The organism is Caulobacter sp. FWC26, from assembly GCF_002742645.2.
Lineage (GTDB): Bacteria > Pseudomonadota > Alphaproteobacteria > Caulobacterales > Caulobacteraceae > Caulobacter.
Genome location: NZ_CP033875.1, coordinates 1136461 through 1191349 on the forward strand (window position 1 = coordinate 1136461; position 54889 = coordinate 1191349).

Sequence of the window (54889 nt, forward strand, 5' to 3'; positions counted from 1 at the left end):
AAGCTGCGTCAGCAACAGCGTCAGGGTCGATTTGCCGGCGCCCTGGGGGCCGCAAATCCCGACCACCAGGGGCGTACGCCCGCGCGTCCGGGCCCAGTCGCCGACACGGCGCGCCAGGGGCAGATGAAGGCTCCGGGCCAGATCGGCGAAGCGGGGCGGCAGCCCCTCGTCGCCCATGAACGCGGCGAGCAGGGCGGTTTCTTCGCCCGACGGCGCGCTCATCAGAGCGGGTTCGTCCATCGCACCGCGTCTGGCAGTGGCAAGGAGGCCTCGAAGATCAGGCCGTCGACCTGGAAATCGAAGCGGGCTTCGCCCTTCTGCTCGCGGCGGATCGAGCTTTCGATCAGCCGGGTGCCAAAGCCCGGCGTCGTGGGCGGTGTCACCGGCGGACCGCCCACGTCGCGCCAGACAAAGCTCAGCGTGTCGGTCAGCGGATCGCGGCGCCAGGTCAGTTCGACACGTCCGTTCGGGGCCGACAGCGCCCCGTACTTGGCGCTGTTGGTGGCCAGTTCGTGGAACACCATCGACAGGCCGACGGCCGTGTGCGGGGCCAGGGCCACGGCGGGGCCTGAGCGGTCCACCCGATCGACATGGGCGCCAAGGCTGGCCTCGATCAGGGCGGCCATGTCGGCCTCGCGCCAGCCGGTGCGGGTCAGAAGATCGTGAGCGCCGGACAGGGCGACCAGGCGCTCGGTGAAGACGTTCAGCGGCGCGCCCTCGGTCTTGGCGAAGGTCTGGCGGGCGAGGGCCTGAACCGTGGCCAGGGTGTTCTTCACCCGGTGGTTCAGTTCGTTGATCATGACACCCTGGCGCTCCTCGCGGGCCTGCAGCTCCTGAGAGGCGGTGCGCAGGGCGTCATGGACCGCGGCGATCTCCTCGAGGCTGTCGCCCGGCGCCGGCGGCAGGGGCTCTCCGCGCCCGATGGCCGAGGCGTCATGGACCAGGCGGCGCATGTCCTGATTGATGCGTCCTGAATAGACCAGGGCCAGCCAGATCCCCAGCCCCAGCAGCAGCAGGAACACGCCCGTCCCCACCGCCACCGCGCGGTTGACGGTGCTGGCCAGCTCGTCGCGCGGGATGGCCACCACCAGCGTCCAGCCCGTCTGCGGCGAGCGGGTATAGGCCACCATGGTGGGCACGCCCTCTAGGGAAACGCTCTTGTTCACCCCTTCGGTGGAGCGGCGGAGGTTCTCCTCCATGTCCTTGGACGCCAGGGCGCCGGTGAATTTGTCGTTCAGGCGCGAGCGGGCGATGACGCGCCGCTTGTTGTCGAGCAGCGTGGCCACCCAGCGGTCGGGCACGCGCTGCTGACGGAAGACCGAGGTGAAGGAGGCGGAGTCGACCACATAGGACAGAACGTAGAACTGACCCTGAACCGTGATCGGCGTGCCGACGGTGATGACGGGTTTGCCGGCTACGGGGCCTTCCAGAAGGTCAGAGACCTTGCTGCGCCCCGCTGCGTAGGCTCGGGCCTCGTCTGGCATGCGCTTGATGCGAGGCAGAGGGCTGCCGTAGGGCACGCGCGTGTTCAGCACCTGCTGACCGTTGGCGTCGGCGACCACGATCCAGCCCGATCGGTTGTGCATGGCCCGCAGCGCGCGGGCGTGGAATGCGGCCCAGTCGCCGTTGATTAGCGCCTGGTCGGTGGCCAGGGTCTCGGCCACCGAGATTCCCGTCGCGGCCTGACGATCGACGGCGCCGCTCAGGGCGCGGGCGGTGGTGACGAGCTGCTGATAGAGCTGTCCGCGCGACTCGCGGTCCGCCCGGGCCAGAAGGAAGCCCATCGACAGCAGGGCTGGAACCAGCAGACTGATGGTCAGCAGCACCAAGCGGCCGCGCACCGAGTTGGCGCGTCGTCGCTGGCCGTCTTTCGCCCTTTCGAGCCCTGGCATTCCTGGCGCCCGCCGCGACGAGAGCGCCGTGCCGCTCTCCGGGTCTGTATAGCCGAGCGTGCAGGGGCTCGCGTCCGAAAAATCAGGAGCTTGGGTTAATGCGCGGCGGGTTTGGCTGCGCGGCCAGGTATCCCTCTCCCCGTTTTGTGCGTTATGAGACGCGTATGAAAGCGTTGCCCAACATCCTGACCAGCTCGCGCCTTGTCATGGCGCTGTTCATGTTCGTGGCCCTGGCCGCCGCCGCCGGCGCCGTGCCGTATGTTAGCGAACAGCTGACGGCCGAGAGCCAGCTGCGCCTGGAGCGTTGGGCCTTCTACGCCTTCGCCGTCGCCGCGATCACCGACTTCTTCGACGGCTGGCTCGCGCGCAAGCTGGACGCTGTGAGCGTCTGGGGCGCGATTCTCGACCCGATCGGCGACAAGATCCTGGTCTGCGGCGCGCTGCTGGGGCTGATGGCCCTGGGTCCCAATCCGATGGTCGTACTGCCGGCCGGCCTGATCCTGTTCCGGGAGTTCACGGTCAGCGCCCTGCGCGAGGTCGGCGCCAGCAAGGGCGTCAAGCTGCCGGTCACCCTGCTGGCCAAGTGGAAGACCACCCTGCAACTGGTGGCGATCGGCGCCGAGATGATCCTAGCCTCGTGGGCGGCCTTCGGCCTGCCGCAGGAGCCCGGCCTAGTGGGCGGGTTCACGCTGTTCGCCCACGGCCTGCTGTGGCTGGCCACCGTGGTGACCCTGGTCACTGGCGCGCAATACTGGGAAGCGGCCCGCAAGGCGCTGGCTTAGCGCGCGAAGCGCGTCAGCCATGGGGTGAGTGCGGGGGGGACTCCACGTGGTTGCTCACCCGCCCACCGCTTCGCCTCGACCCTTCCCTCTTCCTTTGGAAGACGGGTTCAGAACACCACTGAACCCGTTTAGTTCTCGCCCGTTTCCCGATGGCGTAGCTTCGGGGAACCCCTTTCGTGACATTGCAGCAGAGCCTTGCCTTCGCGCTGATCGGCGCGACCGTGATCGCCTTTATCTGGGGGCGCTGGCGCTATGATCTGATCGCCCTCGGAGCCCTGGCTGTCGGCATGGCGCTGGGCTTGATCCCGGTAAAGGCGGCGTTCGAGGGCTTCGCCAACGACATCGTGATCATCATCGCCAGCGCTCTGGTGCTGTCGGCGGCGGTCGCGCGCAGCGGTTTCGTCGACATGGTCATGGCGCCGCTGCTGCCCAAGCTGAAGGACGAGCGCAGCCAAGTGCCCGTTCTGGCCGGCGCGACGGCCGTGCTGTCGATGGCCACTAAGAACGTCGGGGCGCTGGCCCTGATGATCCCCAGCGCCTTGCAGATCGCCAAGCGTACCGGCGTGCCGCCCGGACGCCTGCTGATGCCGATGGCGTTCGGCTCGCTGGTGGGCGGCCTGGCGGTTCTGGTCGGCACCTCGCCTAACATCATCGTGTCGGAGGTGCGTCAGGAGGCCCTGGGCCAGCCCTTCAAGATGTTCGACTTCCTGCCGGTCGGCGGGATCCTGACCCTGATCGCCATCGCCTATCTGGCTGTCGGCTATCGTCTGCTGCCGCGCTCGCGCCAGGCCGCGATCGATGTCGACGCGGCCCTGGCCGCCAAGGCCTATGTGACCGAAGTCGCCGTCCCTGACGACTGGACCTTCCAGGCTGATACGGTGGGCGCGCTGAAGAGGGCCGCCGACGGCGCGGTGTCGGTCGTGGCCATCCTGCGCGGCCGCAAGCGTCTGGAGTCGCCGCACGCCAACGCCAAGATCCATCCCGGCGACATCCTGCTGCTGGAAGGCGAGCAGCAAGAGCTCAACCAACTGATCGTCGCGGCCAAGCTGCGGCTCAGCGACGCCGACCGCCCTGTGGCGATGAGCGAACCGACCGACGAGGTGCGCGTGGTCGAGGCCGTGATCGGCGGCGAGAGCGATCTGATCGGCGAATCCGCCCGCAGCCTGACCCTCAGCCACGTCCATGGCGTCAATCTGCTGGGCGTGTCGCGCAGCGGTCATCGGCTGGCGGGGCGCCTGGCGACGATCCGCCTGCGGGCGGGCGACATCCTTGTCCTGCAGGGCGGCGAGCATTCTCTGCCCAACGCCCTGCAGGCGCTGGGTCTGCTGCCGCTGGCCGAACGCGAGGTGCGTCTGGGCGGTGTGCGTCACGCCCTGTTGCCAGTGATCATCCTGGCCGTGGCCATGACCCTGGTCGCCACAGGCGTCGTGCCGGTGGCGGCGGGCTTCTTCGGGGCGGCCGTCCTGGTCGTCGCCACGGGCGCGCTGCGGATGCGCGAGGCCTATGCCGCGCTGGAGCCGCCGGTGCTGGTGCTGGTCGCGGCGCTGATCCCGGTCAGCGATACGGTGCAGAAGACCGGCGGCGCCGATCTGATCGCGGCCTGGCTGTCGGGGGCGTTCCACGGCCTGCCGCCGCTCGTCACCCTGACGGCGATGATGGCGGTGGCCATGGCCGCCACGCCGTTCCTGAACAACGCCGCTACCGTGCTGATCGCCGCCCCGATCGGCATGGGCGTGGCCCAGCGCCTGGGCCTGTCGCCCGATCCGTTCCTGATGGCCGTGGCGGTGGGGGCAGGATGCGACTTCCTGACCCCCGTGGGCCACCAATGCAACACCCTGGTGCTCGGACCGGGCGGCTATCGCTTTGGTGACTATGCGCGCCTCGGCGCGCCGCTGACGATCCTGATCCTGTTGATCGCGCCGTGGCTGATCGCGTGGATCTGGCCGTTCACGGGGTAGGCGCGTTACTCGTCCGATGGGGCGTCGCGAGGCTCGACCACCGCCGGGTCGCTGGGGCCGAACAGCAGCCAGGCGTCGTCGCCGGGCTCGCCGTTTTCTTCCCGCTCGGCTCGCATCATCGAGGCCAGCCAACTCGCGCCGGTCATTCGCAGAACCATCGTCGTCTCCTTCGCGATGATGCACTTGAGAATGAATTGCAAATATGAGTCTGGCAAGGCCCTTAAGGTGTCGGAACGCGCCGGCCGTTCAGCGCGGCAGGGAAATATTCTCGATAGAATTCGCGATCTGGAGAAATGAGTAAAAAGACCTGCGACGGTATTTCCCTTGATATCTCCAGAAATTTCGTATTTATGGTCGCATCGAATTCGCTGCCGCTCGGCCTGCTATTCCTTGCTCCTGGATCAGGAGCGCCGGACGCGCCTACCGAACTTCCAACGAAATTTGATCGTCGACCGGGCGTTCCGGACGACGAACACCTATGCCTACAAGGAACATCCCCATGGCGACTGGAACCGTGAAGTGGTTCAACTCCACCAAGGGCTTCGGCTTCATCCAACCCGACAACGGCGGTTCGGACATCTTCGTCCACATCTCGGCCGTTGAACGTTCGGGTCTGGGTTCGCTGAACGAAGGCCAAAAGATCTCGTACGAGCCCGAAGTCGACCGCCGCAGCGGCAAGACCTCGGCCGGCCAGCTGCAAGCGGCCTAAAGCCCGCAGCGAGCCAACAGGTTCGAAAAGACGACAGGCCGGCGCTTGCGCCGGCCTGTTTTCGTTTGGGTCATTCCCTCGCACGACCGGGGGGGCTAATCATCGTCCAGCCTTTTCGGAGACGCTTTCCATGCGGGCCTTTCGCCTCCTGGCCGCCCTGATACTGGCGTTCGCTTTGTCGGCCTGCGGGACCGTGTCGCGCGAGGCTTTTACGGCCCAGGACCTGGGCGCCGTGGCGCCGCAAGGACTCTCCGATGTGCGGTTCAGCGCCGCCGACCCCGTCGCCAGCCTCAAGTTCGCGCAGGACGTCCATCGCCACACCGCCGGCCGCAAGGTCAATGTGCTGGCGATCTCGGGCGGCGGCTCGAACGGCGCCTATGGGGCCGGGATTCTGGTGGGCTGGACGGAGGCGGGGAACCGCCCCGACTTCGATATCGTCACCGGCGTCTCCACTGGCGCTCTGACCGCGCCTTTCGCCTTTCTGGGCAAGGATTGGGATCGCCGCCTGACCGAAGCCTACACCAGCGAAGCGGCGGACCGAATTCTGGAGAGGCGGGGCCTGGACCTGTTCTTCACGGCCAGCATCTTCCGCAACAACGCCCTGCGTGACCTCGTGGCCAAGTATGTCGACCCGCCGCTGCTCTATGCGGTGGCCATCGAGCACGCCAAGGGCAGGCGCTTGATGATCGCCACCACAAACCTCGACACCGAACAGGCGATGATCTGGGACATGGGCGCGATCGCCTCGCGCGGCGACGCGGCGGCCCTGCGGCTGTTCCGCGAGGTGCTGGTCGCGTCAGCCAGCATTCCGGGCGTCTTCCCGCCCAGCCTGATCGAGGTGGAAGGGCCCAATCGCACGCTCTCGGAGATGCATGTCGACGGCAGCGTCACCACGCCGTTCTTCGTCGCGCCCGAGACCCTGTTGCTGTCAATCCTGCCCGGCCAGGACCAGAGCGGGCCCGGCGAGGTGTCGGTGATCGTCAACGGCCAGATCGACGGCGGCTTCGGCTTCACCAAGGGCGACGCCCTGTCGATCGTGGGCCGCTCCTGGATCGCCATGAACAAGGCCCAGATGCGTACCCACCTCACCGCCAACGCCGCTTTCACGCGGCGCAACGGCGGGGTGTTTCGCTACACCGCCATCCCCGATGACGCCAAGGGCGACTTCTCGGGCCTGGATTTCGCGTCGGAAGGCCGGCGGGCGCTGTTCAAGCTGGGCTACGACCTCGGCAAGTCCGGCGCGGCCTGGGTCAAGCCGACCGACCCGACGAGCGAGGCCAAGTCCGCCGATCGCGCGTCTTGATCCGAGGCTGCGGGGGCCGCTAAGCCGCGTGAACACTGTTCGGTCGGGCGGGTGTTAACCGCGCGTCAAGATGCGGGGTTGCGCCAAACCGACTCCGTCTCTACACGGGCGCCTTAACCTGCAAGATGGTCGACAGCGGGCGCGCGGATGTGCGCGACCGTGTCTTTGCGCGAGTTAGCCATGCCCAAGAGAACAGACATCTCCTCGATCCTGATCATCGGCGCGGGGCCGATCGTCATCGGTCAGGCCTGCGAGTTCGACTATTCGGGCGTCCAGGCCTGTAAGGCGCTGCGCGCCGAGGGCTACCGGATCATCCTGGTCAACTCGAACCCCGCCACGATCATGACCGATCCGGACGTGGCCGACGCGACCTATATCGAGCCGATCACCCCGGAGATGGTCGCCAAGATCATCGAGAAGGAGCGCCCCGACGCGCTCTTGCCGACCATGGGCGGCCAGACGGCTTTGAACACCGCGCTGGCCCTGGAAGAGCAGGGCGTGCTGGCCAAGTTCGGCGTCGAGATGATCGGCGCCAAGGCCGAGGTCATCGACAAGGCCGAGGACCGCCAGAAGTTCCGCGACGCCATGGACAAGCTGGGCCTGGAATCGCCCCGCTCGCGCGCCTGCCACACGCTGGAAGAGGCCATGGAAGGCCTGGAGTTCGTCGGCCTGCCGGCGATCATCCGCCCGTCCTTCACCCTGGCCGGCACCGGCGGCGGCATCGCCTACAATGTCGAGGAATTCAAAGAGATCGTCGAGCGCGGCCTCGACCTCTCGCCGACCACCGAGGTGCTGGTCGAAGAGAGCGTCCTGGGCTGGAAGGAGTACGAGATGGAGGTCGTCCGCGATAAGGCGGACAACTGCATCATCGTCTGCTCGATCGAGAACATCGACCCGATGGGCGTCCACACCGGCGACTCGATCACCGTCGCCCCGGCCCTGACCCTGACGGACAAGGAATACCAGTGGATGCGCGCGGCCTCGATCGCCGTGCTGCGCGAGATCGGCGTGGAGACCGGCGGCTCGAACGTGCAGTTCGCCGTCAATCCGAAGGACGGCCGCATGGTCGTCATCGAGATGAACCCGCGCGTGTCGCGTTCGTCCGCCCTGGCCTCGAAGGCCACCGGCTTCCCGATCGCCAAGGTCGCCGCGCGCCTGGCCGTCGGCTACACCCTGGATGAGCTGAAGAACGACATCACCGGCGGCGCGACCCCGGCCTCGTTCGAGCCCAGCATCGACTATGTCGTCACCAAGATCCCGCGCTTCGCCTTCGAGAAGTATCCGGGTTCGGAGCCGCTGCTGACCACGGCCATGAAGTCGGTCGGCGAGGTCATGGCCATCGGCCGCACCTTCAAGGAAAGCGTCCAGAAAGCCCTGCGCGGCCTGGAGACCGGCCTGGTCGGCTTCGACGAGGTGCTGATCGACGGCGCCGATGATCCCGACAACGGCAAGGCCGCGGTGATCCGCGCGCTCGGCACGCCCACGCCCGACCGTCTGCGTGTCATCGCCCAGGCCTTCCGCCACGGCCTGACCGTGGAAGAGGTCAACGCCGCCTGCTCCTACGAGCCCTGGTTCCTGCGCCAGATCGCCGAGATCGTCCGCCAGGAAGGCTGGGTGAAGGCCGGCGGCCTGCCGAAGACCGCGCAAGGCTTCCGCGAGTTGAAGGCGCAAGGCTTCTCGGACGCGCGTCTGGCCAAGCTGACCGGTTCGACCGAGAAGGCCGTGCGCGCCGCGCGTCAGGCCCTGAACGTGCGCCCGGTGTTCAAGCGCATCGACAGCTGCGCCGGCGAGTTCCTGGCCTCCACGCCCTACATGTACTCGACCTACGAGTTCGGCGCCCTGGGCCAGGTCCCCGAGTGCGAGAGCGACCCGTCGGCGGCCAAGAAGGCCGTGATCCTGGGCGGTGGTCCCAACCGGATCGGCCAGGGCATCGAGTTCGACTACTGCTGCTGCCATGCGGCGTTTGCGCTGGACCAGATCGGCGTGGAGTCGATCATGGTCAACTGCAACCCCGAGACCGTCTCGACCGACTACGACACCTCCGACCGCCTGTACTTCGAGCCGCTGACGGCCGAGGACGTGCTGGAGCTGCTCCACGTTGAAATGAGCAAGGGCGAGCTGGCCGGCGTCATCGTGCAGTTCGGCGGCCAGACCCCGCTGAAGCTGGCCCACGCCCTGGAAGAGGCCGGCGTGCCGATCCTGGGCACCAGCCCCGACGCCATCGACCTGGCCGAGGATCGCGAACGCTTCCAGCAGCTGCTGAACGGCCTCAACATCGCCCAGCCGGAAAACGCCATCGCCCGCAGCTGGGACGAAGCCCGCGCGGAAGGCGAGAAGATCGGCTTCCCGTTCGTGATGCGTCCGTCCTACGTGCTGGGCGGCCGCGGCATGGAGATCATCCGTGATCACGAGGCCATGGAGCGCTACATCGCCGGCGCCGGCGAGATATCGCTCGAGCACCCGATCCTGCTGGACCACTATCTGAGCCGCGCCACGGAAGTCGACGTCGACGCCCTGTGCGACGGCAAGGACGTGTTCGTGGCCGGCGTGCTGGAGCACATCGAGGAAGCCGGCGTCCACTCGGGCGACTCGGCGTGCTCGATGCCGCCCTTCTCGCTGAAGGCCGAAACCGTCGAGGAGCTGAAGCGCCAGACGGTGCAGATGGCCCTGGCGCTGAATGTGCGCGGCCTGATGAACGTGCAGTTCGCCATCGAGGAGCCGCACAGCGACGCCCCGCGCATCTATGTGCTGGAAGTGAACCCGCGCGCCTCGCGCACCGTGCCGTTCGTCGCCAAGACGATTGGACAGCCCGTCGCCGCCATCGCCGCCAAGATCATGGCCGGCGAGACGCTCGCCAGCTTTGGTCTCAAGGACGTTCCCTACGACCACATCGCGGTCAAGGAAGCGGTCTTCCCGTTCGCCCGCTTCGCCGGCGTCGACACGGTGCTGGGCCCGGAAATGCGCTCGACCGGCGAAGTCATGGGCCTGGATTGGAAGCGCGACGGCGAGGCCGACATGGGCCCGGCCTTCGCCCGCGCCTTCGCCAAGAGCCAGCTGGGCGGCGGCGTGAAGCTGCCGACCAAGGGCACGGCTTTCGTCTCGGTCAAGGAAAGCGACAAGCCCTGGATCGTGGAGCCGGTGAAGCTGCTGCAGGCGGCCGGCTTCAAGGTGCTGTCGACCGAGGGCACGCAAGCCTATCTGGCGGCCCAAGGGGTCCAGGTCGAGCACGTGAAGAAGGTGCTCGAGGGCCGTCCGCACATCGTCGACGTGATGAAGAACGGCGGCGTGCAGCTGGTGTTCAACACCACCGAAGGCAAGCAGGCCCTGGAAGACAGCTTCGAGATCCGCCGCACGGCCCTGATGATGAAGGTGCCGTACTACACGACCTCGGCGGGCGCCCTGGCCGCCGCCCAGGCCATCGCCGGCGCCCCGGCCGAGGCCCTGGACGTGCGTCCGCTGCAGAGTTACGCGGCGGAGTAGGTCGGCAGCGCCCCCTCCGTCACGGCGCTTCGCACCGCGCCACCTCCCCCGCCATGCGGGTGAGGAGGAAACCCATCCTCCCCCGTATAACGGGGGAGGGGGACCGCGAAGCGGTGGAGGGGGCGCTTTCGCTCACTCCACCCGTACCCCGTTCTTCACCGCATAACACCGCCGCCGGCCCAGCTCCGTGCCGCAGAAGCCGGGCTCCATCGTGCCCTGGTGCAGCATCACGTACGGGTCACGCCGGCACTGGAACCATTCGTGCTGAAAGCTCAGATGGTCGATGTCGCGGTGGAACACCGGCTGCTGGTCCACCGTGTAGAACCGCGCCATGGCGGTGAGGCCGCCGAAGCTGCCCCGGCCATTGACGAGGCCGCAGATGCGGCCCGTGCGGGTGGACCATACCGCGCCGAGTTCCAGCGGGCTGGACTGCTGCAAGCGCGCTTCGAGATTGGCGTGGATGATCCGCCAGTTGGTTCGGGCCAGCGGCGCGTAGCGCGCGGCTTGCGCCGGGGAGGGCGGCGGCAGGTCGGCGTTCTCACGCTCGAACTTCGCGAGGTCGACGCCGGTGAGCACCATCGCGCCCATCGCGCCCAGCGCGCCGAACACGGCGATCGTCGACATGAGCAGCGCCGCCGCCGAAGCGCGCGTGCGTCGGGCGCCAAAATCTGAAATGGCCATGACCTGTACCTCTCCCTCGGAGGGGAGAGTGGCGGTGCTTTCAGATTTTACAAGTCTAAACTAATTACGGGCGTAATTATCTCGCGATCGCCTGGCCGAAGACCAGCAGCCCGCCGTCCGGCGCGCGGACCATGAACTCGCGCTGGCCATAGCCCTGGTCGACCGGCCCGTGAACGTCCTCAGGCGGCAGGGCGGCGAGGCGCGGTTTCAGTTCGGCGACGACGGCGTCCACGTCCCGCACGTCGATGTAGTAGGCGAAGCCACCTGCGCCCTTGGGGGCGAGGCTGTCCTCCTCGGCTTGCAGCAGCCGGAAACCCACCGTCTCGCGATGAACATAGGCATAGCCGGGTTGGCGGTAGGGGACATCGAACCCCAAGAGGTCGACGAAGAAGGTCAGGGCCGCCTCCAGGTCCCGGACATGCAGGAATGGCGTCACCTGGATGAAGTTGGTCATGGTCGCGCCTCCCGATCACATTGTGCGGTCGGGCGGTGCGTCGGGCTAGAGGCTGTTTCGGCCCTTGTGCCGCACGCTGCGCGAGTCGCCGGTTCGATGCTATGCAGGCGCGCATCACTTGGGGGGCGCATGAGAATCACGAAGGCCTTCGACCGAGACCGCGTCCTGTTCGCCGTCGCCGCGACGGTGATCCCTGTTCTGCTCTGCGGCTTCATGTTCGGCTTCGACATCCCGCTGAATCGGGCGCGATTCTGGGCGCTGCCGAAGGGCGACATGGCGGCGATGACGGCGGCGTGGGAGGCCTTTGTCCGCCAGCCGTGGCATTGGCCGGTGACCACGGTGACGGGTCTGCACGACAAGCCGATCTCGATCGTGTTCACCGACAGCCTGCCCTGGCTGTCGATCGCCCTGAAGGCGACGGGCCTATCGCGCTGGCTCAATCCGATGGGCCTGTTCCTGTTCCTGTCCTATCCGCTGCAGGTCTGGAGCATGATCGCGTTGCTCAGGGCGCTGGGCGTGCGTGATCGCTGGACCCTGCTACTGGGCGGCCTGCTGTCGCTGGTGGTTCCGGCCTGGATCGAGCGGCAGTTCGGCCACATCGCCCTGTCGGGTCACTGGATCCTGATCCTGAGCCTGACCCTGGCCATTCGGTCGATCCGCGAGGGACTGACCTGGCGTCGCGCTCTCGCCTTTGCAGGGCTGGCTTTTCTGGCCACGGGCGTCCACGCCTATCATCTGGTTCCAATCGCCGCCTGTCTGGGCGCGGCGGGGCTTTCGGAGATCACCCAGCGTCGGCCGGACGGCGTCTGGAACGCCGTGATCGCCGGCGGGCTGGCCGGCTGGGCGGTGTGGATCGCCACCAAGGTGCTGGGCTACGACCAGGGCCTGGGCATGACCGGCGGGGCGGCGGCCCTGGGCTTCTACTCGATGAACTTGGTCGGGCCGATCTGGCCGCAGGCCTCGCGGCTGTTTGGTCAGGCGTGGACGGGCGAATGGTTCCAGGGCGCGCTCGACGCCACGGGCGGTCAGGCGTTTGAGGGTTTCAACTATCTGGGCGCCGGAGCGCTGGCGCTGATCCTGGCCATGGCTCTGGCGGAAGCTGTGGGCGCGATCCGCCGGCGCGGCGTCAGCCAGGTGTTCCTGGCGCGATGGACGCCTCTGATCCTGGCGATGCTGGCGCTGTTTTTATGGGCGGTGGGCTGGAGCGCCTACCTCTTCAAGTCCCCGATCTACACGCTTCCCAAGCCGAGCGGCGACTTGGCCGAAACCATCGGCGGGTTCCGGGCCCACGGCCGCTTCTTCTGGCTGGTGGGCTATCTGCTGCTGGCCCTGGCCGTCACCTGGACGGCCAAGCTGCCGCGCAAGGCGGCCCTCGCCGGCCTTGTCGCCGCCCTCGCCTTGCAGGTGGTCGACACCAGCAACCTGCGACTGGCGGTGCGTGAGGTCTTCGCCAAGCCGGACTGGGCGGCCTATCCCCTGGCCCTGACCAGCAGCAAGACCATGGTGGGACGGCCGTGGACGTTCGCTCCGGCCTATTTCTGCAGTCCGTCGCAGCGGGACCTGAGGGTGATCCGCCAGATGAATCTGGCGATCGTACGCGGCGGTGGGACCACCAACACCTTCGCCACGGCGCGCAACAACGATCCACCCTGCGACCAGCCGCGTCCCGAGCTGTCGGTCGACGCCGCGCCCGGCGACCGCCGCGTCACCGTGGTCCTGCGCAACGAGCGGGCTCAGGGCGGCTTCCTGAACCTCGTGGCGGCGCGGTCGGACTGCTACATGTTCGGGCGAGGCGTCGCCTGCGGACGGGATCTGGGCGGCGTGCATGGCCTTCGCGCGCTGAAACCGGGGGAGGTGGCCGGGCCGCCTTGATCCCGCCTGGCAAACGAGGGTTTTGTCGGCTCGCAAGGGCTTGCTAGTACTCCTTCCGCGCGAGCGCGATGGAGCCGTATGGGGGCGGGGCGTGTTGAACAAGAAAGCTTGGCTGTGGATCGGCGCGGCGGCGCTGTGGTGCCTGGTGCTGGCGGCGGCGCTGTCGGCCAACCGCATGCTGTCGCTTTCGGTCGACAGCTCTTATCACCTGCAGGTCATGGAGGTGGTGCGCCATGCGTTCATCATCCCGCTGCAGGGGCACGAGTGGATGGCCGAGATGGCCTACTACCCCAAGCTCAGCCACCGTTTCGCGGGCCTGTTCGCGACCCTCGGCTGGCAGCATCTGAACGCGCTGCTGATGGCCGGCGTGCTCTCGGCGGCGGTGGCCTGGATCTGCCTGTTCGAGCAGGCGCGGCGGGTGTCGCTGACCTTCCTGGTCCTGGCGCTGGTGCTCAGCCTGGTCAACATCAAGATCACGCGCGGCGCGTTCGGCGGCGAGTTGATCGACAACTTCTTCTTCCCACAGATCGTGGGCGAGGGCGTCAACCTGATCGCCCTGACCATCGCGGTGGTGCTGCTACGGCGTTCGCGACGCGATTTCGTGCTGTTCGCGGTGGCGGCCGTCGCCTTCTGCGGCTGCTTCCACCTGGTGCCGACCCTGCAACTGGCCGGGGCCTTGATGGCCATGCTGGGCGTGACCTGGCTGCGTGAGATCCTGCGGACCCGCAAGTTCGAGCCGATCGGCCTGACGGGCTTGATCGCCATTCCGGCCGCGATCGTGCTGAACCCGTTCTTCAGCAAGATGAAGTTCATCGCCGGCAACAACGGCAGCGTGAACCTCGGCGTCAACCTGTCGCTGGAGGCCCTGGCGGGCGTCTCGGCGCTGCTGCTGGCCCTGTCGGCCTGGGTTCTGCTGGTCCATCTGCTGCGTCCGGTGGACGATCCCGAGCATGAGGCGGCCGACACCTCGGCCCTGATGTTCGCCGCGCTGGGCGCAGCCTGCGGTGCGGCCATGCTGGCGCAGTACGCGGTGCTGAAGCTCACCGGCGACGGCTCGCCCTATGCGGTGCTGAAGCACAGTTTCGGGGTGTTCTCGATGCTGGCCTTCGTGGTCCCGCTGTGGGGCTTGACGGTGCTGGGCGTCCGGGGCGTCTCGGCGGAAGAGACCTTGGGCGACCGCCGGCTCCGGGCGGGCGTGGCTCTGGCCGTCATCGCCCAGATCGCGGTGATGCTGGCGCTCTATGTCCGTCCGAGCGTGATGGACGTGCCGCGCGTCAACGCGATCATGGAGGACATCCGTCAGGTCCGTGTCACCCGCGGCCTGCACGGCGACGCGGCGATGTTCTCGGCTGAGTTTCCGACGCCGATCGTGACCTATATGGGCACGATCGCCATGCTGCAGTCGGCCCACGGCGCCAATGTCCTGAGCCTGATGCAGGACGGCCGACCCGACCGCGCCGGCGACGTGCCCTACATCGTCACCCTGGCCGGCGACGCCTATGACAAGCCCGGCTGCCGCTCGGGCGCGCCGCTCGGCCTGGTGGTCGTGGTGGCCGGTCCGTGCCTGGAGCCGCCGTCCCTGCGGTTCAAGCAAGGCGCCTCGGGCGTGCCGTATCTGCGCGAGGGGTGGTCCGTGCCCGAGATCGGCGGCGTCTGGGCGGACGGCAAGCGCTCGACGGTCGAGGTCCCGATCGCCGACTGGCAGCGGAGCCTGAAGTCGCCGGTGTTGGAGGTTGCGACCTTCGCCTTCCTGCCTCTGCCGGACTCCAAGCGCACGGTGATCGTCTCGGTCCCGGGCGGCGCGCAGGAGCGCTTCGTGTTCGATCGCCAGAAGGCGGTCAATCACGGCTTCGTCGTGCCGCTGTCGCCCGAGGCGCTGAAGGGCCCGACCCTGCTCGTCACGATCGAAAGTCCCGACGCGGCGACGCCCAAGTCGCTGGGACTGGGCGAGGACACCCGGATGCTGGGCGCGGGTCTGGAGGCGATGCGGATCGTCGGCGCGGGCCAGCCCTAAGCTCGGCTCAGGCTTTCTCGCCAGCGCTCGGGGCGTGGGCGAAGACCCAGAAGTGGCTCAGCAGGAACAGGGCGGCGGTGTAGCTCACCGCCGCCGACCCCTGGGCCGCCACGCTCCATAGCGGTCCGGTCGGCAGCACCAGCTTGGCCAGGGTCAGCACGCCCTGGTTCAGGGCGAAGGCGGCGGCCACGGCGACGACATAGCGTGCCGGCGCCGAGCGCGCGGTCTTGCGGGCCTTGAAGACGAAGAGCTTGCTCAGGACGAAGCTGACGCAGATCCCGATCGCGTAGCCGATGGCGTTGGCCAGATGCGGGTCCAGGCGCAGGCCCAGGTCCAGGGCCAGGATGATCGAGAAGCCGACCAGGGTATTGAAGACGCCCGCCACGCCATAACGCAGCGCCGACAGCAGGAAGTCCCGCCGCGCGGGGGTCAGCAGGGCCGCCAGGCTCACGCGTCGAACCCGTAGCGGTCCATCACCACGTAGAGCGGTCGGTTCTTCACCTCTTGATAGATGCGGGCGACGTATTCGCCTAGCGATCCGATGGCCAGCATCTGCAGGCCAAAGCTCAGCAGGATCACCACCATCAACGAGGGGTAGCCGGGCACGTCGCGGCCAAACAGCAGGGTTCGCACGACGATCAGACCCGCCATGCCGCAGGCCAGCACCCCGGCGATCAGGCCCACATAGCTCCAGATCCGGATCGGCGCGCTGCTGAACGAGGTGATGCCGTCCAGGGCGAAGTTCCACAGTTTCCAGTAGCGGAAGGAGCTGGTCCCGGCGGCGCGCTCGGGGCGCACATAGGGCACGGCCGTCTGCTTGAAGCCCACCCAGGCGAACAGGCCCTTCATGAACCGGTTGCGTTCGGGCAGTTGCTTGAGCACCTCGACCACGCGCCGGTCCATCAATCGATAGTCTCCGGCGTTGTAGGGCAGGTCGACGTCGGACAGCCTGTTGAAGGCGCGGTAGAAGCCCTGGGCCGTGGCGCGTTTGAGGAAACCATCGGACGTCCGGTCGATCCGCACGCCATAGGCCACGTCGGCGCCGGCCTCCCAGGCGTCGATGAACTGGCCGATGAGTTCGGGTGGATCCTGCAGGTCGCAGTCGATCGGCACCACCATGTCGCCACACGCGGCGTCCAACCCCGCCGACAGGGCGGTCTCCTTGCCGAAGTTGCGGGCCAGGTTGATGATCTTGATGCGCGGGTCGCGCTGGTGGTGCTTGAGCAGCACCGCCAGGGTGTTGTCGCGGCTGCCGTCGTTGACGCAGACGATCTCGTAGTCGACGCCCAGCTTGGCCAGCTCGGCGTCGATTTGCTCAAAGAAGAGATCCAGCACTGCCTGCTCGTTGTAGCAGGGCGCGATGATCGACAGCCTCTTGCCGACGCGCGAACGCGGGGCGACGACGGGCAGGGCGGACGCGGCGGCTTCAACCATGATGCTGGTTTAGCCGCGTTGCGCGCCCAGGGGGAAGAGGTGAGGGCTAGAAGCCGATCCTCACGCGCAGAGTCGCCACGATCGCGTGGCGCGCGTCGCGGTTCCCCGAGGGGCGGAGCACGTACTGCAGGTCGGGTTGCAGCGTGACCGGACCAAAGCTGTCGGCGTAGGTGGCTTCCAGCGCGGTTTCAGTGTGGCCGGGGTTCATGCCCGCGTCGCGCGCGTTGGCGCGCTCGCGATGCGAGAGGTAGGCCTGATTGATCCCGAACGAGGCCTGGCTGGCCGGTCGGCTCGCCACGGGCTGTTCAATCAGCAGCCCGGCTTGCCAGCCGCCCCGGAAGGGGCTGGTGACCCCGTCGGAGATCCCGGCGCGCGCGAACGCCGTGATCCGGCCCGGCTCGTCCTCGCCGCCCTTGATCCGCCGCTCCGCCAGGACATAGGCGCCATAGGCGCGGCGTTGGACCGGGTCGCCGGCGGCGGTGACGTCGCGCCAGTCGTCCTGGCGCTTGGAATAGGCCCAACCGCCGACGGCCACCTTGCCGGCGCCGCTCCAGCCGGCCTCGCCGATCGCCAGCATGCCGTCGTCGAAGCTGAAGTCAGGGCCGCCCGGATCGCCGGGCACGCCGGCGCGAGCGTTGATCACCGCGCCTTGCACATAGCCGCCGCTTTCCGTGGTCCAGCGCAGGCGCGCCGAGAGGGCGGTGGACGGGAAGATCGAGGGACCGTTCGGGCCCGTCGCCGCCAGTTCCGAGCCGATCCCGAAGGCGGGCGCGATCAGCAGGCGGCGCTCTCATTGGCGTAGAACTCGCTGTTGACGTCGTAGAGGCCCACCAGGGCTGAGCCCCGGCCGCCGGCGAAGCTCTGCTCGACAAAGGCCTCGAACAGGCGCGCGCGCTGCTGGCTGACTTCGATATTGTTGACGCCCTGCAGCGTGCCGGCGTCGTCGTTGGGCATGGCGCCCGAATTGTTCAGGGCCGACACGTGAAGCGTGGCGCCGGACCAGCCCATGGCCGACTCCAGGTCCAGGTCTGCGGAGAGCTTGAGGTTGTCGAGCACCCGGGCCTTGTGGGTCGTACCGCCCCGCACGACGCCGGCCACGTCGGCCGCGTAGTCGAGCTTCAGGGTCAGAGCGTCACCGGCCAGGGCGGGGCTCGCGGCGCCTGCCAGAGAGAGGCCCAGAACGCTATACGCGACGAGGAGGTTACGGCTGTTCATTGTGGTTCGCCTCCAGACCCCTTCTGGGTCCTCTAGGCGGCCAGTGTCGCGACGGCGCGCTTGTTTGAGGTAAAAGATTAGGTTTAACAGGGTCTTACTTCGCCGTTTTCGGCTGCGGCACGCTGCCGCACGCGCGCTCACAGCCCCGCCGTCACCATCCCGCCTTCCTTGATCGCCTTCATGCAGACGGTGGTGGTGTAGCGCTGCACGCCCGGCATCTGGCTCAGCTCCTTGCGCAGCAGCTGGTCGAGGTCCTCGACGTCGGCCGCGACGATGCGCAGCAGGTAGTCGCCCGCCCCGGCCGTGGAGTAGCAGTCAGTGATGGCCGGATGACGCGTGACCGCCGCCTCGAAGGCTTCGTAGCGGGCGAACTCCACGGTGGCCAGCGCGTAGACCGTCAGCCCCTTGCCCAAGGCCTTGGCGTCGAGACGGGCGTGGTAGCCGGCGATGACGCCTTGCTTCTCCAGCGCCTGCACGCGGGACCAGCACGGGGACTTCGACAGCCCCACCCGCTCGGCCAGGGCGGCGAACGAGATACGGGCGTCGGCCTCCAGGATGCGGAGGATGGAGAGGTCCATGCGGCTGAGAGCGGCCATCGTTCTGCTGTTCTCCAGAAAGTCAGAACGATGTTTTACTCGGCTCGACGCTCGGCGCGCAAACCAGAACAATGTCCGTCCGAACGCCGCTTAAGGTCGCTCCATGGCGCAAGACATGACCTACGCGCGATACCTCGCGCTCGACGAACTGCTCTCGGCTCAGAAGCCGCTGAGCGACCGGCACGACGAACTCTTGTTCATCGTCATCCACCAGACCAAGGAGCTGTGGCTCAAGGAGATCCTCCACGAGGTCGCCCTGGCCATGAAGTTGATCGCCGGCGGCGACGTCGAACCGGCCTATAAGGCCCTGGCGCGAGTCTCGCGGATCCAGACGGTGATGACCCTGTCCTGGGACGTGCTGGCCACCATGACGCCCGCCGACTACCTCAGCTTCCGCGATGATCTGGGAACGAGCTCTGGCTTTCAGTCGCACCAGTTCCGGGCGCTGGAGTACTTGCTCGGCCTGAAGGACCAGAGCTTCCTGAAGTTCCACACCGAGCGACCCGAGGCCTTGGCCATGCTCAAGGCGGCCCTGGAGTCGCCCAGCCTGTACGACGTGGCCATCGCCCAGCTGCCGCGCCACGGCCTGGCCGTGCCGGACGCCGCCTTGCACCGCGACTTCAGCCAGACCTATGTTCCCTCTCCCGAGGTCGAGGCCGCGTGGCTGGAGGTCTATCGCGACCCGCAGCGCTATTGGGAGCTCTATCAATTGGCCGAGAAGCTGGTCGATCTGGACGACGCCCTGGTCACCTGGCGCCACAAGCACGTGCTGACCGTCGAGCGGATCATCGGCGGGCGCCCGGGCACCGGCGGCACCGACGGGGTCGGCTATCTGGCCAGCACCCTGCGCCGCCGCGCCTTCCCCGAGCTTTGGTCGCTGAGGACCAAGCTGTAATGGCCGCGCGCAAGGACCTGTTCTCGCGCGCCCTGTCCGCCGCCCCGGGGCGCCTGCACATGGCCGCCCACAGCCACCACCTGTGGCCGGACGTGACGCTGGCCGCCCAGGTCGAGGCCTGGGAGGACGCCGCAGTCCTCGCCGACCACAAGTGGGACAAGGCCCTGGGCCAGGTCTACCCAGCCGCGCAGGGGCTGGTGGCGCGCGAGCTGAACCTGCCATCTTCCGACACCGTGGTCTTCGCGCCTAACACCCATCTGTTGCTGGCGACCCTGGTCTCGGCGATCGACCGACCGCGGCCATTGCGGGTGCTGTCAACCAACGGCGAGTTCCACTCGTTCCGTCGCCAGGCCCAGCGCTGGGTCGAGTCCGGCGAGATCACCCTGACCCTCATCGACGCCGAGGGGCCCGACTTCGCTGAACGGTTCCTGGCCGCCGCGCGGACGGGCGACCACGACCTGATCTTCGTCAGCCATGTGTTCTTCAAGACCGGTTTCGTCTTCGGGCGCGTTTGGGAGCTGGCCGATGTTTCGCGCCCCCAGGGGCCGTGGGTGGTGGTCGACGGCTATCACGGCTTTCGCGCCGTCCCCACCGATCTCTCGGCCTTGGCCGATCGGGTGTTCTACGTCTCGGGCGGCTACAAGTACGCCATGGCGGGGGAGGGCGCAGCGTTCCTTCACGCGCCGCCCGGCTTTGGCCCGCGCCCGGTGCTGACCGGCTGGTACGCCGAGTTCGGTGATCTGGAAGGCCCGCCCGGCGGGGTCGGCTACGTGACCGACGCCGGACGCTTCATGGGCGCGACCTTTGATCCCTCGGGACTCTATCGCTTTGTCGCTGCGGGGCGGATGCTGGAGGCCGAGGGCCTGACCACGGCGTCCGTCGCTGACCATGCCCGAGCGCTGCAAGTGAGTCTGCTGGAGAAGATCGTGGCGGGTGAGGCGGGGCCTTTGCGCGAAGCGGTGGTGCTGAACCCGCCGGGCAACGGCCCGCAGGCCCGGTTCCTGGCCCTGCGCCACGCCAGCGCCAACGCCTGGAAGCACGCGCTGGCCGACAAGGGCGTGGTGGTCGACGTGCGTGACGACGTGCTGCGGGTGGGGCTGTCAGTGTACCACGACGAGGCGGATATCGCGGCGTTCTGCGGGATGTGTGCGGGGCTGTAGAGACACAAAAGTCGTGTCATCCCGGAAAGCGCGCAGCGCTTATCCGGGACCCAGGGGGTGACGAGACTCAGTGCCCGCCGCCCCTGGGTCCCGGGTCGGCTTCGCCGCCCGGGATGACACGGGAATTGTAAGAGGGCGCGCTTAAGCCCTAAGCCGCCAGCAGTTCCAGCGTGCGCAGCATCGAGGCCATGGCTTCGCCGGCGGGCTTGCCGTCGCGGACATAGTCGCCGCTCTCGAACAGGTTGACCAGCTCTGCGCGGGCGCGGCTGACGCGGCTCTTCACCGTGCCGACGGCGACGCCGATCATCTCGGCCGCCTCTTCGTAAGAGAAGCCGCCGGCGCCGATCAGGATCAGCGCCTCGCGCTGGTTCTCGGGCAGCATCAGCATCGCCTGGCGCAGGTCGTCCAGGGCGATCGCGCCGTCGAAATTGGTGTTGGCCACCAGGGTGCGCTCGGCCATTTCCTGGTCCAGCGCCACCGAGCGCCAGCTGCGGCGCTTGTCGGAATAGAACTGGTTGCGCAGGATCATGAAGGTCCAGGCCTTCATGTTTGTGCCCATGGTGAAGCTCTTGCGGCTGGCCCAGGCTTTGGCCACCGCCTCCTGCGCCAGATCGTCGGCCATCGCGGGATTGCCGCACAGCGAGCGGGCGAAAGCGCGCAGGTGCGGGATCAGAGCGACCAGGTCACGCTCAAAAAGCTTCTGGGTCTGCTGGTCCATCTTGGCCTCCTCGACACAATCTCGAGCTCTACAACGAGCAGGAGCGGGGGAGGTTCCCGAGAGAACGCTGTTATGGTTAAGCCGCCACAGTCCTCAGCGCCCTTCAGTCGCGGGATTTCAGCTTCAAACGCAGCCACGAGACCGAGGGCGGTTGCATGTTGATAGGGGGCGCTCACGCCAATCAGCAAGCGGACCTCATGGACTAGGTGAGCAGCGCCGAGAGCTTGTGCTAGGCCGTCGGAAAGCTGTGCCGCTGGATAATCCGATCAGGCTCGGATGCGAACCAAGCGAAGCTAACCTTGTCCGCCCCCCTCGCCACGTCCAAACCGGGGAAAACCGCCTCAAGCTGTGGATGGAGGGCGGGGGCGGAAACGGTTCGGAAACCAAGTTACGCGACATATCGCCCCATGTTTGAACCGAAAGGTTTGGCAATGGATTTCCTTGAGCACGCACACCAACACACGCAGATCCGAGAGACGCTTGGCGCGGCCATTGCCGAGCAGCGGACGTTCGACGTCCGCGAACTGAAGTCCGACCGTCTTTGCCCCACCGGATGCTGGCTGCACGGCGAGGGCTCGCGGCGCTGGGCGGGGAACCATGCGTTCCTGGGTCTCTTGGAGGCGCATCGCGACTTCCACCTGCGCGCCGCTGAGGTGGCCGAGCTGGCCAATCGCGGCGCCCATGTCGAGGCCCAGCGGGCGCTCCGCAACGGCACGCCCTTCGCTTACGCCCTGGCCGACCTGAACGCGGCGTTCCGGCGCATGAAGGCGGCGGCGACGGTGGCGGCGTAAAATCCATGTCATCCCGGACGGCCCGGAGGGGCGATCCGGGACCCAGGGGTGACGAAACGCCGTGCGCCGCCCCTGGGTCCCGGCTCTCCGCGCTGCGCGCTGCGGCCGGGATGACACGGGGAAGGTGAGGGCTGTAAGCGCGACTACCCCTTCCGGAAAAACCCGAAGATCCGCTCGGCCAGGGCCTGGCTGACGCCGTCGACCTTGACCAGGTCCTCGACGCTGGCGCGGCTGACGCCCTTGGCCGAGCCGAAGGCGTGCAGCAGGGCCTTCTTGCGGCCGGGACCCACACCCTCGATCTCATCGAGCGGGTTCTTCTTCAGATCCATGCTGCGGCGGGTGCGGTGGGCGCCGATGGCAAAGCGGTGGGCTTCGTCGCGCAGCCGCTGCAGGTAGTAGAGAACCGGCGACTTGGGCTCGAGCATGAACGGCGTCTGGCCGGGGATGAAGAACCGCTCCAGCCCGGCGTCGCGGTCTGGCCCCTTGGCGACGCCGACGACGGCGATGTCGTCGACCCCGAGGTCGGCCATGATCTCCAGCGCCGCGTCCAGCTGGCCCTTGCCGCCGTCGACCAGCACAAGGTCTGGCCGATTGGCGTCGTCGCCCTCTTCCTCTTCCTTCACGAGGCGCGCGAAGCGGCGGCGCAGCACCTCCTTCATCATGCCGTAGTCGTCGCCGGGCGTGAGCTCGGTGCTCTTGATGTTGAACTTGCGGTACTGGCCCTTCATGAAGCCTTCCGGGCCCGCCACGATCATGCCGCCGACGGCGTTCGTGCCCTGGATGTGGCTGTTGTCGTAGACCTCGATCCGCTCCGGCGGGGCGTCCAGCTTGAAGGCCTCAGCCACCCCGGCGAGCAGCTTGGTCTGGGCCGAGCCCTCGGCCATCTTGCGGCCCAGGGCTTCCTTGGCGTTGGTCAGGGCGTGCTGGACGAGGTCGGCCTTCTCGCCGCGCTTAGGGACGCTGATCTCGACCTTGCGGCCGCTCTTCAGGGCGAAGGCCTCGGACAAGAGTTCGCTCTCGGCCGGTTGGACATTGGCCAGGATCAGGCGCGGGATCGGCTTGTCGTCGTAGAACTGGCCCAGGAACGCCGTGAGGATCCGCTGCTCCTCGGTTGTGGTCTCGTCCTCGGACTCGTCGGCGTTGCCGGTGACGCGCGGGAAGTAGGCGCGGTTGCCCCAGTTCTGGCCGGCGCGGAAGAAGAATACCTGCACGCAGGCCTGGCCGCCCTCGACGTGCAGGGCCACGACGTCGGCCTCCTCCACGGTCTCGGGATTGATCTGGGTCTCCTGGGCCACGGCCGAGAGGGCGCGGATGCGGTCGCGCAGGCGGGCGGCGCGTTCGAACTCCAGATCCTCGGCGGCCTCTTCCATCTGCTTGGCCATGCTGGCCATGACCGCGCGGGATTTGCCCCGCAGGAAGGCCTCGGCCTGGTCGACCAGCGCTTGGTAGTCGTCCTTGCCGATCAGGCCGGTGCAGGGGGCGGCGCAGCGCTTGATCTGGTGCAGCATGCACGGCCGGTCGCGCGTCTCGTAGACGCTGTCGCTGCACGAGCGCAGCAGGAAGGCCTTCTGCAGGGTGTTCAGCGTGCGGTTCACCGCCCAGGCGCTGGCGAACGGCCCGAAATAGTCACCCTTGATGGTGTGGGCCCCGCGGTGCTTGCGCAGTTGCGGGGCGTCGTGGTCGCGGCGGATGACGATCTCGGGAAAGCTCTTGTCGTCGCGCAGCAGCACGTTGAAGCGGGGCTTGAGCTGCTTGATCAGGTTGATCTCGAGCAGCAGGGCGTCGGCTTCGGTGCGGGTGGTGACGAACTCCATGGCCCGCGTCGCGTCGACCATGTGGGCGATGCGGTTGGTGTGGAAGCGGCCCTGGGCGTACTGGACGACGCGCTTCTTCAGGCTCTTGGCCTTGCCGACATACAGGACCTCGTCGCCCTCGCCGATCATGCGATAGACGCCCGGCGTGTCGGGCAGGCGCGTGACCTCGTCCTTGATCAGGGCGGCGCCCCAAAGAGGTGTCGGCTGGCGGGGGGCTTCGGTGTCGGAGGCGGAGGGGATGTCGGTCACGGAGGCAGATATAGGCGAGTCCGGGGCGTTCAGCGATGTTCCAGGCTGTGTCGGATGCGCGCGATCGTCACGCGGTCGCCGCGCACGCGGTACTGGATCACGTACCGGTTCGAGTGAAAGGTGACGTAGAGTTCGCGATAGCGGCCATCGCGGCTCATCGGTGCGCGCTGGGGATGGTCGACGAGCCGGTCCACGGCGGCGCCGAGGGCGTCACTGAGGTCGAGCGCGTAGTGCGCGCGCCGTGCTAGCAGCCAGTCCTCCATATAGTCGACATCGGCCATGGCCGCCGGGGTGACGACGACCCGATACATGGATCAGCGGCGCTGGCCGAGATTGCGGAGACGTTCTCGGAAGACCTCGAAAGGCACGCCACCGGTCCGCTCGGCTTCATCGCAAATCCGGTCGAGGTACTCGGCATAGGCTTCAGAATCCTGGTCGAGGTCGTCTTCAGGAGGGCGTGCCAAGGGGCCGTCCCAACGCGGTTCTCGCTCCGCTAGGCCCGATTGCTCGGCGTCGCGCCCGAGGACGTCTCGCGCATACGCCTCCACGCTCTGGCCCGCGGCCTCGGCGCGAGCCCTCAGGCGCTCGGCGAGTTCCGGATCGATTTTCAGGATGAGGTCACCGTCAGCCATGTTCTCATGATGTTCCATCCGTGATTTGTCGTCAACGCCTGCGGGCGCTATGACGCCGCCATGACCCCACGCAGCCTCTTCGTCACCCCGCTCTATGAAGCCTCCCTGGCCGGCGAGAAGGGCTTTGACGCCTTCATCGACGACCTGCACGATGCCTGCGTCGCCATCGCCGAGGAGGACGAGGCCGGGCAGGCCTGGGCCTACAACAAGGGGTATCTGGGCTACACCTCCTACGCCTCGCTGAACGACCTGCCGCTGCGCGACAGCCTGTTCGCCGAGCTGAAGAAGAAGCTCGACAAGCACGCGGCCGCCTTCGCCAAGACCCTTTGCTTTGATCTAGGCGCCGGCAAGCTGGTCATGGACAGCTTCTGGATCAACATCCTGGAGCCGGGCGGCCAGCACACCGGCCATATCCACCCGCACAGCGTCATCTCCGGCACGGTCTATGTGACCATCCCGCCAGGCGCCTCGGCCATCAAGTTCGAGGATCCGCGTCTGCCGATGATGATGGCCGCCCCGACCCGCGAGGCCGACGCGCCCGAGGGCCTGCAGCCGTTCGTCTATGTCCAGCCGTCGCCCGGCGCGATCCTGATGTGGGAAAGCTGGCTGCGCCACGAGGTCACGCCCAACCAGGCCGACGAGCAGCGGATCAGCGTCAGCTTCAACTACGCCTGGCGGTAGCGCTTTCCCTTTGGGAAATGCTAGGCCCCGCTCAGGACGGGTTTGTCCTGGATTTTCGCGCGGGGCCAAATGAGCAAGACGGGCGCATCGTTCCTGGTGAACTTCGCCGTGGCGGCGGGGCTGCTCTACGTGTTCCGCACCGTGCTGTGGCCGTTCGCCCTGGCGCTGGTGCTGGCGATTTTGATTATGTCGTTGAGCGATCGGGTGGTGCGCCTGATGCCCAAGGCGCGGCCCTGGATGGTGTTCGCTGTCACGGCGGTGATCGTCGGGGCGGTCATCGTCTTCAGCATGGCGGTGGTGATTGAGGGGGCGTCCCAGATTGTCGAGCGGATACCGGCGATGCTGGCGCGCATCGATCAGTTGCTGGCCCTGATCCATCCGCCGGGCGGCGGAACCCTCAGCCTTGAGGCCCTGACCCAGAAGGTCGAACTGGGCCCTGTGGCGGATCAGTTGCTGACCAGCGTCCAGGACGCGACGGCGGGCCTTGGCCTGACGCTGATCTACCTGTTCTTCCTGCTGATCTCCAAGCCGATGATCGAGAAGCGCGTGGACCAGATTGTCGCCTCACGCGGCGGTCGGGGCTTGGCCATGGTGCTGGAGCGCAGCTTCACCGGCGTGGAAAGCTACATGTACGTCCAGTCGGTCACCGGCCTGATGATCGCGGCCGGCGCGGGGGCGGTGATGCTGGCGGTGGGGCTTGAGAACGCCCTGTTCTGGAGCCTGGTGATCTTCCTGTTCTCTTACCTGCCGGTGCTGGGCGTGCTGGTCGGCAGCGTCGGACCGACCCTGTTCGCGCTGCTGCAGTTTCCCAGCCTGACGCCGGCGATCATCGTGTTCGTGGGCATCCAGATCATGTCGTCGATCATCGGCAATCTGGTGCTGCCGAAGATGCAGGCCGACAGCCAGAATATCGACCCGGCGGCCAGTCTGATCGCGGTGGGCATGTGGACGGTGATCTGGGGCGTCCCCGGCGCGTTTCTCGCCATCCCGCTGACGCTGGCGCTGATGTACGCCCTGGCCCAGTACGAGGATTTGCGCTGGCTGGCGGTGCTGATCTCGCACGATGGCGATCCCACGCCGATGGAGCCGGCGGAATAGCTACGGATGGCGGCGGGCGACCAGCGCTTGCAGTCTGGGTCGCACCCGTAGGAAGCGGACGTAGAGCGCTTCGAGGATCCTCAATGCCCACGGAGCGCGGGCCAGCAGCCCGAATGGCCGCAAGACGGGGATCGCCCGCCACATCGCCGCGAAGGCTGCGGCGCCAGACAGCAACTGGCCGTCCTCGCGCGCATGGAAGCGGGCCAAGAGCTCCGCGCGGTCGATTGGGCAGGTCGTCTCGCCGTCGGTGACATCCAGGAACTGGATCGCACCCTTGCGATCCAGGCGGCGCATCAAGGCGATCTCGCGCAGGCACAGAGGGCAGGCGCCGTCGAACCAGACGGTCAGGTGCGGGTCTTGGGCGGTCGCTGTGGCCATGGTGAAGATATGGGGCTGCGCGGGCGGGGACGGAAGCGGTCGCTACCCCGTACTCGTGGCTTCCAGCGCCGCCACGGCGCGCAGCACCCGATCCTCGCCGCCGCAGACCTCCAGCAGGGCCAATCCGTCCAGCAACGCAAGGATCGTAGCCGCCGCGCCGGGAGGATCGGGGACGAGGGCCGAATCCAGCCGCGCCTCGATCCAGGCCAGGAACCCCTCGCCGATCTGACGGGCGATGTCTGCGAACGGCGGCTCTTGGCGGGCCGCTGCGGCGATGGCCTCGATCCAGAGCCGCATGAAGGGGCGAAACGCCGGATCCACCACCAGGCGGGCGGCGCGGGCGGTCAGCGCCGCCTGCGACAGGCGCTGGTCGGCGGGCAGGGCGCTCTCCAGGCGCGCAGCCATCCCGCCCGCCAGGCTTTGCATCGCCAGCGCCAGCACCTCGGTCTTGTCGGCGAAATAGTAGAGCAGCATCCGATCGCTGACTCCCGCCGCCGCCGCCAGCTGGCGCAGGCTGGCCTGGGAGAGGCCCGTGGCCAGCAGGTGATCGGCCAGGGCCGCGATGACGCGCGCGCGCTGTTCGTCCCGAACGTTCATGCCGCCTTTCCGGTTGTAGCGATCGCTACAATACGCTAGCCATGTAGCAATCGCTACATGAGGGTCCCATGCCTCAGTCCGTGTACGCCATCCTGCCCTCCAGCGCAGCTCTCGGTTTGCTGCTCGCCTTTGGAGTCATGGCCGCCAAGCCGAACCTCGGTCCGCGCGTCTGGATCGTCCCGGCGATCCTTTCGATTCTGTTCTTCGCGCTCACCATTGATGTCATCGTCAAGGCCGGGCCGCTCGGCTTCTGGAGCGAGCACCTACGCGGGCCGTGGGGCGCGCAGATCTGGTGCGACCTGCTGCTGGCCGCCGGAACGGCTGTCGCGCTCTTGTTACCCCGCGCGCGGGCGGTGGGGATGCGGCCGATCCCCTGGATCCTGGCCGTGCTGGCCAGCGGCTCGATCGGCCTGCTCGCCATGACCGCCCGCTGCCTGTTCCTGGAATCCCGCCGCCCCGCCCTGTCAAAGGAGACCGCCCGATGATCCCGTTTCGTCTGTTCCTGCTGGCCTGCCTGACGGTGATCGTCGGCTACACCAGCGTCACCATCGCCAACCACGGCTGGAACCTCTTGCCGATCTTCTTTGGCGACATAGCTGCGATGGGTTGGCCTGGCCAGTTCAACCTCGACTTCTTCTGTTTCCTGCTGCTGTCGGGTCTGTGGGTGTCGTGGCGTGGCCGCTTTCGTCCCGCCGCCCTGGGCTTGGGCGTGCTGGCGGTGTTCGGCGGGATGTTGTTCTTGTCGATCTACCTGCTGATCGCCCTGTCGCGATCCAAGGGCGACATTCGCCAGGTGCTGCTGGGCGACCACGCCTGAGCGATCAGGGCGGCTGGGCCTGGGTCAGGGCCCGGGCCAGGGTCTCCAGCGAGAACGGCTTGCTGATAAACGGCCAGTCGCCCGCGCGCGCCCGGCCTTGGTCGCCGCCGGTATAGCCCGAACATAGCACCACCGGCAGGCCGGGGCGCGTGGCGGCCAGTTTCTCGGCCAAGTCCACACCACTCTTGCCGCCGGGCATGATGACGTCGCTGAGCACCAGCTGGATGCCGTCGTCCTGGGTCAGGCGCGACAGCGCCTCATCGACATTGCTGGCGCGCACCACGGTGTGGCCCAGGTCGTGGAGCATCGCGTCGACCAGCTCGGCGACTTGGGGATCGTCCTCGACCAGCAGCACGCGCGAAGGCGTCTGGGCCTGGATAGGGTCGAGGCGCGGCGTTGCCTCGCCGCCAGCGTCGCCCTCGCTGACCGGCAGCAGCAGGGCGACCGTCGCCCCTTGGCCTGGCTGGCTTTCGATCTGCACGGATCCGCCGCTCTGGCGCGCAAAACCATAGACCTGAGACAGGCCAAGTCCGGTGCCCTCGCCGGGCGGCTTGGTGGTGAAAAAGGGTTCTACGGCGCGAGCGATCGTCTGGGCGTCCATCCCCGAACCGGTGTCGCGGACGGCGACGCGCAGATATCGCCCGGCCTCCAGATCGCCTTGCTTCTGCTCCAGTGTGACCGGACTGGACTCGATGCTCACTCGGCCGCCGGCTGGGGTGGCGTCACGCGCATTGACCACCAGGTTCAGCAGGGCCGCCTCGAACTGGCCCGCGTCGATCCGCGCGCTGCGCAGGCCAGCGCCCAGCCGCAGATCGAAGCCGTAGGCGTCGCCCAGAGCGCGCTTGAGCAGGCCTTCGCTCTCGGCGATCAGCCGATCGATGCGGCAGACCTCGGGTTTCAACGGCTGGCGACGCGCGAAGGCCAGCAGGTGCTGGGTCAGCTTCTCGCCGCGCCTGGCCGCCGCCAGGGCAGCGCCGACCATCCGCTCCCGACGGCGCGCATCGTCGGGGTGGCGCTCGACCACATCCAGCGCGCCGATGATCACCGTCAGCAGATTGTTGAAGTCGTGGGCGACGCCCCCGGTCAACTGGCCGATGGCTTCCAGCTTCTGCGACTGCAACAAGGCGGCCTGGGCGGCGTCGCGCTCGGCGACGGCGGCGGCGACGCGTTCTTCCAGTAGCTCGTTGAGCCCGGTCAGATTGGCTTCGGCCTGCTTGGCGTCGGTGGTGTCGAAAGCCATGCCGATGAAGCCGGCGAATGCGCCGGACGGGTCAAGGCGCGGCTGCGAGAAGGACTTCAGCCAACGCCACTCGCCATCGGCGCGGCGATAGCGCGCCTCCAGAGTGAAGGGCTGGCGGGAGGCCTCGCCCGCCACCTGCTCCTTCAGAATGCGCGGCAAGTCCTCGGGAAAGATCCGGGTCCGCCAGTCCAAGGTGAGGGCGGCCTCGTAGTCGAGACCGGCGAAGGTGACATAGGCGTTGTTGACGAATTCGCGGACGCCCCCAGGTCGGGTCACCCACATCAGGGCCGGGGCGCTGTCGGCCAGGGCCCGGAACCGGGCCTCGCTTTCGCGCACCTCGGCTTCGGCGCGGCGGCGATTGGTGACGTCGAAGTTGAGGCCGATCATCCGGACCGGTTTGCCGGTCTCGTCACGCAGCACCTCGCCGCGTCCGTGCACCCAACGCTCGCCTTGGCTGGTGTCGGCCAGACGGTATTCGACTTCGTAGTCTCGAAGATTGTCCAGCGCGCCGAATACGACCGCCTCGGCCATCGCCCGGTCGTCAGGGTGAATGTAGCGGGAGATGTCGGCGAGCACGATCTCGACATCTTCCGGGATTCTGAGGTTTCGGCGGGCGCCGGGCGACAGATAGAGCTCGGATGTCGCAAGGTCATAGTCCCACGGCCCTACGCCGGCGGCGGTCTGGGTGACGCGCAGTCGCCGCTCGGCGTTGGCGCGTTCTTCGCGGGCCTGGGCCAGGCCGCGCATGGCCCAGCGCAGCCCCTCGACGACGGCGACCACCATCACTCCGCAGATCAGGTAGATGACCATGGTCGACAGTTCGTCCCCGGTCAGCGCCTCGCCGTCGCGGCCGCCCCACAGCCACCAGCCGAAGACGGCGCCGGCCACCGTGGGGATCAGCCCCCAGCGCCAGCCGGCGTACAGCGACACCAGCATAATCGCAGGGAAGAAGGGTTGGGTCGCTCCGACGCCTCCGCTGAGACCCAGCAGACCCACACGCATTAGCACCGCCGTGGCGACGCCGATTACTGCGGCGACGGCGCAGCGCCACGCCGGCGGTGGAACCGGAGGGATCAGCCACGCGCTAATCAGCGCGTGTACACGTCCTTGGTCGTCAGGGGCGCGGATCGGTGTGTCTTTCTGCTCCATCTCCGCTCCAAGGCAAAGATGACTTGCACAGAGGATGGACACGCTTACCTAGGACACGCAACACGGGAGATCATCATGGCCGACGCGCCGAACACCGGGCTGACTGCGAAACAACGTTCCGACATCGCCGCTTCGCTCAACAAGGTGCTCGCCGACAGCTACGCGCTGTACTTGAAGACGCACGGCTATCACTGGAACGTTCGTGGCCCGAACTTCCAGTCTCTGCATGTGCTGCTTGAGGGGCAATACCAGGAAGAGTGGGCCGCGCTGGACGCGATCGCCGAGCGCATCCGCGCCTTGGGCGAGTTGGCGCCGCAGGGCTACGCCGCCTTCGGAAACCTCTCCAGCCTCAAGGACGGTGATCCCGAGCAGGATTGGGAAGGCATGATCGGCGAGCTGAAGGCCGACAACGAGACCGTCATCCGAACCTTGCGCGACGCCATGCCTACTGCAGAGGAGGCCGGCGACGAGGCCACCGCCGACCTGCTGACCCAGCGCCTCCAGGCCCACGAGAAACACGCCTGGATGCTGCGCTCCACCCTGGGCGCGAAGTAGCGATCCCGCGTGGGGGCGGGCGCTCGAAGCCATCGTGATCGCTGGAAGGTCGCCGCTGCTCTTGGGGTGGTCGGCGGCCTTTCCGCGTGCGCCACCTATTATGTCCCGACCGGCTCCGGCCGCGACGCCGGCCTGATGCGCGTCACGGCCAGCTTCAGCGAGCGTGGCCTCAAGCGCTATGTCGCCAACATGGATCCGGCCATGCTGGCGCTGGCGCGGCGCCATGACCCCCGGCCACACAAGGACTATTGGGGCCGCGTCCCTGGCTGGGAGGTGATCCGCCTCAAGGAGATCCCGCGCCTGGGCGATCGTGATCCGGACTTCTACGAGGCGCGGCTGATCAATTCGCTGCGCCCGGTGGTCCCTGAGGCGCTGGAGGCCGCCAAGCCGTTCGTTCTGACCGGGACCGCCGACGCGCGCGCCAAGGCGCTGCATTGCCTGACCCAGGCCGTCTATTACGAGGCGGGCTTCGAGCCGGGCGAGGGGCAGATGGCCGTGGCTCAGACGGTGATCAACCGCATGCGCCACCCGGGCTATCCGAAATCGATCTGCGGCGTGATCTATGAGGGCGCGGCGCGCAGCACCGGTTGTCAGTTCAGTTTCGCCTGCGACGGCTCTCTGGCGCGCGAACCGGTCCCGGCGATCTGGGCCAACGCCCAGGCGGTCGCCAAGCGCGCCCTGAACGGCTTTGTCTTCAAGCCGGTGGGCGTCGCCACCCACTACCACGCCGACTACGTCTCGCCGTACTGGGCGCCGACCCTGGTCAAGCTGAGGCAGTTTGGCCAGCACATCTTCTATCGCTGGACAGGCCCGTCGGGGACCTTGGCGGCGTTCCGCGGCCGCTATTCGGGCAATGAGACGGTCAGCGCCGACATCCTGATGGCGGCCGACCCGCGCACGTTGGAGGCCGCGCCCCCCGAGGTGCTTGCCGCCCAGGCTGCGCCCGCCGCCGCCACGCCGCTGGCGACCGGGGCCATGGCCCAGATGTTGGGAGTTTCGAACCTCGTCCTGCCCGACGCCAAGCTGGTGGCGGTTCCGGACGCCAACTCGCCGACCGGCGAGCGCGTTACGGTGCAAGGGCGGGTAGCCGGTCGCCGTATTCCGACGCCGGACGAAATCGCCAGGATCAACAGGACGCTTGAAGCCTTGGCCGGCGGGCAGTCTTCATCCGTCGAAACGCCGACGGCCAAGCCTCGTCCGCCGAGTCCGCCCAATCCGCCGAACTAGGCAAATCCTCCGCCCGCTGGGGGAGGATTTGCGCTTCACACCCTTACCAAACCCCGATCTTGTTCGCTTCGGCGTGGCTGATCGGGTGGTGGGCGCGCTTGTGGTCTTCCTCGGCCAGGAAGCGCACGGCTTCCAGCGCCGCCATGCAGCCCATGCCGGCGGCCGTCACCGCCTGGCGGTAGACGTCGTCGGTGACGTCGCCGGCGGCGTAGACGCCCTCGATCGCGGTCGAGGCCGTGCCGGGTTTGACCTTCAGATAGCCGCCCGGACCGGTTTCCAGCTGGCCGGCGAACAGTTCCGACGACGGCGCGTGGCCGATGGCGATGAACACGCCGTCTGCGGCGACCTCTTGGGTCTCGCCCGTCTTGACGTTCTTCAGGCGGGCGCCGGTGACGCCCATGGGATCGGTCTGGCCGAGAACCTCGTCAATGACGCTGTCCCAGATGACCTCGATCTTCGGGTGGGCCAGGAGGCGCTCCTGCAGGATCTTCTCGGCGCGCAGCTCGTCCTTGCGGTGCACCAGGGTGACCTTGCTGGCGAAGCTGGTCAGGAACAGCGCCTCTTCGACGGCCGTGTTGCCGCCGCCGACTACGATGACGTCCTTGTTGCGATAGAAGAAGCCGTCGCAGGTGGCGCAGGCGCTGACGCCGAAGCCCTGGAACTTGCTCTCGCTATCAAGACCCAGCCACTTGGCCTGGGCGCCGGTGGCGATGATGATCGTTTCGGCGATCCAGTCCTGGCCGCTGTCGGTCTTCACCGTGAACGGGCGCTTGGACAGGTCGACGCTGGTGACGATGTCGCTGACGAACTCGGTGCCGACATGCTCGGCCTGGGCGCGCATCTGATCCATCAGCCAGGGGCCCTGGATGACGTCGGCGAAGCCCGGATAGTTCTCGACATCCGTCGTGATGGTCAGCTGGCCGCCCGGCTGGATGCCGGCGATCAGCACGGGCTTCAGCAAAGCGCGGGCGGCGTAGATGGCGGCGGTGTAGCCGGCGGGACCCGATCCGATGATCAGGCAGCGGGTCTGGCGAGGGGGGGGCGTAGACATGGGCGCATATATAGTGTGGATTCTCCGCAGTGGCGACATAAGCCACGGGAGGAAAACCTGATGAAGCTCGGAGTTCTACTGGGCGTGGGTATCGTCGCCCTGTTCGCGGGGCTGGCCAATATATGGTTTGGCGACCTGCTGGTCGGCCTGGGCCTGGTGACCATGTTCCTGATGGTCGCCGGCTATTCGGCCTGGCAGGGCAAGAAGGAATACGACGCCCGACCGCGCGGCGAGCCTATCGCCGAATAGCGGCGAGCCCTGGGGATCTGCAGACATGAAAAGCGGCTTGCCGATCGGCATGGGCGTTGGGATCGCGCTGGGCGTCGCGCTTGGTCTGGCGCTCGATAACCTAGCGCTGGGAATTGGCCTGGGTATCGCCTTTGGCGGCGGCGTCGGGGCCATGGCGCACGCGGCCACGACAGCCTCCGAGAAGAAGGCCAAGGGTGGCGACGGGGGAGTTGTCGGCGATAGCGGCTCCAGCGACGCGGGCGGCGACTGCGGCGGGGATGGCGGCGGCTGCGATTGACGGCTCGTCCACCTTTGACGGGTTAAGCTGAGGGCAACCACGTTTCCGGGCGTCCGCCCGAGGAGCAAGCCGATGTCCGCACCTTTTATTGAAATCGCCGGCCGCAAGATCGGCTCTGACCATTCCCCCTATGTGATCTGCGAGCTGTCGGGGAACCACAACGGCAGTCTCGAGCGCTGCCTGACCATGGTCGACGCCGCCGCCGACACCGGCTGCGACGCGATCAAGATCCAGACCTACACCGCCGACACCATCACGCTCGACGTCGACCGGCCTGAGTTCAAGATTCACGGTGGGCTGTGGGACGGGCGCACCCTCTATGAGCTCTACGAAGAGGCCCACACGCCGTTCGAGTGGCACGCGGCGATCTTCCAGCGCGCCCGCCAGCGCGGCGTGACAATCTTCTCCAGCCCCTTCGACGAGACCGCCGTCGACCTCCTGGACAGCCTGGGCGCGCCGGCCTTCAAGATCGCCTCGTTCGAGGCCGTCGATCTGCCGCTGATCCGCTACGCCGCCGCCAAGGGCAAGCCGCTGATCATCTCGACCGGCATGGCCAACCTGACCGAGATGCAGACCGCCCTAGACACGGCCCTGGCGGCCGGCGCGCCGGGCGTGCTGCTGCTGCACTGCGTGTCCAGCTATCCTGCCACATTCGCCGACGCCAATGTGCGGACCGTGCCGGACATGGCCGCGCGTTTCGGCTGCCCGATCGGCCTGTCGGACCACACGCCGGGCACGGCCGCGTCGGTGGCGGCGGTCAGCCTCGGCGCCTGCGCTGTCGAAAAGCACTTCACCCTGGCCCGCGCCGACGGCGGTCCCGACGCCGCCTTCAGCCTGGAGCCCGCCGAGTTCAAGGCCCTTGTGGACGACACCAAGAACGCCTGGGCGGCGCTCGGCCGCGCCCACTATGACGTGCTGGGCTCGGAGGCGACGTCCTTGCTGTTCCGCCGCTCGCTGTACGTCACCGCCGACGTCAAGAAGGGCGAGCCCCTGACGCGCGCCAATGTCCGCTCGGTCCGCCCCGGCAACGGCCTGCCGCCGGCTGATCTCGACAAGGTGCTGGCCGGCAAGGCCGCCCGCGACCTTTCCCGCGGCGAGCCGCTGGACTGGTCGATGGTCGGCTAGAGCGTCACGCCGAAAGTGGGAACCGGTTTCGGCGTCACGCTCTAAGTGTTTGATTTAGAGCCTCGCGCGTCAAAACGAATCCGTTTTGACGCGCGAGGCGCTAAGCCGCGAACGGCTCGATGCTCGCGATGTCCGGCGCGACGCCTCGCTTGGCCATTTCCAAGTCGTAGCGGTTCTGCAGATTGAGCCAGAACTGCGCGCTGGCGCCGAACAGGCGCTCCAGGCGCAGAGCCGTGTCGATGGTCACCGGGGTTTGCCCCCGAACAAGCTTCTCGATCCGAGGGCGAGCGATGTGCAGCCGGGCCGCGACGCGGCCGGGCGTGAGGCCATAGGGCTTCAGGAACTCTTCCAGCAGGATTTCGCCCGGATGGACCGGGGCGAGGGGATCGTTGTCCTGCACGATATCCTTGCTCATCACCTGGCTCCTTCGAAAGCGCCACTGGCGCTCAGTGATAGTCCACGAACTCGACATCCGCCGGTCCGGCGTCGGTCCAGACAAAGACCAGCCGGAACTGATCGTTGACCCGGATCGAATGCTGACCCTTACGGTCTCCGGACAAGGCTTCGAGCCGATTGCCCGGCGGCGTGCGAAGGTCGTTCAGGACGACGGCGGCTTCCAGCATCTCCAACTTGCGCTTGGCGACCCTAATGAGGTCGGACGGAAAACCTTTTCCGGAGGACACCCCTTCGAGGATGGCCTTCGCGCGCAGGTCCTTGAAGGTCTGGATCGCCATCGCCCTCTCCAAGGTGACTTGTATCGCGCCGCGACACGAACATCAAGGGCACGTGTCGCGTCGCGATACAGCTGCTAAGCCGCCCAGGTCACCGGCAACCGCAGGAAGACGTTCCCCGCCGCCGTCGGTTCGGGCAGGGCGCCGGCGCGGATGTTCACCTGCAGCGAGGGCAGGATCAGGGTCGGAGCTGCCAGGGTGGCGTCGCGGGCCTGGCGCATGGCCACGAAGTCATCCTCCTGGGCGCCGCCGCCGACGTGAATGTTGCGCGCCCGTTCCTCGGCCACGGTGGTCTCCCAGCGGAACGTGTCGCGGCCGGCTGGCAGGTAGTCGTGGCCGACGAAGATTCGGGTTTCCGGCGGCAGGGCCAGCACCTTCTGGATCGAGCGATACAGCGTCCGCGCGTCACCGCCGGGGAAGTCGGCGCGGGCGGTGCCGTAGTCGGGCATGAACAGGGTGTCGCCTACGAAGGCGGCGTCGCCGATCCGATAGGTCAGACAGGCTGGGGTGTGGCCGGGTGTGTGCAGCGCCTCGATCGAGAGCTCGCCGAGCGGCAGAACGTCGCCTTCCTCCATCAGCACGTCGAACACCGCGCCGTCGGGCCTGGCGTCTGACTCGAACATCGGGATGAAGGCCTTCTGGACCTCGGTGATCTTCGCGCCGATGACGATCTTCGCGCCCGTCCGGCGACGGATGAGGTCAGCGGCCGACAGGTGGTCGGCGTGGGCGTGGGTCTCCAGCACATAGACCAGATGCAGGCCCTGGTCGCGCACGGCCGCCAGCAGGGCGTCGGCCGAGGCGGTGGAGAGCTTGCCCGCCTTGGGTTCGAAATCCAGCACCGGATCAATGATCGCCGCGGTCTTGGTGGCCGGATCGACCACCAGATAGCTGGCGGTGAAGGTTGCGGGGTCGAAAGCGGCTTGAACTTCGGGTCGCATGGACTGAGCCTCCCTGACGGTGCTCTTAATATGAGTATTTGCTAATTTAGATCAAGCTAATATATTGACGCTGACAGCTCGGGCCTCTCCGTCCTTCGGGGCGACGAGGTCCGGCGAGATGAATTGTCACCGTAGCGAGAGCGCGTCTAGTTGATGGACCCCACCCTGCTGACCGCCGCTCTGAGCGGCGCGCTGGTCGCGCTGCTGCTGACCCTGTTCGGCGGCGGCGGGTCCGTGCTGGCTACGCCGTTGCTGCTGTATGTCGTCGGCGTGCGCGACCCGCACGTGGCGATCGGCACCTCGGCTGCCGCCGTGGCCGTCAACGCCGCCGTGGGCCTGGCCGCCCAGGCCAAGGCCGGGCGTGTCAAATGGCCCTGCGCCCTGACCTTCGGCGCGCCCGGCCTCGTCGGTTCGCTGCTGGGAGCGCATCTGGCCAAGGCCGTCAATGGCCAGCATCTGCTGGCCTGGTTCGCCCTGGCCATGGCGGCGGTGGGCCTGTCGATGTTCCGCGCGCCCAGCTCGCCGGGCGATCCCGACGTCCAGATCGACTCGGCCAAGGCCTCGCGGCTGGTCCCGGTCGGGGCGGCGACGGGGCTGGCCGCCGGCTTCTTCGGCATCGGCGGCGGCTTTCTCATCGCGCCGGGCTTGATGGCGGCGACCGGCATGACCCTGGCCAATGCGGCGGCCTCGTCGCTCGTCTCGGTCACCCTGTTCGGGGCGGCGACCAGCCTCAGCTATGCCGCCTCGGGCCTGGTCGACGGCCGGCTGTTCCCGGCCCTGATCGTCGGCGGCGCCGGCGGCGTGGCGATCGGCGCCCAGCTCGCCCCGCGCTTAGCCGCTCGGGCCCTGCTGGCGCGGCGTCTGTTCGCCGTGATGATCGTCGCCACGGCGGGCTATGTCGCCTGGCGCGCGCTGGCGTGAGCCGTCTTTAGATCAAACCCAACCGCTTGCCGGTGGCCTTGTCGATTGTCCGCTTGGGCAGAATCTCGGTCATCAGCACCTGCATCGGCGAGGGCGACACGACATAGCGAACCTTGGGCGCGGGGGCGGTCAGGGCCGTGGCGATGGTCTCGCCGATGCGCTCGGGCGGCAGACCCGACTTGCCCAGACTCAGCATGAAGCCGCGCATCCGCTCCAGCGCCTTGGCGTAGGGCGTGTTGGCGTAGCGGGTGATGTCGACCTGGTCGGCCTTGTCCCAGATTGGCGTCGCGACCGCGCCGGGGGCCACGACCACCACGTCGACGCCGAACGGCAGAAGTTCGCGGCGCAGCGACTCCGAAAAGCCCTCCAGCCCGAACTTGGTCGTGCAGTAGGGCCCCATGAAAGGGTTGGCGTTGCGGCCGCCCACCGACGAGATGTTGACGATCCGGCCAGGCTCGCTGACCCGCTCGCCGCCCGCGCCCAAGAGCGGCGCGAAGGTCTGGGTGGCGTTCAGCACGCCGGTCAGATTGACCTCCAGCTGGTGGCGGAACTCTTCGACCGGCAGATAGAGCAGGGGACCGGCGACGGCGATGCCGGCGTTGTTGACGAGACCCGCCAGCGTCTTGCCGCCCAGCGCCGCCTCGACCTGTCTGGCCCCGGCGCGCACCGCCGCCTCGTCGACCACATCGAAGATCAGCGGAGTGAACGCCTCGCCGAACTCGGCCTTCAAGCGCTCGCCGTCGGCGGCCTTGCGGACGCTGCCGAAGACGTGAATGCCCCGGCTGATCAGCACCTTGGTCGCCGCATGGCCGATGCCGGTCGAGACGCCGGTGATCACGACGGATTTTGACTGAGCCACGTGCGGTTTCCTTGCCCGTTTGCAGGGAAGATGGGCGATCTGAACAGTGTTCGCCAGAGGCTTTGAGGTCGGCGTTCCAAGAGCCGACCTCCGGCGTCAAAGGGGGAATATAATTTCAACGAGCAGGCCGCTGGGCTCCCAGGCGCGACGAATAGCGCCCTTAAGCTGCCGTACGACGTTGTCCGCGAGTATGGATCCGAAGCCCTGTCGCGTGGGGGGCGTCACCGCGGGACCTCCGCGCTCCCGCCACGAGAGTGTCACCCGCCTGTCGCTAACCGTCCAGGTCACCGCCACTCGACCTCCACCTTGGCTGCAAGCGCCGTACTTGTTGGCGTTGGTGGCCAATTCGTGAAGCAAGAGGCTGATGGGCTGGACCTGTTCTGGCGATAGGTTGACCTCCGGGCCCGCGACATCGACGTGATCTCTGGGACACAGAGCGTCAAGCTCGTCCCTCACCACATCTTCCAGGCGCCCTCCTTCCCATTGGCGCGTCGCCAGAGAGGTTTGGGCGCGCGCCAGCGCGTCAATCCTACCGGCAAGAATAGTTCTGTAGCTTTCGAGCCCGTCGGCGCGGGTCAGCCGAGTCAGGGATTGCACGATCGACAGCACGTTCCGCGCCCGGTGATCAACCTCGCGCATCAGAAGTTTCCGCGCTTCTTCGTTGCGCTTTTCAAGGCTGATATCGCGGACCTCGATAATCGTCCCGATCACCTTGGCCTGATCATCCCTGATAGGGCTTGCGGTAAAGGCGACGGGGTAGAAGGAGCCGTCCTTGTGCACAAAAACTTCTTCGCCTTGTGTGCCCGCGTTCTCGGGGAAAGCTCTGTCGATCGCACATTCCGCAAGGGGAAACGGCGAGCCGTCAGGGCGAGAATGATGAATGACGTCGTGAAGAATACGCCCTTCAGTTTCGTGAAAAGCAAAACCCGTTAATCTCTCAGCCGCCTTGTTCATGAACACGCAGCGTTGCTGTTCATTCATCAAAAACACAGACATCGATGTGTTGTCGAGTATGGCGTCGAGCCGCCTGACTGTATCTCTTAGCTCACGTTCTATAGTAACATGCGTCGTTATGTCTTTAATCGCTGCGTAAAATACCTTATCTTCCTCGTCGTCGAAAATCTGCAGTTTTACGGAGACGTTATACTCTGTTCCGTCCTTCCGGCGGTGATTTGTTTCGAAATCCAGTCGCTCAATAGATTTATTTTTGAGCGGCTCAATTAGTTTTAAAAACTCGTTTTTACTTATATTTGGCTTGATGTCCCATGGTGTGAGGCGTCGAAGCTCTTCTATGGTGTAGCCGAGATTGTCTCGGGCCCCTTTGTTCACAAGTCGAAAAAGAAAATCATCGGCAGAGAATATATAGACTTCACTCGCGGCTTCTTCGACAATTCGGCCGAGGCGATCGCTTGTGACGCCGAATATGCTAGCCATGCCTGTAGCCCCGCTGCGATGCGCATTGCTCACAACAATCGGTATTCAAGTGCGGGCACGGTGGCAATGCTTAGAACGGCAGATTACTTGTGGCTAAGCTTGATGCGATCTCACGGCGGAGAGATTTTGCGCGGGACAGGGCCCCGATCGCTTTTCGGCTACCACCGGCTTGCCACGCTCGTTGAGAGGAGGGGACGTCCGATGAGGGGGAAAGCCGCCTTGAAAGCCCGCCCCCAATTCGGACGTCTAAACCGCCACCAGTTCCCGCATCCCGGCCCAGCCGACGTTCATCAACGCGTCGACGAAGCCCATGTACGGTGTGAACGGCTCGCGGCCCTGTGGGTACTCGATCAGCCGGAACGGCTGGAACCGCGCGGGGAAGCCGGCGGCTTGGAAGACCCCGTCTTCCTCCATGTAGTCGGCTGAGCCCATGGGCGAGACGTAGGCCTCGGCCTGGACCGCCCGGCAGATGGCCAGGAGATGTTCCGACCGCGCCCCGGGAGCCTTGAGGTCGGAGGCCCGGACGACCTTTGGTGCGATCCCCAGTTGCGCCGCCGCCGCCTGCGTCAGGCCGCAGGTCAGGTCCGCGAGGCCCCCGTCGCGTTCGCGGGACAGCTGCTCGGAGACGAACGCCCAGCCCTCGGCGAAGAATGGTCGCTTGCCGTAGGCGTGGCGGATGGCGGCCAAGTGCTTGTCGCGCCAGGGCTGGCTGTCGTCGATCTGGATCGCGTGGATCGGCGTGTCGCGGTCGTGTTTCTTGACCGGCACCGTCAGCATCAGCTCGCCCTGAGCGGTGAGGATGCGGTTGCGCGACTGCCATGAGCGGCGGGCGAACTGCACGTCGTCCAGGCAGACGAACACCGATGCGGCCGCCATCAGCTGGAAATAGCCCAGATATGGCAGATAGGTCGGCTGCATGATCACCGCCGTCCGAGGAGGCGAAAACGCGGTCATCCGGCTCGGGCGGCGGCTGGCGCGGCGACGTCGCGGGCGCGGGCCAGAGCGGCGTTGACCTCGGCCAGTTTGGCGGCCTTGGCGTAGGGCTCCCAGGCGCCGGGGATGAAGCGATCGCCAAAGCGGGCGGCGAGCTGGCCGCGCAGCGCCTTGAGGCCGGCGATCGCCTCCAGCGAATGGTAGATCCAGCGCGGCTGGGCGTCGGTATGGACCATCGGGCCGATTGTCGCGGCGCCAAAGCCCGACAGCAGGGTCCGCAGCTCGCCGGGCAGGGTCTTCAGATCCGCCTCGCGCACGCACTCGGCCACCACCAGCTTGGCGCCGCCGCTCTCATAGAGATAGGCGCGGAAGGTCGCGCCTTGGGCGGTGAAGTTCTGGACGTAGACCGGGCAGGGGCCGTCGAAGGCCTCGACCTCATAGACGTAGGTGAAGAAGGTCTTCTTCACCAGCGAGGGCGCCGCCAGACCCAGAGGCTTGAACAGCGGTGTCGGGTTGGCGGCCCAGACGATGGTCTCGTCGGGCGAAGTCTCGGCCAGCAGCTGACGCGGCGGGACCAGGCAGTTCAGCTCGACCTTGACGCCAAGCTTGACGAGGGCCGCGTGCAGGCTGTCGAACATGCGGGCGAAGCCGCCTTCGGGCAGGCTGGCGACCAAGTTGGCGGTGCGCCCCGACAGTCCGCGCGGGATGGCGTAGAGTTCGTCTGTCCACGGATCGGTCGTCTTGGCGTGGGCCAGGGCCGTCAGATCGGCCGCCGCCGGGAACACCCGGTTGATGGCCATGGGGATCACCGCGTCGCTGTGCACCAGAGCCGGATCGGCGCCGAGATGCCAGCGGACATAGTCCTCCAGCGTGGCGGCGATCTCGGGCGGATAGGCGGCCAGCCGCGCGGCCAGGCTGTCGTCGGCGGGATTCTTGACCTTGTAGGCCGGGCAGTCGATCGCCGGGCCGCCGAAGTCCCAGGTGAACACCCGCCGGCCCTCGAAGTCGGCGCTGATCGAGCCAAAGCGATTGTCGAAGGTGGTGAACCGCGCGCCGTGGGCGCTCAGGGTCTGGACGATTGGATCGGTCTCGCCGCCGAAATACACGCAGCCGTCACGCATCTCGCGGCCATGGATCACCTTGCAGCGCGCGACGCCGCCCAGGGCCTCGAAGCGTTCCTGGATAGTGATGTCGCGCCAGCCCAGGCGATGGGCCTCGAAGGCCGCCAGCACGCCGGTCAGGCCGCCGCCGACGATGCGGATCCGCTGGGGGTTACTCACGCTGTTGCTCCCCAGACCACGAGATCGCTGTTGGGCGCGACGCGCACGCCGTTCTGGATGTTGTCGAACGACACCTTCAGGGCGGTGGGGGCGATGAGGCCCAGCTCGTCGACTAGGCGGCGCACCAAGCCGTCCTCGGTGTAGAACAGGTTGAACAGACCCGCCTCGCCGGTCTCGGCCGTGGTCATCCGCCAGCCGTTCGGCTCTTCCTCGACGCCCCTGCCGCAGCGGTAGTCGTCGATGAGGCGCGTGCGGACAAACACCTCGGCGCCCGGGGCCAGCCGCGCCCGGGCGGCGGTCAGCACGGCGCTCGCCTGGGCGCTCGTCAGATAGCAGAGGAGGTTGGGGATCAGAAGCACGTCAATCGGCGTCGCGCCGAGGTCGGGCAGGCCCTTGGACAGATCCGCCTCGATCAGGGTGACGGCATCGCCCAGGTTCCAGCGGCAGTCGGCCAGCGCCGCCGACGAATAGTCGACGTTGGTCAGGTCCCAGCCATAGGCGGCGTAAAGCGACAGGTTGTTGCCCGTCCCGCCGCCCAGCTCGACCACCCGGCCGGTACGCTGGTGCAGGCCACGCTTGAAGAAGTGCCGGGCTATGAACTCGTCCGGATATTTCAGACCGCGAATGTCGGGCAGGGCGCGCATGATGGCGCGGAGAATCCGACCAAAGCAGCGAACAACTTGTTAACGATAAGGGCGTGGTGCGAGGCGGGATGTCGCAGGGGCGCTTAAATCAGCCCCCAAAACGCCTCCGCCACACGGTCCGCCCCGCGCCCGTCGCAAACGGTGGCGCTGGACGCCGACAGCGCCGCGCGGCGATCCGCGTCGGTGATCAGGCTCTGCGCCAGCGCGACGAACGCCGTCTCGAAGTCCGCCGCGTTCAGGTCCAGGCAAGGGGTCACGCCGGCCGCCTCCAGGGCGTGGGCGGCGGCGATCTGGTTGTCGGCCAGGATCAGGGTCAGGGCCGGCAGGGCCAGGACGCACCGCTCCCAGGTAGTGGAGCCCCCAGCGCCGATGGCTAGGTCCGCCTCCAGCACCCGGTGCGGCATGTCCTGGGCGTCGACGTGCAGCACAAGGCGCGGGTCCTCGGCGGCCAGGGAGCGCAGCGCTGACAGGCTGGGTGCGGCGCTCCCGACGACGAGATCCAGCGTGATGTCCCCGAGCATCGGCGCCAGGAGCGCGACCACCCGGCCGGTGATCCCGCCGACATCGGTCATGCCCAGCGACACCAGGATCCGACCAACGGGTCCGCGCTTGGCGCGACGGGCGAGGGCGGCCTCGCGCAGGGCCACGAAGGCCGGGCGCACCGGCGCATGGTTGGGGCCCAGCAGGAACCGGGCGTGGGCGGGGACGAGGCCCGCATAATCCTCAGGCCGCCGCGCCGGTCCGGCGTCCAGCACGAGGTCGGCGGCCAGCGGTCGGTCAGCCAGGTCGTCGATGACCAGGGTCGGACGGCCCTTGGCGATCGCGAGGTGGTCGTCGGCGGATAGGGCGTAGTTGTCGAAGACCACGGCGTCGAACGGCTCGGTCGTGTCCGTGCGGGCCATGTCGGGGCCGAAGGCGTCAAGCACAGCTGCGACCTCGGGTGTCGCAAGGAAGGCGCAGGCCGCCCCGCGCGCCGCGAGCGCCCGCGCCAGCGTCAGGGACCGCATCACGTGGCCCCCGCCGATGCTGGGGCCGGCCGCGCAGACGAAGATGACGCGGCGCGTCATGCCCGCCGGTCGCCGCCGTAATCCTGCAGATCCGGACGGCTGGCGACGAAGGCGCGGATGTCGTCGGACGTGAAGGCGCGGTTCGTCGGATAGAGGGCGTCATAGACTGCCGCGACGAAGGCGTAGTCGTCGGGCCGGTCGACCGTCCAGCGCACCGCGCCCTGGTCGGGGAAGCACGGCAGCCAGGCGCAGTTCCAGCGCTGCGGCTGGTTCCACAGGTCCCAAGTGACATGCTCGAAGGCTTCCTTCGTTGTCGCCTCGGCGGCCGCGCGGCGCAGGGCGGCGGCGGTCATCACCTCGACGTCGGTGCCCTTGGGATGGGCGTGGCCTTCAGGCGTGTTGCTGACATAGTCTGCGCCCTTGGACAGGCACAGGTCGATCGTGGCGTCGATCAGGGTCGGATCGGCCAGCGGGCAGTCGGCGGTCAGGCGCACCACATGATCGGCCGGATGGGCGTCCAGCGCGCCGATAAAACGCTGCTGGACATTGTCCAGCGAGCCGCGAAACACCGCGATCCCCTCGCGCCGCATCGCCGCCTCGATGGCGTCGTCCTCAGGCCGGTCGGAGGTGGCGACCACCAGCTTGTCGATGCGCCGCGCCCGCGAGACCCGCTCGATCTGCCGCACGATCATCGGCTGACGCTGGATCGGCATCAGCACCTTGCCCGGCAGACGGGTCGAGCTCATGCGGGCCTGGAGAATGGCGAGGATCATGGACCGATTTCACGCGGGTTCGGCGGCGGGGGCAAGAGGCGTTCGGATGTGGCGAGCGCGAGGTTCCTGCGGGCGTTTGACGGTGCGTCCGGGCGCGGGGCAAATCGCCGCATCACCGGCTTCAAGGGTTCACATTCAACTTCGCTAAGCTTCTCTGTGCGCGATTAAGCGTGCGCACGCTCTGTGAGGCCTAATGAACGCCGCTCCCCCTGTGGACGCCCACGCCGTCGACTCGGTCTTGCAGCAGGCGCTTGAAGCGGCGCCCGAGGGCTTCGCGCTGTTTGACAGCGAGGATCGCTGCGTCTTTTGGAACGCGCGCTATGGCGAACTTTGGGCCAGGTGGGGCGTCACCATGGCGGCTGGGAGCCGCTTTGAAAGCCTGTTGCGCGCAGGTCTGGCGGCAGGGCGTTATCCGGAGGCTGGCGACGACCCGGCCGCTTGGTTGGCCCATCAGCTTGAGCGGCGCAAACTGGACCACTTCGAGGAGATCCGCGAAGAGTTTGGAGAGCATCTGCGGTTCGCAAGCCGGCGCACGCCCGCCGGCGGCCTGATCACGACCTGCTTCAAGATCACCGGGCCGCGCCGGCGGGAAGTCCAAGCGCTCGCGGACGCCGGCTTTCTGGACACGATCGTCGAGAACACGCCGGCCATGCTGTTCGTCAAGGACGGCGAGACGGGGAACTTCCTGCTGGTCAACAGGGCCGCCGAGGCCCAGCTGGGCGTACCGCGCGCCGAGCTTCTTGGTCGCAGCGACTATGACTTCTTTCCCAAGGAACAGGCCGACGCTTTCGCCGCCGCCGACCGTCAGGTGATCGCGAGCGGCCGTCTCTTCACAATCGACGAAGAGCCGCTCGACACGCCGCACAATGGTCGCCGGTGGTTACACACCCGCAAGATCGCGATCCCGGGCGAGGACGGCCGCAGCCACCTGCTGGTGATCTGCGAAGACATTACCGAGCGTAAGGCCAGCGCCGCAGCCCTGGCCGAGGCGCTACAGAAGGCGGAGGCGGCCAGCGTCGCCAAGAGCGAGTTCCTGGCCAATATGAGCCACGAGATCCGTACGCCCCTGAACGGGGTGATCGGCATGGCCGAGGTGCTCAGCCGCACCGCTCTGGACGACGCCCAGCGCGAGATGATGGAGGTGATCCTCAACTCCGGCCGGGCGTTGAACCTGCTGCTCAGCGACATTCTCGATCTGTCCAAGATCGAGGCCGGGGGGCTGGAGCTGTCACGCGACCCGGTGGACCTGCGCGAGGCGATCACCGCCGCAGTCGCCGTCTTCAAAGCGGTGGCCGAGAACAAGGGCTTGGCCTTTCGACTGACCTTCGCCGACGATTTCCACGACCATGTCCTGGGCGACGCCCTTCGCATCCGACAGATCGTGGCCAACCTGACGAGCAACGCGGTCAAGTTTACCGCCTCGGGATCGGTCACGATCGAGGCCCGGACGCGGGTCGAACCGGATGGCCGTGTCGACCTGCTCGTCAGCGTCCAGGACACCGGCGAGGGGTTCGACAGCGGCATGGCCGATCGGCTGTTCGAGCGCTTCCAGCAGGCCGACGGCTCGGTGACGCGCAAGGTCGGCGGCACGGGTCTGGGACTGCCGATCGCGCGTCGTCTGGCCCGGTTGATGGAGGGGGACGTTTCCTGCGCCGCCCAGCCGGGCGGAGGCGCCACCTTCCGCTTCGAGGCCCGCCTCGCGTCCGACGCGGGGCGACCCCAGCCCAAGCCTGTCGATCCGCGCTCCGAGGGCGCGCTGGAACGGCGCCTGCGGGTGCTGTTGGCTGAGGACCATCCCACCAATCAGAAGGTGATCGGGTTGATGTTGGCGGACGCCGCTGACGTGGTCGTGGCCGTCGACGGTCGGGCTGCTATCGAGGCCTATGAAAAAGACGCCTTCGACGTTGTGCTGATGGACACCCAGATGCCGGTCATGGACGGCCTGGCCGCAATCGCCGAGATCCGCAGGCGCGAACGCGAGGCGCGGGCGCGGCGCATACCGATCATCTCGCTGACGGCCAACGCCATGCCTCATCAGGTCCAGGCCTGCCTTGAGGCGGGCGCCGATCTGCACCTGGCCAAGCCGGTCAGCATCCAAGGCCTGTTCGCCACGCTCAACGCGGCGCTGGAGGTCGGGGCGAGCCAGGAGGGCTAGAGAGTTCCCGATTGGTTTGAAACGGCAACCGGGTCCAAACGGCCAAGGTGGAGGGGGTGAGACCTGGCTTTTGTCTTCAGCCTGCCGACACAGAGGGAAAAGCGATCCGTCTACATAGCCAGCAGGCGGGCGGCTTGGTCGTCGGGCAGGGACAGGATCGCCTGGATCCAGATGATCGCCGCCGCGCATCGCTCCCCGTCGTTGGGTGAGCGCGGCTGACCGCTGGACACGGCCTTGATCCAAGCCAGGTCGCCGCCTTTCTGGGCGAAGGTTTCAACGGCCTTCTGAAGGTCAGCCTCCGAGGCTGGGCCGCGCGTTACAGGCTGCTTTTGCCCCTTCACGGCGATCTCGAATTGCAAGGCGTTGTGCGCGTTCAGCTTGGGTAGGAACTCGCGCGGTATATTGGTGGCGGTGTCCTGTGTTAGGCCGCCGTATTCGACGTACTCATAGCACATGCGCGGATAGACCGGCTTCACCTCGGTCATCAATCGCAGTTGCGCCTGGCCGTAGGCTATGAGGTCAGCGTCCGGCGCGCGCTTGGCGTTGGGCAGCACGCGGTCGCGGATGCCGCGCATGAAGGTGAAGGTACGGTTCTGGGCTTCCAGCGCGTTTGCGCCGCCGCTCTTCGCATAGCGGATAAGGTCTGTCTCGAAGGCGGCGTAGTCCTCGGGGAAATGCTTACGGACCAGATCAAAGGTCTCGCCAGCGCCGGCGGCCTTGAGGCCGTAGCGAAAGCCTTCGCGATCCGCTTCAGTCACCTCGACGCCGGCCGTGGCTGACGCGGTCGGAGGCGGTGTCTGAGCGGCGGCCGCCAGAGGCGTGCTGGCCAGGAAGAGCGCGGCCAGAACGATCAAGTGACGCGACATACCTACCCCGAACGACAACTATAGGTGATTGAAGCCCTATCGTTGCAATCACTAGCCTTTGGCGGTGGGAGGCGCCAGGGGTCTGTTGGCGGCGTGGCTTCCGATGTGAATTCGCCTCATCGAAATCCCAATACGACGACGGCTTGGCGACGAACCCAAGAGCGGCCTGACGACTTGAGTGGTGGGGGCCAGCAGTCGTCCTCGCCCTGAGCTTCTCGAAGATCGAGGCGCGCCGGCGACCTGATAGGAAATCAGGCTTTCGGCTTAGCTGTGCGGGGCTTGCGGGCCTTCGGCGGGGCGGGTTCATCCGAGGCCTTGGCTTTGGCGCCGGGTCGCGCCTTGGGCTTCGCCTTCGCCGCTGGCTCTGGATCCTTGGCGACCGGCTCCGGAATCTCCACCCCGATCCTGGTCAGCACCTCGCGGGCGGCGCGGTCGGTCTCGTTGACGGGTTCGTAGGTCCAGCCGTGGAAGGCCCCGCCATAGGGGCGTGCCGCGCCCTGACGTTCCAGCTCTTCGTGGAACAGGCGGAACTTCAGGCTCGAGCCGTCCATCTTCAGCACGAACACGGGCTTGCCGGTCGAGGCGGCCTCCGTGGCCATGTTGGTCGAGTCCTCGGTGACGAGGATATAGTCGGCCGCAGCCAGGAAGGCGAAGTAGGGGTTGGCGCCCTCACCGTTCCAGATCACGCCGGGCAGGTGGCGCAGGCGCGCGGTCATCAGCGCCCGGGCGGGGTCGGGCGTGCGGCGCGAGAAGGTCATCAGCAGGCTGCCGCCGTCCTGCTCCAGCGGAATCTGGATCGAATGGGCGATCTGGGCCGCCCGCTCGCTGGAGAGGTCGAAGGCCTTGGACTTACCGCCCACCAACACCGCCACGCGGGGCTGGGGCAGGGGCTCGATCAGGTCCTTGAAGGCCTCATACTCGCCCGACAGGCGCTGAGGAGTCACCCGGTGCGGCGAGCCGGTGATCGGGAAGATGTTGTCGCCCGACATGCGGTCGTGCTTGGGCGGAATGACCAGGTCGAACATGGGCGCCGGCACGCGCGGGTCCTGGATCTGAACCACGAAGGTCTTGCCGCCCGACCAGCGCTTGGCGCGGATCGAAAGGGGCAGGGTGGCGCGGCCGGCGGCGATCCACAGGTCTGGCCAGTCGTCGGGGTTCCGGCTCGCGGGGATGCCGCTCTCCGGCGTCAGCCAGCGCTTGGGCAACAGGTTCAGCCACCAGGGCAGGCGCCCGGTGTTTCCCTGCCAGCCAACGCGCTTGACGGTGACCTCGCAGGGGACCAGACGCGCGAGCGCCTCCGACAGGCCCACCACCTGGGCCTCGATGCCGGCGCGACCATCGGAAACGGCCCACACCTTCAGCGGCGGGGTCTTCGACGGGGCGGGGGTGTCCTGGGTCAAGTGATCGATCCCGGAAGCGCGAAGGGGCCGGCGGCAAACGAAACAAGGCCGCTAAGCTAGCGGCCTCGCTTCCTTGAACCGGACTTGTGGCGGTGCTGAGGCGGAAGGCCGCCTTACAGCCACTCCACCTTGAGGATCTCATAGGCCTTCACGCCGCCGGGCGTGTTGACCTCGACCACCTCGCCGACTTCCTTGCCGATCATCGCGCGCGACAGCGGCGAGGACAGCGAGATGCGGCCCGACTTCACGTCGGCCTCGTGGTCGCCCACGATCTGGTAGCGCGCCTCTTCCTCGGTGTCCTCGTCGACCACCGAGACGGTGGCGCCGAACTTCACCTGCTTGCCCGAGAGCTTCGAGACGTCGATGACCTGGGCGCGGGCGATCTTGTCCTCGATCTCTGCGATCTGGCCTTCGATCCAGCCCTGACGCTCCTTGGCGGCATGGTACTCAGCGTTTTCCGACAGGTCGCCGTGCGAACGCGCCTCGGCGATCGCGGCGATCACGGCCGGTCGTTCGACGGTCTTCAAACGCTTCAGTTCTTCGTCGAGGGTCTGGTACCCCGCGACGGTCATCGGCACTTTTTCCATTGCGGATTTTAGCTCGGACGCCTTGGGAGGAAGATCTTCCAGTCGCGGGCGCGCACAACCGGGGGCTGGGAGGATAGGCGCCCGCTCCCGGTAACGCAAGGGGGCCAAGCTCCAGCTTAGGCTTGAAGGGGGCGCCGACCCGCGCCCCCGGCGGTCTAGGCTCGGCGCCGGAGCGGCTGCTGGACATGCCCATGGGGCAGCTCGAACTGGTTCACCAGTTCCGCCAGCTGGGCGGCGTCGGCGTTCAGGGTCTGAGTGGCGACTGAGGTTTGCTCGACCATGCCGGCGTTCTCCTGCAGCACCTGATCCATCTGGTTTACCGCGCCGTTGATCTGGGCCAGGCCGTTGGCCTGTTCCTGGGCGGAGGCGGCGATGGTCCGGACCAGGCCGTCGATCTCGGCGATCTGGGCCACGATACGCTCCAGCGCCTCGCCGGTGCGGCCCACCAAGCCCACGCCGGTCTCAACCTGCTGGGTCGAGGTCGAGATCAAGGTTCGGATCTCCTTGGCCGCCTCGGCCGAGCGCTGGGCCAGGGCGCGGACTTCCTGCGCCACCACGGCGAAGCCACGACCGGCCTCGCCGGCGCGAGCGGCCTCGACGCCGGCGTTCAGGGCCAGCAGATTGGTCTGGAAGGCGATCTCGTCGATGACCCCGATGATCTGGCTGATCGATTGCGAGGAGTCCTCGATCGCGGTCATCGCCGCGACCGCCTGTTCCACGACGTCGCCCGAGCGACGGGCGTCGTCGCGAGCGCGGCCCACCACGTCGGCGGCCCGGTTGGCGCCCGTGGCGGTCTGGCCGACGGTGGCGGTGATCTCGTCCATCGCCGCAGCGGTCTCCTCCAGGCTGGCGGCCTGGCGCTCGGTGCGGCGGGCCAGATTGACGGCGGCCTCGGCGATCTGGTCGGAACCGGCGCGCACGCCGCTGACCCGCTGTTCGATCACCGAGAGGGCGTCGGCCAGCTTGTCGGCGGCGGTGTTGAAATCGGCGCGAAGCGGTTCGTAGGCTTCGGCGAAGCGATCGGTGAGGCGCAAGGTCAGATCGCCTCGGGCCAGATGCGACAGACCCTGTCCAAGCGCGGCGACGGCGTTGGCGCGCTGGGCCTCTTCCCGCTCCCGTGCGGCGGCGTTGCGCGCGTGAGTTTCTTCTTCGGAGCGACGCGCGCTCTCGGCGGCGTCGTTGGCGGCGCGGGCCTCGCCCACGGCGTCTTCGGCCTTAGCGCGCTCGGACGAGGCGACGGCGAACATGTTGTTGACGCTGGCGGTCACCGCGATCAAGGCGCCCGCCTCGACGATCAGGATGACGGCGTGGACGATGACGCGACCCAGGCTCGCCGAACCCGGAAACACCGCGCTCGGCAGCAGGTAGGACAGGCCCAGGTGATGCACGGCGACGGTCGCAGCGGCGGCGGCGATCACCACCCAGTCGCAATAGACCACTAGCAGGGCCAGGGCGGCGAAATAGGCCATGTGCATGTCAGTCTGCCACGCATGACCGCCCATGGCCGCGACCAGCAAAGACACCTGCGCCATCAGCGCGACGCCGACCAGGGCGCGCCCGCCGGAGCCTTCGCCGCCGAACTTCCAGGCCAGGCTCGCGCCGACCGCAACCAACACCGCCGCGATCGCAACGCCCATGACCGGTTCATGGACCGCAAGGCGTGCGCCGAGCACGATGGGAACCATCAGCCAGGCGAGGGCGATGATCAGCTTGCCGCCGACTTGGCGCTGGGCGTCCAGGTTGGAAAAGGTAATCTTCATGACGGTACTGGCTCCGAGACCGGGCGCGCGCAGACGCCGGCGAGGGCGGGATCGAGCAAAAGCAGAGCGCCGGCGGTCCGGGCGCGCTGGTTCAAGGCGGCGGGGTCGCCGCGCAGAATGACGATGAACGGCGCGCCGCCCGCTCCGGCGATGTCGCCGGCGGTCCCCGCCGCGCCGATTACGCGGGCGGCGTCCCACCAGGGCGGGAACACCGCCGCCACGCGGCCGGGCGTACGCGGTTGTGCGTCAATGGCGACGGCCGCGAAAAGGCTTGCGATGATGCCTAGGGTTGAGAGGACGAGCGGCCCAGCCACCGCAGTGAAGCGGCGGGTTGTAGAGGTTTGCGTACCCACGGGGCGATCTCCAAACGGGCCGGGGCGTTAACCGCACAATCCGTATGGCCGTTGTCGTCGATCGTCCCTTCTCTCAAGGTTAATTCCCGTCAAAAGCGGCGCTTCGCCGCAGGCTGAACGGCCCAGTCTTGATGTCGATCAAGACTGGGCCGCGAACCTCACCGTTTTGCCGCAGAATCACCGCGCTCAAGCGTCTTTGGGTGTCGTGTTGATCATCCAGGGAATGCCGAACTTGTCGGTGAAGCTGCCATAGCCCGGCGACCAGAACGTCTCCGCGAAGGGCATGCCGATCGTTCCGCCCTCCGAGAGGGCGTCGAACACGCGGCGGGCCTCGACGGGATCGTCGGTGTGGTAGGTGACGTCAAAACCGTTCTTCGGCTTGTCGATGTTCGGGGCGAATTCGGGCGGCATGTCCGCGCCCATGATCGACTGGTCGCCGACGTCCAGCCAGGCGTGCATCAGCCAGTCCTTGTACTTGGGGTCCATCGGCGGGCCGTCGGGCGGACCCTCGCCGAACGGAAAGGCGGCCGTGATCTTGCCGCCCAGAACCTGAGCGTAAAACTCGAAAGCCTGGCGACATTGGCCCTGAAAGCTGAGGCTGGTGACGATCTTCATGGCGTTCCTCCTTGTGTCGGTCTTGAGACTAGCGCCGGTCCGTGTCGCTTTCTGGCAGCAGGCGTCAGGCGTAGTCGTAGGGGCCGCCGCGCTGCAGGGCGCGCTGATAGGCGGGGCGGGCGTGGATGCGGTCGAGGAACGCCTTGATCCGGGGGCGATCGGCGGCTCCGGCGCGCTGGGCGGCCGCCTCTAGCGGGAAGCTCATCATGATGTCGGCGCCGGTCAGCTCCGCGCCCGCGAACCAGGTCGACTTGGCGAGCTCCGCCTCCCAATAGTCGATATGGGCCTTGAGCTGCGGATCGACGAAGCCCTTCTGGGCGCGGGCGGCGATTGACTTCACCAGCCCCTTCATCAGGCCGGGCGCGCGAGCGGGCAGGGCGGTGAACACCAGCTTCATCAGGAGCGGCGGCATGGCCGAACCCTCCGCGTAGTGCAGCCAGTAGGTATAGCGCAGGCGTTCGGACGTGCCGGGCGCGGGCACAAGGCGGCCGCCGCCGTACATGGCGACGATGTACTCTACGATCGCGCCGGTCTCCGCCAACACCGTGTCGCCGTCGGTGATCACCGGGGACTTGCCCAGCGGGTGAATGGCCTTCAGCTCGGGCGGCGCCAGCATGGTCTGGGCGTCGCGCTGATAGCGCTTGATCTCGTAGGGCAGGCCCAACTCCTCAAGCAGCCAAAGCACGCGCTGGCTGCGCGAATTGTTGAGGTGGTGGACCACGATCATCGAAGGTTTCCCCATTTTGGATAAGGCGTCGACCGACGATGCGGCCGCGTTCAAGGTTCGGCAAGATTTACCATCTCTTCTCTCGCTCCAGTCGAGTTGGGGAGAGTAAGGATGACCGGAGCGTTCAATCGGTTATCTCTGGCGGGTAAGCTGATGGTCGCGGGGGGCGGAGCCCTGGGCGTGCTCCTGGTGGCGGCCTCGCTGCTGATCACCTGGAGCAGCGATGTCGCGGTCCGCGACCTGGCCGAGCGCTACGCCGCCAGCATGACCGGCGAGAGCGCTCAGGGGGTCAAGAACGACCTCGACGCCGCCGACGCGGTGGTGCGCTCCTCGGCCGCGCTGTTTGCGGCCAGCTATGAGGCCGGCCTGCGGGATCGCGCTCTCTACATGGCGCAGCTGAAGCCGGTCTCGACGGCCGCAGACGCGATGCTGGGCGGCTGGCTGATGTTCCAGCCCAACGTCCTGGGCGACGATGCGGCCTATGCGGGGAAGGCCGAGCTGGGCTCCACCGCCAGCGGTCGCTTCATCGGCTACTGGGTGCGCGAGGGCCAGCGTGTTGCGATCTCGGGCGGCGACGACGGCGAGTTCGACGAGGACTTCTACAAGACCAGCTTCAACAGCGGCCGACCGGCGGTGATGGAGCCCTATTCCGACAATGTCGCCGATGGCGGGGACCAGAAGCAGGTGCTGATGACCTCCATCACCTATCCGGTGATTGCGGGCGGACGGGTGATCGGGGTGATGGGCGCGGACCTGGCGCTGGACGACATCGCCGCGCGGCTGAACGCGCTGAAGCCCTTCAACGACGGCCGGGCCATGCTGGTCTCGTCGGGCGGCCTGTGGGTGTCGCATCCCGACGCGGCGCTGCGGATGAAGCCCTACGCCGATCCGGGGCTGGACGTGGTGCGCCGGGTCATGGTCGACGGTAAGCCGGCGGTGGTTGCTGGGGTGAGGTTGAACGGCCACAAGGCTCAGCGCCTGGTGGCGCCGGTGCGGCTGGCCTCGGGCGCGACCTGGGCCATGGTGGTGGATGTCAGCGAAGCCGCGCTACTGGCCCCTGCCCGCCGCCTGGCGGTGGGCCTGGCGATCGGGGGGCTGGCGCTTCTGGCGGCGGCGCTCGGCGTGCTGGCGGTGGCCTCGCGGGCCTTGATCGCCCGACCTCTGCTGACGCTGCGCGAGACGGTGAAGGGCCTGGCCGAGCACCGCTATGACCGTCCGGTCACCGAGACCGAACGCGCCGACGAGATCGGTTCGATCGCCCGCGCGCTTGAGACCTTGCGGGCGGAGCTGGCCCGCGCCCAGGCGCTGCGCGATGAGCAGGACGCCCTGCGCCGGGCGGCCGACGCCGATCGTGATCGCGCCGCAGCCCTGACCCTGTCGATCGACGAGCAGACCGATGTCGTCACCCAGGTTGGCGACGCCTTGGCGGCGGTGGCGGGCGGCGACCTGTCACGCCGCATCGCTGGCCCCTTTGCGCCCGTCTACGAGCCGCTGCGCCAGGACTTCAACACCGCCGTTGAAAGCCTGGAGCAGGCGATCGGCGAGATCGCCGAGGCCGCCGACGCCATCGGCGCGGCCGCCGACACCCTGTCGCAGGCCTCTGGCGAGCTGGCGCGTCGCACCCAGCGCCAGGCCATGGGACTTGAGCGCGCCGCCGGTTCGCTCAACGCCGTCACCGACGCCATGGGCGGCGCTGCGGCCGACGCTGACGAGACCCGCCGACTGGTCGGTTCCGCGCGGGGCGAGGCCGACCAAGGCGGCGCGGTGGTCAGCGAGGCCGCCCAGACCATGGGCCAGATCGACGCCTCCTCGC

General features: G+C 67.4%; 54 protein-coding genes and 3 pseudogenes (2 of these 57 running past the window's edge). 22 read left to right on the forward strand and 35 right to left on the reverse strand.

Features of this window, described 5'->3' with window-relative positions:
* Together CSW63_RS06905 and CSW63_RS06910 are read right to left on the reverse strand one after the other, a co-directional pair.
* Nucleotides 1-222: pseudogene (locus tag CSW63_RS06905) on the reverse strand (kinase); it reaches 683 nt to the left of the window's first position.
* The gene (locus tag CSW63_RS06910) at nt 222-1892 is read right to left on the reverse strand and encodes a sensor histidine kinase (RefSeq protein ID WP_099503860.1); all 1671 of its coding nucleotides are present in this window, start codon (nt 1890-1892) and stop codon (nt 222-224) included. Before CSW63_RS06910 ends, CSW63_RS06905 begins: the two are co-directional and overlap by 1 nt.
* A 164-nt stretch (nt 1893-2056) precedes the next feature.
* Here CSW63_RS06910 and pgsA point away from each other — a divergent pair, with 164 nt between their 5' ends.
* Together pgsA and CSW63_RS06920 are read left to right on the forward strand one after the other, a co-directional pair.
* On the forward strand, nt 2057-2674 hold the full coding sequence (pgsA, locus tag CSW63_RS06915; protein ID WP_062095733.1) for a CDP-diacylglycerol--glycerol-3-phosphate 3-phosphatidyltransferase: 618 nt from the start codon (nt 2057-2059) through the stop codon (nt 2672-2674).
* 176 nt (nt 2675-2850) lie between these two features.
* A complete protein-coding gene (locus tag CSW63_RS06920) occupies nt 2851-4632 on the forward strand; it encodes an SLC13 family permease (protein ID WP_062095730.1) in 1782 nt (593 codons plus the stop codon).
* 5 nt (nt 4633-4637) lie between these two features.
* On the opposite strand, the gene CSW63_RS23335 is transcribed toward CSW63_RS06920, so the two are convergent.
* The gene (locus CSW63_RS23335; protein ID WP_156447764.1) at nt 4638-4790 is read right to left on the reverse strand and encodes a hypothetical protein; all 153 of its coding nucleotides are present in this window, start codon (nt 4788-4790) and stop codon (nt 4638-4640) included.
* A 341-nt stretch (nt 4791-5131) separates the two neighbouring features.
* Between CSW63_RS23335 and CSW63_RS06925 the strand changes: the two genes are divergently transcribed.
* The 3 genes from CSW63_RS06925 (at nt 5132) to carB (ending at nt 10124) form a co-directional block, all read left to right on the forward strand.
* Nucleotides 5132-5341: a cold-shock protein gene (locus CSW63_RS06925; protein WP_062095728.1), complete on the forward strand. Its 210-nt coding sequence runs from the start codon at nt 5132-5134 to the stop codon at nt 5339-5341.
* Between the two features lie 130 nt (nt 5342-5471).
* Nucleotides 5472-6644, forward strand: coding sequence for a patatin-like phospholipase family protein (locus CSW63_RS06930; RefSeq protein ID WP_099503858.1), 1173 nt, complete (start codon nt 5472-5474; stop codon nt 6642-6644).
* Between the two features lie 180 nt (nt 6645-6824).
* Nucleotides 6825-10124, forward strand: coding sequence for a carbamoyl-phosphate synthase large subunit (carB, locus tag CSW63_RS06935; protein WP_062095724.1), 3300 nt, complete (start codon nt 6825-6827; stop codon nt 10122-10124).
* Between the two features lie 132 nt (nt 10125-10256).
* On the opposite strand, the gene CSW63_RS06940 is transcribed toward carB, so the two are convergent.
* Together CSW63_RS06940 and CSW63_RS06945 are read right to left on the reverse strand one after the other, a co-directional pair.
* Nucleotides 10257-10805: a hypothetical protein gene (locus CSW63_RS06940; protein ID WP_062095722.1), complete on the reverse strand. Its 549-nt coding sequence runs from the start codon at nt 10803-10805 to the stop codon at nt 10257-10259.
* Between the two features lie 76 nt (nt 10806-10881).
* Nucleotides 10882-11259, reverse strand: coding sequence for a VOC family protein (locus CSW63_RS06945; RefSeq protein WP_062095720.1), 378 nt, complete (start codon nt 11257-11259; stop codon nt 10882-10884).
* A 129-nt stretch (nt 11260-11388) separates the two neighbouring features.
* Here CSW63_RS06945 and CSW63_RS06950 point away from each other — a divergent pair, with 129 nt between their 5' ends.
* On the forward strand, nt 11389-13131 hold the full coding sequence (locus CSW63_RS06950) for a DUF6311 domain-containing protein (protein WP_062095718.1): 1743 nt from the start codon (nt 11389-11391) through the stop codon (nt 13129-13131).
* 91 nt (nt 13132-13222) lie between these two features.
* Entirely contained in the window at nt 13223-15145 is a 1923-nt protein-coding gene (locus CSW63_RS06955; protein WP_062095716.1) for a hypothetical protein, read from the forward strand.
* Between the two features lie 7 nt (nt 15146-15152).
* Here the strand turns inward: CSW63_RS06955 and CSW63_RS06960 are convergent, their stop codons facing one another.
* The 4 genes and pseudogenes from CSW63_RS06960 to CSW63_RS06975 all read right to left on the reverse strand — a co-directional run bounded on the left by CSW63_RS06960 (nt 15153) and on the right by CSW63_RS06975 (nt 18390).
* Complete coding sequence (locus CSW63_RS06960) at nt 15153-15596, reverse strand: GtrA family protein (protein WP_062095714.1); 444 nt, start codon at nt 15594-15596, stop codon at nt 15153-15155.
* Nucleotides 15593-16579: a glycosyltransferase family 2 protein gene (locus tag CSW63_RS06965; RefSeq protein WP_062095712.1), complete on the reverse strand. Its 987-nt coding sequence runs from the start codon at nt 16577-16579 to the stop codon at nt 15593-15595. Before CSW63_RS06965 ends, CSW63_RS06960 begins: the two co-directional genes overlap by 4 nt.
* A 46-nt stretch (nt 16580-16625) precedes the next feature.
* Nucleotides 16626-17794 (reverse strand): annotated as a pseudogene (locus CSW63_RS06970) (carbohydrate porin).
* A gap of 137 nt (nt 17795-17931) precedes the next feature.
* Complete coding sequence (locus tag CSW63_RS06975) at nt 17932-18390, reverse strand: Lrp/AsnC family transcriptional regulator (RefSeq protein ID WP_082749452.1); 459 nt, start codon at nt 18388-18390, stop codon at nt 17932-17934.
* 103 nt (nt 18391-18493) lie between these two features.
* Here CSW63_RS06975 and CSW63_RS06980 point away from each other — a divergent pair, with 103 nt between their 5' ends.
* Together CSW63_RS06980 and CSW63_RS06985 are read left to right on the forward strand one after the other, a co-directional pair.
* Nucleotides 18494-19285, forward strand: coding sequence for a tryptophan 2,3-dioxygenase (locus CSW63_RS06980; RefSeq protein ID WP_062095706.1), 792 nt, complete (start codon nt 18494-18496; stop codon nt 19283-19285).
* Nucleotides 19261-20445, forward strand: coding sequence for a class V aminotransferase (locus CSW63_RS06985; RefSeq protein ID WP_062095704.1), 1185 nt, complete (start codon nt 19261-19263; stop codon nt 20443-20445). The genes CSW63_RS06980 and CSW63_RS06985 overlap by 25 nt, the downstream gene beginning before the upstream one ends.
* 148 nt (nt 20446-20593) lie before the next feature.
* Here the strand turns inward: CSW63_RS06985 and CSW63_RS06990 are convergent, their stop codons facing one another.
* Entirely contained in the window at nt 20594-21163 is a 570-nt protein-coding gene (locus CSW63_RS06990) for a sigma-70 family RNA polymerase sigma factor (protein WP_062095702.1), read from the reverse strand.
* A 431-nt stretch (nt 21164-21594) separates the two neighbouring features.
* On the opposite strand from CSW63_RS06990, the gene CSW63_RS06995 reads away from it, so the two are divergent.
* On the forward strand, nt 21595-21954 hold the full coding sequence (locus CSW63_RS06995) for a CZB domain-containing protein (protein ID WP_082749451.1): 360 nt from the start codon (nt 21595-21597) through the stop codon (nt 21952-21954).
* Between the two features lie 32 nt (nt 21955-21986).
* On the opposite strand, the pseudogene CSW63_RS23500 reads toward CSW63_RS06995, so the two are convergent.
* The 4 genes and pseudogenes from CSW63_RS23500 to CSW63_RS07010 all read right to left on the reverse strand — a co-directional run.
* Nucleotides 21987-22071: pseudogene (locus CSW63_RS23500) on the reverse strand (hypothetical protein); the annotation flags it as partial.
* A 26-nt stretch (nt 22072-22097) separates the two neighbouring features.
* Complete coding sequence (uvrC, locus tag CSW63_RS07000; protein WP_062095701.1) at nt 22098-24017, reverse strand: excinuclease ABC subunit UvrC; 1920 nt, start codon at nt 24015-24017, stop codon at nt 22098-22100.
* 29 nt (nt 24018-24046) lie between these two features.
* The gene (locus tag CSW63_RS07005; protein ID WP_062095699.1) at nt 24047-24328 is read right to left on the reverse strand and encodes a type II toxin-antitoxin system RelE/ParE family toxin; all 282 of its coding nucleotides are present in this window, start codon (nt 24326-24328) and stop codon (nt 24047-24049) included.
* Between the two features lie 3 nt (nt 24329-24331).
* Nucleotides 24332-24649 carry a hypothetical protein gene (locus CSW63_RS07010; protein WP_127846946.1) on the reverse strand — a complete coding sequence of 106 codons (318 nt, stop codon included), beginning with the start codon at nt 24647-24649 and terminating at the stop codon, nt 24332-24334.
* A 60-nt stretch (nt 24650-24709) separates the two neighbouring features.
* Between CSW63_RS07010 and CSW63_RS07015 the strand changes: the two genes are divergently transcribed.
* Both CSW63_RS07015 and CSW63_RS07020 read left to right on the forward strand, forming a co-directional pair.
* Nucleotides 24710-25330, forward strand: a complete 621-nt coding sequence (locus CSW63_RS07015; protein WP_062095696.1) for a TIGR02466 family protein — start codon at nt 24710-24712, stop codon at nt 25328-25330.
* Nucleotides 25331-25399: 69 nt separating this feature from the next.
* On the forward strand, nt 25400-26428 hold the full coding sequence (locus tag CSW63_RS07020) for an AI-2E family transporter (RefSeq protein ID WP_062095694.1): 1029 nt from the start codon (nt 25400-25402) through the stop codon (nt 26426-26428).
* Here CSW63_RS07020 and CSW63_RS07025 read toward each other — a convergent pair whose 3' ends face one another.
* Nucleotides 26429-26806: a thiol-disulfide oxidoreductase DCC family protein gene (locus tag CSW63_RS07025; RefSeq protein ID WP_062095692.1), complete on the reverse strand. Its 378-nt coding sequence runs from the start codon at nt 26804-26806 to the stop codon at nt 26429-26431.
* Between the two features lie 42 nt (nt 26807-26848).
* Nucleotides 26849-27403, reverse strand: a complete 555-nt coding sequence (locus CSW63_RS07030) for a TetR/AcrR family transcriptional regulator (protein WP_062095691.1) — start codon at nt 27401-27403, stop codon at nt 26849-26851.
* A 68-nt stretch (nt 27404-27471) separates the two neighbouring features.
* On the opposite strand from CSW63_RS07030, the gene CSW63_RS07035 reads away from it, so the two are divergent.
* The gene (locus CSW63_RS07035) at nt 27472-27888 is read left to right on the forward strand and encodes a hypothetical protein (protein ID WP_082749450.1); all 417 of its coding nucleotides are present in this window, start codon (nt 27472-27474) and stop codon (nt 27886-27888) included.
* Nucleotides 27885-28220, forward strand: coding sequence for a hypothetical protein (locus CSW63_RS07040; protein ID WP_082749449.1), 336 nt, complete (start codon nt 27885-27887; stop codon nt 28218-28220). The genes CSW63_RS07035 and CSW63_RS07040 overlap by 4 nt, the downstream gene beginning before the upstream one ends.
* A gap of 4 nt (nt 28221-28224) precedes the next feature.
* Here CSW63_RS07040 and CSW63_RS07045 read toward each other — a convergent pair whose 3' ends face one another.
* Nucleotides 28225-30609 (reverse strand): PAS domain-containing sensor histidine kinase, encoded by a 2385-nt coding sequence (locus CSW63_RS07045; protein ID WP_062095687.1) that lies wholly within the window; start codon nt 30607-30609, stop codon nt 28225-28227.
* A 75-nt stretch (nt 30610-30684) separates the two neighbouring features.
* Between CSW63_RS07045 and CSW63_RS07050 the strand changes: the two genes are divergently transcribed.
* Complete coding sequence (locus CSW63_RS07050) at nt 30685-31164, forward strand: Dps family protein (RefSeq protein WP_168193620.1); 480 nt, start codon at nt 30685-30687, stop codon at nt 31162-31164.
* Between the two features lie 9 nt (nt 31165-31173).
* A complete protein-coding gene (locus CSW63_RS07055; protein ID WP_062095682.1) occupies nt 31174-32391 on the forward strand; it encodes a cell wall hydrolase in 1218 nt (405 codons plus the stop codon).
* 43 nt (nt 32392-32434) lie between these two features.
* Here the strand turns inward: CSW63_RS07055 and trxB are convergent, their stop codons facing one another.
* On the reverse strand, nt 32435-33442 hold the full coding sequence (gene trxB, locus CSW63_RS07060; protein ID WP_062095680.1) for a thioredoxin-disulfide reductase: 1008 nt from the start codon (nt 33440-33442) through the stop codon (nt 32435-32437).
* Nucleotides 33443-33502: 60 nt separating this feature from the next.
* Between trxB and CSW63_RS07065 the strand changes: the two genes are divergently transcribed.
* The 3 genes from CSW63_RS07065 (at nt 33503) to pseI (ending at nt 35093) form a co-directional block, all read left to right on the forward strand.
* On the forward strand, nt 33503-33691 hold the full coding sequence (locus CSW63_RS07065; RefSeq protein ID WP_062095678.1) for a hypothetical protein: 189 nt from the start codon (nt 33503-33505) through the stop codon (nt 33689-33691).
* 25 nt (nt 33692-33716) lie between these two features.
* Nucleotides 33717-33968 carry a hypothetical protein gene (locus CSW63_RS07070; RefSeq protein ID WP_062095676.1) on the forward strand — a complete coding sequence of 84 codons (252 nt, stop codon included), beginning with the start codon at nt 33717-33719 and terminating at the stop codon, nt 33966-33968.
* Nucleotides 33969-34040: 72 nt separating this feature from the next.
* Nucleotides 34041-35093: a pseudaminic acid synthase gene (pseI, locus tag CSW63_RS07075; RefSeq protein ID WP_062095673.1), complete on the forward strand. Its 1053-nt coding sequence runs from the start codon at nt 34041-34043 to the stop codon at nt 35091-35093.
* 100 nt (nt 35094-35193) lie between these two features.
* On the opposite strand, the gene CSW63_RS07080 is transcribed toward pseI, so the two are convergent.
* The 3 genes from CSW63_RS07080 to CSW63_RS07090 all read right to left on the reverse strand — a co-directional run bounded on the left by CSW63_RS07080 (nt 35194) and on the right by CSW63_RS07090 (nt 36762).
* Entirely contained in the window at nt 35194-35508 is a 315-nt protein-coding gene (locus CSW63_RS07080) for a HigA family addiction module antitoxin (protein WP_062095671.1), read from the reverse strand.
* 31 nt (nt 35509-35539) lie between these two features.
* A complete protein-coding gene (locus CSW63_RS07085; RefSeq protein ID WP_062095669.1) occupies nt 35540-35827 on the reverse strand; it encodes a type II toxin-antitoxin system RelE/ParE family toxin in 288 nt (95 codons plus the stop codon).
* Between the two features lie 74 nt (nt 35828-35901).
* The gene (locus tag CSW63_RS07090; protein WP_062095667.1) at nt 35902-36762 is read right to left on the reverse strand and encodes an MBL fold metallo-hydrolase; all 861 of its coding nucleotides are present in this window, start codon (nt 36760-36762) and stop codon (nt 35902-35904) included.
* A gap of 153 nt (nt 36763-36915) precedes the next feature.
* Between CSW63_RS07090 and CSW63_RS07095 the strand changes: the two genes are divergently transcribed.
* The gene (locus CSW63_RS07095) at nt 36916-37683 is read left to right on the forward strand and encodes a sulfite exporter TauE/SafE family protein (protein ID WP_062095665.1); all 768 of its coding nucleotides are present in this window, start codon (nt 36916-36918) and stop codon (nt 37681-37683) included.
* 7 nt (nt 37684-37690) lie between these two features.
* Here the strand turns inward: CSW63_RS07095 and CSW63_RS07100 are convergent, their stop codons facing one another.
* The 7 genes from CSW63_RS07100 to CSW63_RS07130 form a co-directional block, all read right to left on the reverse strand.
* Nucleotides 37691-38542, reverse strand: a complete 852-nt coding sequence (locus tag CSW63_RS07100; protein ID WP_062095663.1) for an SDR family NAD(P)-dependent oxidoreductase — start codon at nt 38540-38542, stop codon at nt 37691-37693.
* A gap of 96 nt (nt 38543-38638) precedes the next feature.
* A complete protein-coding gene (locus CSW63_RS07105) occupies nt 38639-39976 on the reverse strand; it encodes a PAS domain S-box protein (protein ID WP_062095661.1) in 1338 nt (445 codons plus the stop codon).
* A 246-nt stretch (nt 39977-40222) separates the two neighbouring features.
* Nucleotides 40223-40930, reverse strand: coding sequence for a WbqC family protein (locus CSW63_RS07110; protein WP_062095659.1), 708 nt, complete (start codon nt 40928-40930; stop codon nt 40223-40225).
* Entirely contained in the window at nt 40927-42189 is a 1263-nt protein-coding gene (locus CSW63_RS07115) for an FAD/NAD(P)-binding protein (protein WP_062095657.1), read from the reverse strand. The genes CSW63_RS07110 and CSW63_RS07115 overlap by 4 nt, the downstream gene beginning before the upstream one ends.
* Nucleotides 42186-42833 carry a bifunctional 2-polyprenyl-6-hydroxyphenol methylase/3-demethylubiquinol 3-O-methyltransferase UbiG gene (locus CSW63_RS07120; protein ID WP_062095655.1) on the reverse strand — a complete coding sequence of 216 codons (648 nt, stop codon included), beginning with the start codon at nt 42831-42833 and terminating at the stop codon, nt 42186-42188. Before CSW63_RS07120 ends, CSW63_RS07115 begins: the two co-directional genes overlap by 4 nt.
* Nucleotides 42834-42916: 83 nt before the next feature.
* Nucleotides 42917-43900: a UDP-2,4-diacetamido-2,4,6-trideoxy-beta-L-altropyranose hydrolase gene (pseG, locus tag CSW63_RS07125; RefSeq protein ID WP_062095653.1), complete on the reverse strand. Its 984-nt coding sequence runs from the start codon at nt 43898-43900 to the stop codon at nt 42917-42919.
* Nucleotides 43897-44613, reverse strand: coding sequence for a cytidylyltransferase domain-containing protein (locus tag CSW63_RS07130; RefSeq protein ID WP_062095651.1), 717 nt, complete (start codon nt 44611-44613; stop codon nt 43897-43899). The genes pseG and CSW63_RS07130 overlap by 4 nt, the downstream gene beginning before the upstream one ends.
* 193 nt (nt 44614-44806) lie before the next feature.
* Between CSW63_RS07130 and CSW63_RS07135 the strand changes: the two genes are divergently transcribed.
* Nucleotides 44807-46768, forward strand: coding sequence for an ATP-binding protein (locus tag CSW63_RS07135; protein ID WP_062095649.1), 1962 nt, complete (start codon nt 44807-44809; stop codon nt 46766-46768).
* Nucleotides 46769-46878: 110 nt separating this feature from the next.
* Here CSW63_RS07135 and CSW63_RS07140 read toward each other — a convergent pair whose 3' ends face one another.
* From CSW63_RS07140 to CSW63_RS07170, 7 genes are all read right to left on the reverse strand, one after another.
* A complete protein-coding gene (locus tag CSW63_RS07140; RefSeq protein WP_062095647.1) occupies nt 46879-47634 on the reverse strand; it encodes a hypothetical protein in 756 nt (251 codons plus the stop codon).
* Nucleotides 47635-47885: 251 nt separating this feature from the next.
* Nucleotides 47886-49034: a mitochondrial fission ELM1 family protein gene (locus CSW63_RS07145; protein WP_062095645.1), complete on the reverse strand. Its 1149-nt coding sequence runs from the start codon at nt 49032-49034 to the stop codon at nt 47886-47888.
* Nucleotides 49035-49147: 113 nt separating this feature from the next.
* Nucleotides 49148-49621: a transcription elongation factor GreA gene (gene greA, locus CSW63_RS07150; protein ID WP_062095643.1), complete on the reverse strand. Its 474-nt coding sequence runs from the start codon at nt 49619-49621 to the stop codon at nt 49148-49150.
* Nucleotides 49622-49776: 155 nt separating this feature from the next.
* A complete protein-coding gene (locus tag CSW63_RS07155) occupies nt 49777-51381 on the reverse strand; it encodes a methyl-accepting chemotaxis protein (protein WP_062095641.1) in 1605 nt (534 codons plus the stop codon).
* Nucleotides 51378-51734, reverse strand: coding sequence for a hypothetical protein (locus tag CSW63_RS07160; protein WP_082749448.1), 357 nt, complete (start codon nt 51732-51734; stop codon nt 51378-51380). Before CSW63_RS07160 ends, CSW63_RS07155 begins: the two co-directional genes overlap by 4 nt.
* 186 nt (nt 51735-51920) lie before the next feature.
* Complete coding sequence (locus tag CSW63_RS07165) at nt 51921-52349, reverse strand: VOC family protein (RefSeq protein ID WP_062095640.1); 429 nt, start codon at nt 52347-52349, stop codon at nt 51921-51923.
* Between the two features lie 64 nt (nt 52350-52413).
* Nucleotides 52414-53076: a glutathione S-transferase family protein gene (locus CSW63_RS07170; RefSeq protein WP_062095637.1), complete on the reverse strand. Its 663-nt coding sequence runs from the start codon at nt 53074-53076 to the stop codon at nt 52414-52416.
* Between the two features lie 111 nt (nt 53077-53187).
* Here CSW63_RS07170 and CSW63_RS07175 point away from each other — a divergent pair, with 111 nt between their 5' ends.
* Nucleotides 53188-54889 carry the 5' portion of a methyl-accepting chemotaxis protein gene (locus CSW63_RS07175; protein WP_062095635.1) on the forward strand. 503 nt of this gene lie beyond the right edge of the window, so only the first 1702 of its 2205 coding nucleotides appear in the window; the start codon lies at nt 53188-53190; its stop codon lies beyond the right edge, outside the window.

Bases quoted from the DNA above. Each gene is read 5' to 3' on its own strand.
- CSW63_RS06910 (WP_099503860.1), bottom strand. From the start codon at position 1,892: ATGCCAGGGCTCGAAAGGGCGAAAGACGGCCAGCGACGACGCGCCAAC.
- pgsA (WP_062095733.1), top strand. From the start codon at position 2,057: ATGAAAGCGTTGCCCAACATCCTGACCAGCTCGCGCCTTGTCATGGCG.
- CSW63_RS23335 (WP_156447764.1), bottom strand. From the start codon at position 4,790: ATGGTTCTGCGAATGACCGGCGCGAGTTGGCTGGCCTCGATGATGCGA.
- CSW63_RS06925 (WP_062095728.1), top strand. From the start codon at position 5,132: ATGGCGACTGGAACCGTGAAGTGGTTCAACTCCACCAAGGGCTTCGGC.
- CSW63_RS06930 (WP_099503858.1), top strand. From the start codon at position 5,472: ATGCGGGCCTTTCGCCTCCTGGCCGCCCTGATACTGGCGTTCGCTTTG.
- carB (WP_062095724.1), top strand. From the start codon at position 6,825: ATGCCCAAGAGAACAGACATCTCCTCGATCCTGATCATCGGCGCGGGG.
- CSW63_RS06940 (WP_062095722.1), bottom strand. From the start codon at position 10,805: ATGGCCATTTCAGATTTTGGCGCCCGACGCACGCGCGCTTCGGCGGCG.
- CSW63_RS06945 (WP_062095720.1), bottom strand. From the start codon at position 11,259: ATGACCAACTTCATCCAGGTGACGCCATTCCTGCATGTCCGGGACCTG.
- CSW63_RS06950 (WP_062095718.1), top strand. From the start codon at position 11,389: ATGAGAATCACGAAGGCCTTCGACCGAGACCGCGTCCTGTTCGCCGTC.
- CSW63_RS06965 (WP_062095712.1), bottom strand. From the start codon at position 16,579: ATGGTTGAAGCCGCCGCGTCCGCCCTGCCCGTCGTCGCCCCGCGTTCG.
- CSW63_RS06975 (WP_082749452.1), bottom strand. From the start codon at position 18,390: ATGGCCGCTCTCAGCCGCATGGACCTCTCCATCCTCCGCATCCTGGAG.
- CSW63_RS06980 (WP_062095706.1), top strand. From the start codon at position 18,494: ATGGCGCAAGACATGACCTACGCGCGATACCTCGCGCTCGACGAACTG.
- CSW63_RS06990 (WP_062095702.1), bottom strand. From the start codon at position 21,163: ATGGACCAGCAGACCCAGAAGCTTTTTGAGCGTGACCTGGTCGCTCTG.
- CSW63_RS06995 (WP_082749451.1), top strand. From the start codon at position 21,595: ATGGATTTCCTTGAGCACGCACACCAACACACGCAGATCCGAGAGACG.
- CSW63_RS07005 (WP_062095699.1), bottom strand. From the start codon at position 24,328: ATGTATCGGGTCGTCGTCACCCCGGCGGCCATGGCCGATGTCGACTAT.
- CSW63_RS07010 (WP_127846946.1), bottom strand. From the start codon at position 24,649: ATGGCTGACGGTGACCTCATCCTGAAAATCGATCCGGAACTCGCCGAG.
- CSW63_RS07015 (WP_062095696.1), top strand. From the start codon at position 24,710: ATGACCCCACGCAGCCTCTTCGTCACCCCGCTCTATGAAGCCTCCCTG.
- CSW63_RS07020 (WP_062095694.1), top strand. From the start codon at position 25,400: ATGAGCAAGACGGGCGCATCGTTCCTGGTGAACTTCGCCGTGGCGGCG.
- CSW63_RS07025 (WP_062095692.1), bottom strand. From the start codon at position 26,806: ATGGCCACAGCGACCGCCCAAGACCCGCACCTGACCGTCTGGTTCGAC.
- CSW63_RS07030 (WP_062095691.1), bottom strand. From the start codon at position 27,403: ATGAACGTTCGGGACGAACAGCGCGCGCGCGTCATCGCGGCCCTGGCC.
- CSW63_RS07035 (WP_082749450.1), top strand. From the start codon at position 27,472: ATGCCTCAGTCCGTGTACGCCATCCTGCCCTCCAGCGCAGCTCTCGGT.
- CSW63_RS07040 (WP_082749449.1), top strand. From the start codon at position 27,885: ATGATCCCGTTTCGTCTGTTCCTGCTGGCCTGCCTGACGGTGATCGTC.
- CSW63_RS07045 (WP_062095687.1), bottom strand. From the start codon at position 30,609: ATGGAGCAGAAAGACACACCGATCCGCGCCCCTGACGACCAAGGACGT.
- CSW63_RS07050 (WP_168193620.1), top strand. From the start codon at position 30,685: ATGGCCGACGCGCCGAACACCGGGCTGACTGCGAAACAACGTTCCGAC.
- trxB (WP_062095680.1), bottom strand. From the start codon at position 33,442: ATGTCTACGCCCCCCCCTCGCCAGACCCGCTGCCTGATCATCGGATCG.
- CSW63_RS07065 (WP_062095678.1), top strand. From the start codon at position 33,503: ATGAAGCTCGGAGTTCTACTGGGCGTGGGTATCGTCGCCCTGTTCGCG.
- CSW63_RS07070 (WP_062095676.1), top strand. From the start codon at position 33,717: ATGAAAAGCGGCTTGCCGATCGGCATGGGCGTTGGGATCGCGCTGGGC.
- pseI (WP_062095673.1), top strand. From the start codon at position 34,041: ATGTCCGCACCTTTTATTGAAATCGCCGGCCGCAAGATCGGCTCTGAC.
- CSW63_RS07080 (WP_062095671.1), bottom strand. From the start codon at position 35,508: ATGAGCAAGGATATCGTGCAGGACAACGATCCCCTCGCCCCGGTCCAT.
- CSW63_RS07085 (WP_062095669.1), bottom strand. From the start codon at position 35,827: ATGGCGATCCAGACCTTCAAGGACCTGCGCGCGAAGGCCATCCTCGAA.
- CSW63_RS07090 (WP_062095667.1), bottom strand. From the start codon at position 36,762: ATGCGACCCGAAGTTCAAGCCGCTTTCGACCCCGCAACCTTCACCGCC.
- CSW63_RS07095 (WP_062095665.1), top strand. From the start codon at position 36,916: ATGGACCCCACCCTGCTGACCGCCGCTCTGAGCGGCGCGCTGGTCGCG.
- CSW63_RS07105 (WP_062095661.1), bottom strand. From the start codon at position 39,976: ATGGCTAGCATATTCGGCGTCACAAGCGATCGCCTCGGCCGAATTGTC.
- CSW63_RS07110 (WP_062095659.1), bottom strand. From the start codon at position 40,930: ATGACCGCGTTTTCGCCTCCTCGGACGGCGGTGATCATGCAGCCGACC.
- CSW63_RS07120 (WP_062095655.1), bottom strand. From the start codon at position 42,833: ATGCGCGCCCTGCCCGACATTCGCGGTCTGAAATATCCGGACGAGTTC.
- pseG (WP_062095653.1), bottom strand. From the start codon at position 43,900: ATGACGCGCCGCGTCATCTTCGTCTGCGCGGCCGGCCCCAGCATCGGC.
- CSW63_RS07130 (WP_062095651.1), bottom strand. From the start codon at position 44,613: ATGATCCTCGCCATTCTCCAGGCCCGCATGAGCTCGACCCGTCTGCCG.
- CSW63_RS07135 (WP_062095649.1), top strand. From the start codon at position 44,807: ATGAACGCCGCTCCCCCTGTGGACGCCCACGCCGTCGACTCGGTCTTG.
- CSW63_RS07140 (WP_062095647.1), bottom strand. From the start codon at position 47,634: ATGTCGCGTCACTTGATCGTTCTGGCCGCGCTCTTCCTGGCCAGCACG.
- greA (WP_062095643.1), bottom strand. From the start codon at position 49,621: ATGGAAAAAGTGCCGATGACCGTCGCGGGGTACCAGACCCTCGACGAA.
- CSW63_RS07155 (WP_062095641.1), bottom strand. From the start codon at position 51,381: ATGAAGATTACCTTTTCCAACCTGGACGCCCAGCGCCAAGTCGGCGGC.
- CSW63_RS07165 (WP_062095640.1), bottom strand. From the start codon at position 52,349: ATGAAGATCGTCACCAGCCTCAGCTTTCAGGGCCAATGTCGCCAGGCT.
- CSW63_RS07170 (WP_062095637.1), bottom strand. From the start codon at position 53,076: ATGATCGTGGTCCACCACCTCAACAATTCGCGCAGCCAGCGCGTGCTT.